Source organism: Nocardioides sp. (assembly GCA_037045645.1).
Classification (GTDB): Bacteria; Actinomycetota; Actinomycetes; order Propionibacteriales; family Nocardioidaceae; genus Nocardioides.
Window position 1 is genome coordinate 1,650,001 of sequence record JBAOIH010000001.1, and the last position, 56,483, is coordinate 1,706,483.

Genomic DNA, 56,483 nt, shown 5'->3' on the forward strand with positions numbered 1-56,483 from the left:
CGTCCCGCCTCTTCCGTCACGAGACGCCACTGATCCCGTGATCGAGAGCACCGAGCGTACGTCTGGTGTCAGGTGAGGGGAGATCTCGGCGTACTGCTCATCCGTGAGTTCGTGCAGTCCGAGTCCGCGCTCCTCGCACGCGCGTACGCAAGCGCCCGCGAGCTCGTGCGCTTCTCGGAACGGAACCTCGTTGCGGACCAGCCACTCGGCGATGTCGGTGGCCAGCGAGAAGCCCCGGGGTGCCAGCTCAGCCATCCGGGCGCCGTCGAAGGTCAGCGTGGCGACCATCCCGGTCACGGCCGGCAACAAGACCTCCAGGGTGTCGACGCTGTCGAAGACGGGCTCCTTGTCCTCCTGAAGATCGCGGTTGTACGCCAGTGGGAGGCCTTTGAGCGTGGCAAGCAGACCGGTCAGATTCCCGATGAGGCGACCTGACTTGCCACGTGCCAACTCAGCAATGTCGGGGTTCTTCTTCTGGGGCATGATGCTCGACCCCGTCGACCAGGAGTCGTGGAGTCGTACGAACCCGAACTCGGCAGTCGACCAGAGGATCACTTCTTCGGCCAGACGGCTGATATCGACGCCGATCATGGCCGTGACGAAGGCGAACTCGGCGACGAAGTCACGCGCGGCGGTGCCGTCGATGGAGTTGGCCGAGGATCCGGAGAACCCGAGTTCGGCGGCTACCGCCTCGGGATCCAGGCCGAGCGACGAACCCGCGAGCGCGCCCGAGCCGTACGGCGAGTCCGCAGAGACACGTGCTTCCCAATCCGCCAGGCGTTGTACGTCGCGAAGCAGCGGCCAGACGTGAGCCAGGAGGTGGTGCGACAAGAGTACGGGCTGCGCGTGCTGCAAGTGAGTCCGTCCCGGCATGATCACATCGAGGTGGCCGCGTGCCTGCTCGGTCAGGGCCTCGGCCAGGTCGAGTGTGAGGGCACTGATCGTGCGTGCATGGTCGCGTAGGAACGCCTTGAAGAGCGTGGCGATCTGGTCATTGCGCGAACGGCCTGCGCGGATGCGACCACCGACGTCGGCACCGACTTCGGCGATGAGCAGGCGTTCGAGCGCCCCGTGCACGTCTTCGTCGCTCGGATCCGGTAGGAGTTCGCCGCTGGCATAGCGGTCACCCAGCGCGTCCAGTCCTCGTAGGAGTTCGGCATGGTCGGAGTCGGTGAGCAGTCCCGCACGGTGCAACGCATTCGCGTGGGCTCGTGAGCCCGCGAGGTCGTACGGGGTCAAACGCCAGTCGAAATGCGTGGAGCGAGACAGTGCCTCGAGTTCGGGCGACGGTCCGCCAGCGAACCGCCCGCCCCACAGTGCACCGGTCTTCGTACTGCTCATGCCTCTCCCCTGTCACGTTCGGCCTGAGCCAAGAATCTCGCAGCCAACTCCGCGCCACCCTTGGGGTCCCGGCTGATGACCAGCACGGTGTCGTCGCCCGCGATGGTGCCAAGGACGTCGTGGAGTTCGGCCTTGTCGAAAGCCGAGGCCAGGAACTGGGCCGCCCCGGGAGGCGTACGCAAGACCACGAGGTTGCCGCTGGCTTCGGCACTAACCAGCAGCTCAGCGCTCAACCGGGCGAGCCGCTGGGCGCCGGCCGCACTGTCGTGAGGCAGCGTCGGCGTACGGTCACCCCCTTCACCCGGGACGGCGTACACCAGGGCGCCTGAGGCCCCGCGGACCTTGACGGCATCGAGTTCGACCAGGTCACGCGACAAGGTGGCCTGGGTGACGTGGACCCCGCGGCCATCGAGCAGGTCGGCCAGGTCCGCCTGAGAGCGCACCTCCTGCTGGGTGACGACGTCGACGATCAGCGCATGACGTGCGCTCTTGGTGTGTGCCGTGCTGGAAGGTTCGCTCACTCGTCAGCCCCCAGCGGGGTCGCGTAGTGGTGTAGCAGCCACGCGATGATTGCCTTCTGAGCATGGCGACGATTCTCGGCCTCGTCCCAGACCACGCTCTGCGGGCCGTCAATCACGTCGGCGGCGATCTCCAAGCCCCGATAGGCGGGCAGGCAGTGCATCACGATCGCGTCGGGCTTGGCCTGGGCGAGGAGATCGGGAGTGACGGAGTAGGAGCCGAACGCGGCGATGCGTGCCTCCTTCTCCTGCTCCTTGCCCATCGAGACCCAGGTGTCGGTCACGACCACGTCGGCATCCGCGACGGCTTCGCCTGGATCAGCCACCAGAGCGACCGATCCACCGGTGCGGTTCGCAATCGCCTGCGCCCGCGAAACCATCGCGTCGGTGGGGTTGTGTCCTGGTGGCGCACTCACCCGGATGTGCATGCCGGCAGTGGCACCGGCGACCATCCAGGAGTTGCCCATATTGCACGCGCCGTCGCCGACGAAGGCGACACGGAGGCCCGCCAGTTCGCCCTTGTGCTCCTTGACGGTGAGCAGATCGGCGAGCAGTTGGCAGGGGTGGAAGTCGTCCGTCAGCGCGTTGACCACAGGTACGCCCGCGTAGTCGCCCATCTCCTCAAGATCCTCTTGGGCGTACGTGCGCCACACGATCATCGACGCCTGGCGACCGAGCACGCGCGCGACGTCGCGCACGGATTCGCGTACGCCGATCTCCGCGAGGTTGCCGTCGACCTGGAGGGCGAAACCTCCGAGCTCAGCGATGGCGGCGGCGAACGACGCCTGGGTTCGCAGCGTGTGCTTGTCGTAGATGCACGCCACGGTGCGCGGGCCTTGCAGCGGCTTGAAGTCGTACGGCGCGGCCTTGAGCCGGGCCGCGAGCGAGAGTACGTCGGCCTGCTCGGTCGGCGTCAGATCGTCATCGGCGAGGAAGTGCCTCATCGGGATGCTCCTTGGTCTCGACTCCGCTCGACCGCCGACTCGACGATAACGGGCCACGCGTCGATCAGTGCCGCGATGTCGTCGTCGGCGATCACGAGGGGGGGTGCCATCCGGAGCCGGTCCGGCCCTGTCGCATTGATCAGGAAGCCGGCCCGCTGGGCGGCGGCCACGAAGGTGGGTCCGTCGACGCCGTCGAGTCCCACGCCGAGCAACAGACCCGCGCCCGACACATCCGTCACGCTGGGCTGTTCGGCCAGGCGTACGCGCAGGTCGTGGCCCTTCACCCGCGCTTCGGTGAGCAGGTCCTCAGACTCGATGACGTCGAGGACGGTCAACGCAGCGGCGCACGCCACCGGGTTGCCACCGAACGTGGTGCCGTGGTTGCCGGGTTGGATGAGTTCCGCCGCGTCGCCGACCGCGAGGCAGGCGCCGATCGGGATGCCACCGCCGAGCCCCTTCGCGATCGTGACGAGGTCGGGGGTGATGGCGTCTCGGGTGTGCGCGAACCAGTCGCCCGTACGCCCGATGCCGGTCTGCACCTCGTCGAGCCACAGCAGCGCACCGTGGTCTCGAGTGACCTTCCGGGCGTGCTCCAAATAGCCCGCGGGCGGTACGACGACGCCGGCCTCGCCCTGGATCGGCTCCAGGATCAGCGCAGCGGTCCGATCGTCGACGGCGGCTTCGAGCGCGGCGACGTCGCCGTACGGCACGAAGACGACCTCGCCGGGCAACGGCGCGAACGGCTCCCGGTACGCGGGCTTGTAGGTCAGCGACAACGCGCCCATCGTGCGGCCGTGGAACGCACCTTCAGTGGCCACGATCTTCGTACGCCCGGTCAGCCGGGTGAGCTTGTAGGCACACTCGTTCGCCTCCCCTCCGGAGTTGGTGAAGAACACCTTCGCGGGCGCACCGAGCAGGCCCACAAGTCGCTCGGCGAGCTCGATCTGCGGTTCGCTGGTGAAGAAGTTGGAGATGTGACCGAGGGTCTTGAGTTGGGTTGTGACAGCCTCGACGAGCGCGGGATGGGCGTGGCCAAGTGCGTTGACGGCGATGCCGCCCAGGAAGTCGACGTACTCGTTGCCCTCGCTGTCCCACACATGCGCCCCGGCGCCGCGTACGAGCTCGAGTTTCGGTGGCCCGAAGGCGTTGATAAGCGAGACGGAATAGCGGTCCTGCCAGGTTTGCTGCTCGGTCATGCTTCGCTCCTGATCTTGGTCTCGACACCGGGAAGCACCTGCGTCCCGATGCCTTCGTCGGTGAAGAGTTCGAGCAGCACGGCGTGGGCTTCGCGGCCGTCCACGACGGTGGCGCGCGCAACACCGCCGTTGACCGCTTGAAGGCAGGCGTCCATCTTCGGCACCATGCCCGATTCAAGGCTCGGCATCAGCGCGGCCAGGGATTCGGGTGAGATCTCCTTGATCAGCGAGCCCTTGTCGGGCCAGTTGCCGTAGAGGCCCTCGACGTCGGTCAGCACGAGCAACTTCTCCGCACCGAGAGCGATGGCCAGGGCAGCTGCGGCCGTGTCGGCGTTGACATTGTGCACCTGACCGTTCGCGTCGGGGGCCACGCTGGAGACGACCGGAATCCGGCCGGCTTCGATCAGGTCGCGCACACTCTCCGGGCGTACGTCACAGACCTCGCCGACGAGCCCCAGGTCGACCTCTTCGCCGTCGACGACGGTGTTCGTCGTACGCGCGGTAAACAGGCCTGCGTCTTCTCCTGACAGACCGACGGCCAGGGGCCCGTGTTGGTTGATCAGACCGACGAGCTCACGCTGCACCTGCCCGACCAGCACCATGCGTACGACATCCATCGCCTCCGGCGTGGTGACCCGAAGGCCGCCGCGGAACTCGGACTCGATGCCGAGCCGGTCGAGCATCCGCGAGATCTGCGGTCCGCCGCCGTGCACCACGACCGGCTTGAAGCCCGCGAAGCGCAGGAACGCGATGTCCTCGGCGAACGCGGCCTTGAGTGCGTCGTCGGTCATGGCGTTGCCGCCGTACTTCACCACGACGATCTTGCCGTGGTAGCTCTTCAGCCAGGGCAGCGCGCCTGCCAGGACCTCCGCGTTGGCCCTCATGACGAGTACGCGCTGTTCTCGTGGACGTACGCGTGCGTGAGGTCGTTGGTCCACACGGTGGCACGCGCATCGCCGGCCTTCAGGTCGATGGTCACGCTGACCTCTCTGTTGCCGAGATCGACGGTGGTCGGATCGTCGGCCGGGCTCGAGTTTCGGCAGACCCAGACACCGTTCATCGCCACGTCGAGATCGGCGGGGTCGAACTGCGCAGTGGTAGTGCCGATGCTGGCCAGGACGCGACCCCAGTTGGGGTCGTTGCCGAACACGGCAGCCTTGAAGAGGTTGGACCTCGCGACACTGCGTCCGACTTCGACCGCCTCGTCCTCGGTAGCCGCGTTGAGGGTGGTGATCGCGATCTCGTGATCGGCGCCCTCTGCGTCCTTCAGCAGTTGCATCGCCAGGTCGACGCAGACTCTTGTTAGCGCATCGGTGAAGTCGGGCACCGTCGGCGTGATGCCGCTGGCGCCGCTGGCCAGCACCGTGACGGTGTCGTTGGTGGACATGCAGCCGTCAGAGTCGAGTCGGTCGAAACTGACTTTCGTCGCAGCCCGCAAGGCCTGATCGAGGTCGTGGCTGTCCACCACCGCGTCAGTGGTGATCACGACCAACATCGTGGCCAACTGCGGCGCGAGCATGCCCGCCCCCTTGGCCATGGCGCCGATGCTCCAGCCAGCCCCTTCGACCACGGTGGTCTTCGGCACGGAGTCGGTGGTCATGATCGCTTCGGCAGCGGCTTGTCCACCCTCGTCGCCGAGTTCGTCGAAGGCCCTGGCCACACCGCTCAACAGGTCGTCGCGGTTGTTGGTCAGCCCGATCAGACCAGTGGAGCACACGACGATGTCGATCGCTCCACATCCCAGCCCCTCGGCGACCCTCTCGGCGACCGCGTGCGTGGTCTGGAAGCCCTCGGGCCCGGTGTAGCAGTTGGCACCACCGGAGTTGAGGACGACCGCGCGTACGGTCCCGTCCTTGACGACCTCCTGGCTCCACAGCACAGGGTTGGCCTTGCAGCGGTTTGCGGTGAACACGGTCGCGCTGTCAAAGCGCGGGCCGTCGTTCACCACGAGAGCCAGGTCCTTGGCGCCGGTGGACTTCAGTCCGGCGGCGACGCCTGCGGCCCGGAAACCGAGCGGGGAGGTGGTGGTCATGGGGCGATTCCGATCGTGGAGAGGCCGAGGGATTCCTCCAGGCCCAAAGCGAGGTTGAGACATTGCACGGCAGCGCCGGCGGTGCCTTTGACGAGGTTGTCGACGGCACCGACGGCGATGAGTCGTCGTACGGACTCGTCCACGGTGACTTGCAGATCGACGCTGTTGGAGCCCTGGACCCACTTGGTCTGCGGCCACTGGCTCTCGGGAAGGAGGCGTACGAATTGCTCGTCGGCGTAGGCGTAGTCATACGCCGCTCGTACGTCCTCTTGCGTCACCCCGTCCCGCAGCGCGGCCGAGCAGGTCGCCAGGATGCCGCGAGGCATCGGTACGAGTAGGGGCGTGAAACTGACGCGCACGTCGCCGTACGTGAGGCCGGAGAGGTTCTGCTGGATCTCAGGGGTGTGCCGGTGCGAGCCGCCGACCGCGTACGCCGAAGCGTTGCCCATCACCTCGCTGCCCAAGAGGTTGGTCTTGGCGGCCTTGCCGGCGCCTGAAGTGCCGCTGGCTGCGACGATCGAGACATCGGGTTCGATCAGGTCTGCTGCGACCGCGGGCGCCAGGGCCAGCGTCGAGACGGTGGGGTAGCAGCCGGGAACTGCGATCCGTTTGGCACCTCTGAGCAGGTCGCGATGTCCCGCGAGTTCCGGCAGACCGTACGGCCAACTTCCGGCGTGGACTCCGCCATAGAAGTGCTCCCAGGCCGCCTGGTCGTTGAGTCGAAAGTCGGCGCCGCAGTCGATCACGACAGTGTCGTCTCCAAGTGCTTGGGCGATCTGCGCACTCTGCCCGTGCGGGAGCGCCAGCACGACAACATCGTGCCCTGACAGTGTCTCGACGGTTGTCTCCTGCAGGACCCGGTCGGCGAGTGGCGCCAAGTAGGGCGCGAGGTCGCCGAGGCGCTGACCGGCGTTGCCGCCCGCAGTGAGCGCCCCGATCTCCGCCTCAGGGTGCGCCAGGAGCAGCCGCACCACCTCACCCCCGGCGTACCCGCTAGCACCGGCGACCGCGACCGTGAAACTCATATGCATAACTATACGCATGCATGCATATCTATGCTGAATCGGTGTCAGGCTAGTGTCGAATGTATGGAGTCCTACCTCGCGGAGATCCGTCGGCAGTCGCAACTCTTCAGGACCGCCATCCTGGCGGCTGATCCGCTCGGTCTGGTGCCGAGTTGTCCGGATTGGCGGGTGCTGGACCTGCTCGGACACCTGACCCAGGTACAGCACTTCTGGGCAACTTGTCTCGACGTACGCCCAGCGCAGCCGTCGTTCGATGAGGAAACCCCGCCGCCGGCCGACATGGAGTCTGGGCTCGTCGCGTTCGATGCCGCCCATGAGCGGCTGATGGCGGCATTCGACGGAGTGTCGCAAGCCGACTCGGCCTGGACGTGGTCCTCCGACCCGGCGCACCACACGGTCGGCTTCATCGCACGGCGACAGGCCTTGGAGGCGTTGATCCATCGCGTCGACGCCGAGCAGGCGCGCGGTGGGGCGCTGACCATCATCGAGCCCGCGCTGGCGGCCGACGGCGTCGACGAGATCCTGGACGTGATGTACGGCGGCTGCCCGCCCTGGGGCGAATTCCGGCCGTTGCCGCACTACGTACGCCTTGACCTCACCGACGCCTCGGTCTCGGTCTGGACCCAGATCGGGCGCTTCCACGGGGTGGACCCGGACAGTGAGTTGGAGATCGACGAGGACGACATCCACGTGGTGGCCGATCCCGGGGTGGAACCGGATGCGGTGGTGGTCGGTTCCGCTCAAGACGTCCTGTTGCGGTTGTGGCGCCGGGAGGATGGAGCCGCCACTCAGGTGACCGGGGACCTCGAGATCCTCGATCGGTTCCGGAGTGCGACGCACGGGCCGATCAACTGATCGGCTTGGCTCGCCGTCTGGCACTTTTTGTGCCTGCGAGGTCGTGCTGGACGGGTACGGAGGTGAGTCCGGATAGGACCGCCGGTCGGCCTTCCCGCATCGTCTTGCGGGCACGGTCGGACGTGAGTCCGAACTGGCACGCCAGCACGGCGATTTCCAGGTGATTTCCGGGCATCTTCGGACGTACGTCCGAACCGGCTCAACTCACGAGCTTCGCGTGCGCCTCAAGCACCTCAATCGACTGACTTCCGCCCGCAAGCGTCAACGTGTCGGGAATGTCTTGCCACTCACCACCGTCAACCCGGAATCGACCCCGGTACGTCACACTCACGCTCGCTGTCACCGTCACGCCCGCATCGCGGTACTCATGCGAGACCTCAAGCTCGACCCCCTCCTCGTACGGTGCACCCGGCGACGTGGTCGTCAGCGGCGTCAGGTCCTCCGCGAACGCCGACTCCCCCGGTTGCGCCCAAGTCCAGATGAACTCCTCGGGAGTCGCCTCAATCTCCACCTCACGACCCAACACCGTCACCGTCTGACTGACGGAGTCGACCGCGAGGCGCGAATACGCGTTCGTCGGAAAGTTGACGAGCGTCCTCCCACCCGGCGGCTGGATCACCAGATCAGGAGCCGGCCAGGCCAGCCGCTTCATCTCGACAGCAGCCATCGCGGGAGTGATCGTGGCTTTGGTCTCAGGAGCCGTGTCGCAAAAGGTCCACGGCGTTGACTCCCACTCCGGGGCGCCCACAAGGCGTCGCCAAACGCTGGCAAGGATGCCCGGACGGCCATCTGATCCCGTACAGTCAACGGGATTCGAGCACTCGCCACTTTTCGGGTCCCGCTTGCAAGCCCAGCGCTTCAAGTCGTACTCGTAGGCGCCTGAAACAGTCAGGCCGGCGTATTGCTCGACCGTCAACTCGCAGGCAACTGCTGGCATTGTCCCCGAGACCGAATCGTCCGGACACCTAGCGTTCGCGGAAGCATCGGCTGGAGAGAGTTTCGACGCCACACCTTTGCCTGAATGGACGGAGAGCATCAGTGCAACAACTGCAAAGGTCCGGGCCAATGCCGAGCCCGTTCTCTTCGAAATCACTGAGCAGCCACCGACATCGTGATGACTCGGAAGCTCTCAGCCACCCTGTCCAGCCGAACGTGAAAAGAGACTTCGCCACCTACACTCAGCTCCCACTTGGCGGAAGCGCTTCGCCGCAACTTTGACGGTCCAACGTTCACCAAGGCGTCGTAATCCAGGGCTGCGCGTGGCTTGATGTCGGTCACCTCCCAGCGAACGTTGCGAATCGTCCCGCCGTCGGCGTAGATGCCGGTGACAGTCCTCGCGAGTTCATCACAGGAGCGACAACCCTTCGTGAGCGCGAGGTATCCCTCGTCCTCGCCGCTCGCGTGCATCTCATCGCTGGCCTCGAAGAACCGCTCGATAAACTCCTCGGGCGTCTCCTCCGCCGCGGCGGTCTCGCTCTCCACCGGGGTCGGCGTCGGTGTCGCGGTCGGCGACGCGATGATCGGGGTGGGCTCAGGCTCGGAGTCGTCTCCTCCGCAAGCAGAAAGGACAGGCATCAGCACAAGGGCAACAACGCAACGTACGACAACACCACGCATCAGCAGCGACCTCCGAGAATCAGCCATTCCGCACTCTCACGACTGGCAAACGCGGACGAACCCCCAGACCCGGGCCTTGACTCGACCCCTGTGGGGATCGGGCAGGCGTTGTGCTTCTTCGGACGTGAGTCCGAACCGGCACGCCAGCACGGCGATTTCCAGGTGATTTCCGGGCATCTTCGGACGTACGTCCGAACCGGCTCAACTCACGAGCCTCGCGTGCGCCTCAAGCACCTCGATCGACTGACTGTCACCCGCCACCGTCAACGTGTCGGGAATGTCTTGCCACTCACCACCGTCAACCCGGAACCTCCCCCGGTACGTCACACTCACGCTCGCTGTCACCGTCACGCCCGCATCGCGATACTCATGCGACACCTCGAGCTCAACACCCTCCTCGTACGGCGCACCCGGCGACGTGGTCCTCAGCGGCGTTAGGTCTTCGGCGTACGCCGACTCCCCCGGCTGCGCCCAAGACCACGTGAACTCCTCGGGAGTCGCCCCAATCTCCACCTCACGACCCAACACCGTCACCGTCTGGCTCTTCGCGTCCGTGCTCAACCGCGAATACGCGTTCGTCGGAAAATTCACCAACGTCCTCCCACCCGGAGGCTGGATCACGAGATCAGGCGTCGGCCACTCCAGCCGCTTCATCTCGGCTGCAGCCATCGCGGGAGTGATCGTGGCTTTGGCTTCGGTTGCGGTTTTGCAGTAAAGCCACCTCGTATCTTGCCAATCAGAAGTCCCGTACGGCGCGCGCTTGATCCAGAACCAAGTACCCGGCGTCCCGTCGTCACTCGCGCATGCCCTCGGGCTATAGCACCATTCGCCAGTTGCTTGCTTGGTGCATACCTGCTCCGCCAGTGCGTAGGACCACAGCTGTCTTGCCTGCATTTCGGACCAAGCCGACTGGCTGACACGGCACTGCACGTGGGTCAACTGGGCATCCATATCGCTGTTGGAGCACAACTTGGCGTCGGAGACTTCCTCCGCTTGAGCCGGTGAAGCCGACGCAGTGAGTCCAAGAATCCCGACAAGGGCACACGTGACTACTCGCTCACCAACGTGAAGGTGACCACTCGCCATTCTCCGCCCCCCCTGCTCTTCCGAAGTTGCAGATCGATCGTTGCCAAACCGCCCGGGCTCTTTGACCAAGCAGCCGTTGCGCTGGATCGAGATCGCGAGGGGGGAATGTCCACGTTCACATCGAAATTCTGAACGCGTGACGCATCGCCGCGCTGGCGAATGCTGTCCACCGTCCATGGCTCACCTTCAATCGCACCCCCCGACTCATACATCGCTGAGACCCCATCTGCCATCGAGTCACACGAATTGCACTTCTGGGTCAGTGCGAGCATCGGTTTGGCCTCACCCGTGTCACGAAGCACCTGATTGGCCTCGAAGAAGCGCTCGATGAACTCCTCCGGCGCCTCCTCCGCCGCGGCGGTCTCGCTCGGCGTGGGCGTGGGGGTCGACGTCGACGACGCGATGATCGGGGTCGGCTCCGGCTCCGGGTCACCCCCACCACAGCCCGCCGTCAACGCCAACAACGCCACGGGGACAAGGAAACGTACGACAACACGATGCATCAGCAGCGACCTCCGAGAATCAGCCATTCCGCACTCTCACGACTGGCAAACGCGGACGAACCCCCAGACCCGGCCCTTGACTCGACCCCTGTGGGGATCGGGCAGGCGTTGTGCTTCTTCGGACGTGAGTCCGAACCGGCACGCCAGCACGGCGATTTCCAGGTGATTTCCGGGCATCTTCGGACGTACGTCCGAACCGGCTCAACTCACGAGCTTCGCGTGCGCTTCCACGATCTCCAGTGCTTGGCTGCCACCGGCCACGGTGAGCGTGTCGGGGATGTCTTGCCACTGACCACCATCGACCCGGAACCGACCCCGGTACGTCACACTCACGCTCGCTGTCACCGTCACGCCCGCATCGCGATACTCATGCGACACCTCGAGCTCAACACCCTCCTCGTACGGCGCACCCGGCGACGTGGTCCTCAGCGGCGTTAGGTCCTCCGCGTACGCCGACTCCCCCGGCTGCGCCCAAGACCACGTGAACTCCTCGGGAGTCGCCCCAATCTCCACCTCACGACCCAACACCGTCACCGTCTGGCTCTTCGCGTCCGTGCTCAACCGCGAATACGCGTTCGTCGGAAAATTCACCAACGTCCTCCCACCCGGAGGCTGGATCACGAGATCAGGCGTCGGCCACTCCAGCCGCTTCATCTCGGCTGCAGCCATCGCGGGAGTGATCGTGGCCTTGGCTTCGGGCGCGGTGTTGCAGTAGAAGCCGAATACCTCGGTGACCCCGTCTCGGCTGCGCTTGAGGACGTAATAGGTGCCGGTCACCTTGAACCGCACTGGGTCTGATGGAGGCTCGGGCTATTGGATTCCGACCAGGGGCTGGTCGGTCCGTTCCGTAGCGTAGAACGTCTCCTCGAACTCTGCTGGTGGGATGTCGTTGAGGTAGCCGTGCAGGCGGTCGTGGTTGTGCCAGTGGACCCAGCTCAGCGTGGCGAGCTCGAGGTCCTCGACCGTCTTCCACGGGCGGCCCTCGCGCGCGGGGCCACGGACCAGTTCGGCCTTGTAATAGCCGTTCACGGTCTCGGCCAGCGCGTTATCGTACGAATCGCCGACAGTGCCGATCGAGGGCATCGCGCCGATCTCAGCCAGACGCTCGCCGTAGCGAATCGAGGTGAATTGACTGCCGGCATCCGAGTGACACCGCAGGCCAGGGAGCTGGGTCCCGCGTGACCACCGGGCCATCTCGATGGCATCGAGGACCATAGTGGTCCGCATGTGCGAGGCGACCCGCCACCCCACGATCGTGCGGGAGTAGGCGTCGATGATGAAGCAGACGTAGGCCACCGCGGCCCAAGTCGGCACGAATGTCAGATCGGTGACCCACAGTTGGTTCGGGGCCGTGGCGGTGAAGTCGCGGCCGACCAGGTCCGGGTGGCGCGGCATGCCCGGATCGGGCTTGGTGGTACGGACCCGCTTGGTGCGCCGGACCCCCTCGATGCCGGCGGTGCGCATCAGGCGGGCGACCTGGTCACGGCCGATGTCATGTCCAGCACGTCGTGCGGCCTTCCAGATCTTCCGGGCGCCGTAGACCCGGAAGTTGTCCTCCCACAGCTGCCGCACTACCGGTCCCATCACCTCGTCGCGCTGCGTGCGAGCCGAGGGTTGGCGGTTCTTGAACTCGTAGTAGCTGCTCGGGGCCACCTGCAGCACGTGGCAGATGAGCTCGACCCCCAGACGCCGGCCCGCGACCACGTCGTCACGGTTGGCGTCGATGAACGCGGCTACTTCTTGTACTGGCGGTCGAGCTCCGCCCCGAAGAAACTGGCGGCCCTCTTCAGGATCTCGTTGGCTCTCTTCAGCTCCCGGTTCTCCTGCTCCAGCGCCTTCAGCCTGGCCGCGTCGCTCGTGCTGAGGCCCGGCACGTGGCCCTCGTCGATGTCGGCCTGCTTCACCCAGGACCGAACTGACTCGGTGCCGTACCCGAGCTGGGCTGCGACCCGCTGCACTGTGCCGTGCTCAGTTCCCAGCTCGGCACGCAGCGTCCTGACCATCCGCACCGCAGCGGCCTTTTCCTCAGGGCTGTAGCGACGTGTGGTCGGCTTCCCCGGGGTGGTGTCCTTCGGCATGAGTCCATCCTCGTTTCCAAACGATGGAGACTCCAACCAACCCAGTGCAGTTCAGACCTCCGAGAATCAGCCGTTCCCACAATCTAACGGCCAACAAACCCCGGCGAAACCCCGATGCCCCACCCTTGTGGAGAACGCGCCCCCTCGGCCAGGTGAGGTAGTTCAGTGCGAAATGGTCGCCAAACGCGCCGCAGGACGACCATTTCGCACTGAACTAGCGGGAGGGTGACAACCGCCCGAGAAGTCAGTCGGCGCGGGTGAAGCCGGCGCGCTGGGCGGCGGCCTCGTCGGTGAACCAGACGTGCGGTTGAGTGTCGGAGTACGAGGGGTGGCCGGGTTCGGCGTACGTCTTGGAGTCCTCCCACGCTTGGACCGGGTGCCCCAGCGGCATCTGGTCACCGTCGAGCGGAGCTGCGGAACCGACGCTATAGCCGCCGTCGCTGACCGCGTCGAGGTCTGATTCGGACCAGCCACCCCCGTTGTCGCCCGGCGAGCCGTCCCCGCCCTCGCTCACCACGTTGCCGTCGGCGTCGATGATCTGCGGACCGCCAGCCTCGTCGGCAGTCCAGTCGCCACGCTGACGGAACTCCTCCCCAGCAGAGATGTCGTGATTGGCGGGATCGGGTTCGTGGGCCGGCTCGGCCTCCTCACGGTCGTCCGAGTCACCTGAGTCGTCGTCCTCCGCATGGGGCTCGACGTCGGCCGCGTGCTTGCCGCCGGATTGCGAACCCTCGGTTTCCTCGACCATGCCCTCGCCGGCCGCGCGCTCCTCAGCTGCGGACGGCTCAGCCTCACCAGCCACGGGCGCATCCGTCGAAGCAGTCTCATCGCGATCGCGCTGAGCCCTCTCCTCGTCGTCTGGATCTGCGCCGGCACCGCCCAACGGCTCCTGATCCCCTGGCGTGACTTCGCTGGCGCCGTCACCGGGCGCAGGCGCCCACTGCTTCTCCGTCATGGTGCTCTCCTGATGCCGAGTCGGTTGATGCACTGACCTAGGCCCGGGACCACAAAGCGGCCAAGGCTTGAAGGCAACGTACGCAAACCTAAGGCGGTAGTGGACACCCCTATGGAGGGAGCGTGGTTTGGCCCGGCCCCTCATCGTGGTCGCATGCTGCGACAAGGATCTGTGCTCGCGATCATCCAGGCCGGTGGCGAGGGTTCGAGGTTGGACGTTCTCACGCGCGAGCGCGCCAAGCCCGCGCTGGCGTACGGCGGCAGTCATCGGCTCATCGACTTTGCGCTCTCAGCGATGGTGCATGCCGAACTCGATGACGTATGGGTCAGTGTGCAGTACCAGGTGGAGTCGATCGACGAGTACCTCTCCGGTGGGCGGCCGTGGAGTCTGGACCGCAACCGCGGAGGGTTCCGGCGGATGGTGCCGCAGACCGGGACCGGCACACCGACCGAGGAGGGCTTCGCATCAGGCAACGCCGACCTGATGCTCAAGCTTGCAGTCGGCCGTACGACATCACGGCGCGGAGCACCTCGTGGTCGTCAGCGCCGACCACGTCTTCAATTGCGACCTGCGGCCGATCATCGAGGAGCACGCCGCCGCCGGTCGAGCCGCGACCCTCGTGACCACTGAGGTGCCGAAGGTGGACGCGCGCGACAACGTCGTGGTGCTCGCAGACCGCGACGGACGCGTAAGCGGACTGGAGGTCAAGCCGTCACGGCCCTCCTCGGGCACGATCGCGACCGAGATCTTCCTCTATCAGACCGAGGCGCTGGCCAACGCGCTGTCGCAGTTGCGGGCCGAACTCGACGACCAGGAGGACGGCGACGATTCTGGCTTGGGCGACTTCGGCGACCATCTGCTGCCCCGACTGATCGAGACCGGCGATGTGTTCGCCGTGCCGCTTGCGGGATATTGGCGCGATCTGGGCCAACCCGCCAACTATCTCGAAGCGCACCGTGATCTCGTGGCCGGCAAGGTGGACGTGTTCGACCATCCTGAAAGACCGATCATCTCCCACTGGCCGGACCTGCCTGCCGCGCGCGTACGTAGTTCGGCCGCCGCGAGCGCCAGCGTCCTGGCCGCGGGTTGTGACGTCGCGGGCGAGGTGGACGGCAGCGTGCTCGGGCCCGGCGTGGTGGTGGAGGCGGGCGCGGTCGTCCGAGACAGCGTGCTCGGGGAGGGTACGGTCGTACGCGCCGGGGCGATCGTGCAGACGGCGATCGTGGATACGAGCTGTGAGGTGTTGCGCGGAGGCCGGGTCGGTGCGCCACCACGACGGCGCCGCGCCCATGATGACGAGATCGTGGTGGTCGGCCGGGGATGCCGGATCTCCGGGATTGTCAACGCAGGAGCGCGACTGGAGCCCGGCACCACGGCCGACTGAAGCCGGTCAGGCGCGCTGGGCCGCGCCGTAGCGCCCTCCGCGGAGCAGACGCGACAGGTCGGCGGCCCTCCGCGGAGCAAACGCGACAGGTCGGCTAGGTGCGCAGGGCCGCGCCCGTTCGCTTCGCCGCTTCGGCCACCGCAGCATCGCGGGCGGCGACCGACTCCCCCTCCTTCAAGGTCCTGTCGGACGCCCTGAAACGCAACGCGAATGCCAGCGACTTCTTGCCCTCGCCCACCTGCGAGCCGGTGTAGACGTCGAAGAGGCGGATGGACTCCAACAACTCGCCGGCGCCCTCGCGCAACGCCTGTTCGACGTCGGCGACCGCCACGTCGGCGTCGACGATCAGCGCCACATCCTCCTTGGCAACCGGGTAGGTCGAGTAGGTCGGCGCGGGGCGAAGATGGATCGCACGTTCCAGCAGTTTGTCGAGGTCGACCTCGGCTGCGACGGACCGCTTCGGGAGGCCGATCGCCGTACACACGCGCGGGTGTAGTTCGCCCGCGTGGCCGACCACGGTGCCGTCGACCAGGAGTTCGGCGCAGCGACCCGGGTGCCAGGGCGCCAGCCGCGCGGCGCGGGTATTCACATCGAGCCCCAGCGCCTCGGCGACAGCGCGCACCGCGTCGACCGCGTCGGCCCAGGTGACCGTACGACCGCTCCCCCACCAACCGGCGGACTCGTCCTCGCCGACGGCGACCAGTGCCAGGTGCAACGGCTGGTCGGGCAGCGCCTTCGTGAGTTCGTCGAACTCCGCGTCGGTGGGACGACGGTCGACCGGCAGGATCGGAGCCGGTCCGGCAGCCTTCGGCAGCGTCACGGTCGCGGTCTCGAAGATCGCGACCGAGCCTGCGCCGAGCCCGACATTCTTGGCGGCGGTCTTGAGCAGTCCGGGCAGGAGCGTACTCGTCATCGCGGGGGCCTCGGCACTGAGCGGGTTGGAGAGCCGGAGCAGCGCACGTCGCGGGTCCTCGGCGGGGATCTCCAGCAGATCGAGGTCGGACTCCCCGACGAACGGGAAGTTGAGCACCTCTACGTACCCCTCGCCGGCCATGGTGCGACCAACTCGACGACGCAACACCTGCGCGCGGGTCAGTCCCCGCCCGCCGGGCGCTTTGGGTACGACGCTGGGGATCTTGTCGTACCCCGCGAGGCGGGTGACCTCCTCGACCAAGTCATAGGGGTCGGTGAGGTCAGGGCGCCAAGGCGGCGGGGTCGCGGTGAGGTGGTCCGCACCACGGTGGACCACGCAGCCGACTGCTTCCAGATCCGCGACTGCCTGGTCTGCGGTGATCTCCAGGCCCGAGATGCGGGCCGGGAGGTCGTACGACATCTCGATCTGCGGCATCTCCGGGGGCGTGCCGACGACCGTGACGCCGGGCGCGGCGGTGCCGCCGCCGTAGGTCGTGAGCAACTCGACGGCCCGATCGGCGGCAGCTTCGCAAATGGTCGGGTCGACGCCGCGCTCGTTGCGCTTGCCGGCCTCGGAGCTGATCTTGTGCCGCTTGCCGGTGCGGAACATCGAGACCGGATCCCAGTGGGCAGCCTCGATCACGACCTTGGTCGTGTCGTCGTTGAGTTCGGTGGTCTCCCCACCCATCACGCCGCCGAGGCCGATCAGGCCGGAGTCGTCGGTGACGACCAGGTCCTCGGTCGACAGGGCGCGGTCGGCACTGTCCAGGGTCGTCAGGCGCTCGCCGTCGCGGGCGCGGCGTACGACCAACGGCCCCTGAAGGCGGTCGCCGTCGTAGCCGTGGATCGGCCGACCGGTCTCCAACATCACGTAGTTGGTGACATCGACCGCCAACGAGATCGGCCGCATCCCGGCCGCGGTGATCCGTTGGGCGATGAAGTCCGGCGTCGGGGCGGTCGGGTCGAAGCCGGTGACGGTGCGCGCCACGAACACGTGGCACCCGTCCGCGTCCTCGATCACGACCGGGTAGCCGTCCTCGTTGGCCGCGGGTGTGTCACGCAGCGCCGGGTCACGGAAGTTGGTCGCACCCTCGACAGACACGGCGATCTCTCGCGCGATGCCGCGCAGCGAGAGTGCGTACGCCCGGTCGGGGTTGATCTCGAACTCGATGATCTCCTCGTCGAGTCCCAGCACCCCACGCGCGTCCTGGCCAGGCTCGCCCGCGCCTTCGGGGAGCACGATGATCCCGTCGTGATCCTCGCCGATGCCGAGTTCGCGCGCAGAGCAGATCATGCCCGCGGAGAGGTGGCCGTACGTCTTGCGCGCGCTGATCTCGAAGTTCCCCGGAAGTACGCCGCCGGGCAGGATGCACACGACCAGATCGCCGGGCTTGAAGTTGTGCGCACCGCAGACGATCCCCTGCGGTTCGCCGGTGCCGTTGGCATCCCCGACGTCCACGGAGCACCAGTTGATCGTCTTGCCGTTCTTCTGCGGCTCGGGCTCCATCGTGAGCACGCGGCCGACGACGAGCGGGCCCTTGATCTCGGCGCCGGGGCTGTTGATGGCCTCCAACTTGAGACCGGTCAGAGTCAGGCGGTGAGTGAGGTCGTCGGTCGAGACGTCGGCAGGAACGTCGACGTACTCCTTGATCCAGGAAAGTGGCGCCAACATGGCTCAGATCTCCGTTCCGAATGCGGACGAGAAGCGGACGTCGCCCTCGAAGAGCGGGCGCAGGTCCTCAAGGTTGTGCCGGAACATGAATGAGCGGTCGATGCCCATCCCGAAGGCGAATCCCGAGTAGATCTCGGGGTCGACGCCAGCGGAGATCAGCACGCGCGGGTTCACCACGCCGCAACCGCCCCACTCGATCCAGCCCTCGCCGCGACACGTACGACACGTCGCCGAGTCGACGCCACGGCACACGAAACAACGTACGTCGACCTCGGCGGAGGGCTCGGTGAAGGGGAAGTACGACGGCCGGAACCGGGTGTCGATGCCGTCCCCGAACAGCTGCGAGGCGAGGTGGTCCAGGGACCCTTTGAGGTGCGCCATAGAGATGCCCTCGTCCACCACGAGCCCCTCGACCTGGTGGAACATCGGCGAGTGAGTGGCGTCGTACTCGTCGGTGCGGAAGACCCGGCCCGGACAGGCCACGTAGATGGGTGGCTTGCGCGTGAGCATGGTGCGCGCCTGAACCGGCGAGGTGTGCGTACGCAGCACGACGTGATGGTCGGCCGGCTCGGTCCAGAAGGTGTCCTGCATGGTCCGTGCCGGATGGTCGGGGCCCAAGTTGAGCGCGTCGAAGTTGAGCCATTCGGCTTCGACGACCGGCCCTTCGGCGATCTCCCAGCCCATCGCGATGAAGATGTCGGAGATCAGCTCGGTCTGGAGGGTGATCGGGTGCCGGCTGCCCCGGGCGCGGCGTGTCGTGGGCAGGGTGACGTCCACCGTCTCCTCGACCAGCATCCGCTCCTCGTGTTCGGCGTCGAGGACGACCTGACGCTCGCCGAGCGCCTTGTTGACCGCTCCCCTGGCCTGGCCGATCCGCTGCCCGGCATCCTTGCGTGCCTGCGGCGGCAGTGCGCCGATCTCGCGATTGGCCAGCGCCAATGGCGACCTGTCGCCGGCGTGCTCGAGTCGGACCTGTTTGAGCGTGTCCAGGTCGGACGCTTTCGCGATGGCGGCCAGCGCCTCTTCACGCATCCGCTCGACCTCGTCGGCCTTGAGCGGGGTGACCTCGACCGGATCGAAGTCATTGTTGGGGCCGGACATGGCTCCACTCCTTGCATCTGAGAAATCGTGGCGATTCTAGGAGGCTCCCCCGCCCGCTAGCATCGCTGGTATGCCCACTCAGACCTCAGCCCTGTCTGTCCCCGCCGCCGGCGCACCCTTCGAGGCGGTCACGATCGAGCGCCGCGATCTGCGAGACGACGACGTGCGTATCGAGGTGGCGTACGCCGGGATCTGCCACAGCGACATCCACACGGTGCGCGACGAGTGGGGCGCTGCGCATTATCCGATCGTCACCGGTCACGAGATCGCCGGCACCGTGTCAGCGGTGGGTTCGACCGTGACGAAGTTCAAGGTCGGAGACCGAGTCGGCGTCGGCTGTCTGGTGGACAGCTGCGCCGAGTGCGAGTGGTGCAAGAACGGTCAGGAGATGTTCTGCACCAAGCCCGCGGTCGGCACCTACAACGCGCAGAACTACGACGGGGAGTGGGCCGCGGGTGGGTACAGCCAGCAGATCGTGGTGACCGAGCGGATGGTGGTCAACGTCCCCGAGGGCCTGAGTCTGGACGAGGTCGCGCCGCTGCTGTGCGCGGGGATCACGACGTACTCCCCTCTCAAGCGTTGGGGAGCTGGGCCCGGCAAGAAGGTCGCCATCGTCGGAGTCGGCGGGCTGGGCCACATGGGCGTGAAGATCGCTGCCGCCATGGGAGCAGAGGTGAGCACGCTTTCGCGTACGTCCGACAAGGCCGCTGACGCGGAAGCGCTCGGGTCGTCGCAACACATCGCCACCAGCGACGCCGCGGCAATGAAGGCTGCGCGCGGCTCCTTCGACCTGATCATCAACACCGTCAGCGCCGACTTGGATATGAAGGCGTACATGCGGCTGTTGCGCCCCAACGGAGCCATGGTCAATGTCGGACTGCCCAACGACGCGTACTCGATCCCACCGTTTGCCGTGATCGGCGGCAACAAGGTGCTGGCCGGGTCCCAGATCGGTGGGATCGCCGAGACCCAGGAGATGCTCGATTTCTGTGCCGAGCACGGCCTGGGCGCCACCATCGAGACGCTGGACGCGAGCGACACCAGGACTATCGACCAGGCTTACGACGACGTGGTGGCGGGCAAAGTGCGCTATCGATATGTGATCGACACCTCGACGATCAACCCGGGCTGAGGATTGCGGGTGCCGCAGAGTGGTTTCGAGACGGCCGCTGCGCGGCCTCCTCAACCACCGGTAGCCGGGCCTGATTTCGAGACGGCCGCTGCGCGGCCTCCTCAACCACCGGTAGCCGGGCCTGGTTTCGAGACGGTCGCCGCGCGGCCTCCCCAACCACCGGTAGGCAGGCATGGTTTCGAGACGGCCGCCGCGCGGCCTCCTCAACCACCGGTAGCCGGGCCTGGTTTCGAGACGGCCGCCGCGCGGCCTCCTCAACCACCGAGGCGCGTCAGTCCATCACGAAGGAATCGCTGACGCGAGCACACTTCAACGAGGTGTCCGACTCGGGTGCTTCGATTGCGCTCGGGATCAGGCCGAGTTCCCAAACGACCGGAAGCGCGCGATGGCGGGCGAGATTCCAGACCCGCCAGTCGCCGCGGTATTCACCACTGAGTTGGTTCAGCGTCAGGCGATCCAGCACGCACGTGGCCACGTCGGCAGGGAGCCGTTCCGCGATGGTCGGGGCGGCGTCCGCACTCAGCGAGCCGAGGTAGTCCACGTCCAGCTTGTCGGTGGATTGATACCGATCGATGTTCTGATTGGCCACCCACGCGTTGGGGTTCAACACCGCCAAGCCGAGCCAGAGAGCGGCGGCACTGAGCACGGCAAAGCGAGGCAGGTGCCGGCCCCAGCCGAGGAGACCCGCCACCATGGTGGCGACGATCACCAGACCCAGCCAGCCCTCGAAGACGTCCACGACCAGGCGCAGGACCGTGAATCCGTACGCCTGCTGGTAGACGTGCATCCGATAGAGCGCCGAGGCCACCACGACCAGGGTGAGGGCACCCAGCAGCCCAAGGGAAATGCGCAGCCAGAGTCGGTCGAGCGGGGCTTCCCCGGCCCATCGCGACGCGACCGCGAAGACGAGCAGGGTCAGAGCGGTGGCGACGGTGAGCTGCCCGAATCCCTGGTGGACGTAGTCGGCGTACGTGATCCCCGTCGTCGACTCGAGGTAGGCATGCCCGCCGAAGATCGCCGTCGCCTGGGCAATCAGGAAGAGTACGAAGACCGCGTCGATCACCAGCACCGGAACGAGCCATTCGAACCGGTTGGCGAGCCGCCCACTCCGGGTCGGCAGGGCAGTCTCCACTGCGGGCGGATTCACGCCGACGTACGCCGCCGCGAGCGTCAGACCGAAGACAGCAGCACCGAGAAAACACCGCGCGACAAGGTCCCCCATGGTCAGGTTGGGCACGATCGCCTCGACCCAGGACGCGAACAGGGCATCCGCTGAGGCGAAGAGTGCACCGAAGATCAACAGGCCCAGAGCAGACCACACGGCCGTGCGTACGGCTGCGGTGCGTCGACCGCCGAGCCCGGCGACGCGCAACGACCGTGCGAGCCACGGCATCCCGCGGATGGCCGACATCGGCCACGCGAGACCGGACAGGATGAAGCCCGGGACAGTTCTCGCCTCGGTGATGCCGATCAAGAAGACCGCGCCCGCGAGGAGGACGCCCAGGTAGTTGAGCACGATGTCATCACGCAGGGTCAACGGGAGCAGCAGGAGGGCGGCGACGCCCGTGGTCGCGACAGTGAACGGCGACCGGCGATGCCGGGCGGCGAAGAACGCGGCAACGAGGGCCGTCAGGAGTACGACCGTCCACATCACGCCGGTCCACGGGAAGACCAGGAACGCTCCCCCGAGCACTCCGACGCCGACGGCAGCCAGGAGGACGGAGGTGTGCCTGAGCCCGGGCTCCTCCGGCCAGAAGCCGTCGAGCGGCTGTCCCGTGGGGGTCGGCGTCGGCGTCAGGGTGGGGAGGGTCATCTCGGCATCTCCTGGGATGGGTGGGGCGGGCAGTTCGTGTGGCACCTCGAGGCGTACGACCGCGCCAGTGCGCTGGTCTCGGTCGACGAAGCGGAGCGCGCCACCGTGCAGTTGGGCCACCCAGCGCGCGATCGCCAGGCCCAGGCCGGTGCCGCCTGCGTGCTCACCGGTGCCGAAGCGTTCGAAGACACGTTCGCGGTCGGCGAGGGCGACTCCTGGCCCGTGGTCGACCACCTCGACATGCCAGCCGACCGGCCCGGCTGCTGCGCGTACGGTCACCGGTTCGCCCGCAGGGCTGTGCCGGGCCGCGTTGTCCAGCACGTTGAGCAGGAGTTGGCGCAGCCGGGTGGGGTCGGCGGACACGGTCAGGTCGTCGGAGATCTCCACAGCGAACGTCGCCGCCCTCGCGTGCTCGACGGTGGCGACGCAGTCCAGGACGAGGGCTCGAAGCAGCACGGGCTGTCGCTCCAATGTCGACGCACCGGCTTCGAGCCGCGAGAGTTCCAGCAGGTCGTGGACGAGCGCACCCAGGCGTACGGACTGCTCGTGCAGGCGAGCCAATCGTTCGGGGTCGGCCGCCACCACCCCGTCGGCGAGATTCTCCAATTGAGCGGTGATCGCGGTGACCGGCGTACGCAACTCGTGGGAGACGGTGGCGATGAGTTCGCGGCGACTCTGCTCGACCTCGTCGAGATCGGCCGCCATCTGGTTGAACGCGCTCGCGAGTTCGCCGACCTCGTCGCTCGCGTGTGTCGTGACGCGCGTCGAGTAGTCACCGCGTGCCATCTGTCGAGCAGCCTGCGTCATCTGGCGCAGTGGCGCGACCATCCCGGCAGCGAGCAACTGGGTCACCGCGAGAGACAGCACCACCGCCACCGGGACGCTCAGCCACCACTGCACACCGGCGGCGTGGCTGACGATGCCCAAAACCACGGCCAGCAGCACCGACACCGCCACCAGCAAGCCGAGTTTGGTCTTGATCGAACGGACCGCGTCGAGCGGGCCGGGAGTGGGCTCACTCATCGTTGCCGCCCGCCTCAAGGGCATACCCGACACCGTGCACCGTGCGTACGCGTGCGGGCCCGATCTTGGCGCGCAACGCCTTCACATGGCTGTCGACCGTCCGAGTCCCGCTGGCTCCGGGCCAGTCCCAGACTTCCGCGAGCAGTGATTCACGAGTCAGGACGCGGCCGGGCTCGCGGGCTAGGCAGACCAGCAGGTCGAACTCTGTCGGTGTCAGGTGCACCTCTGCGCCGCGCACGCGGGCTCGTCGGGTGTGCTGGTCGATATTGAGGTCGCCGACCTGTAGATCTCCGCCAGGTGCGGCGGCCAGTTGCGCGGCGCGATCCACCCTGCGCAGCAGGGCCGCAACCCGCGCCACCACCTCTCGCATCCGGAACGGCTTGGTCAGGTAGTCGTCGGCACCGACCGCCAACCCGATCAGGATGTCGGCCTCGTCGTCCTTGGCGGTCAGCATCAGCACGGGCACGGGGCGCTGGGCCTGAATCCGACGGCAGACCTCGTACCCGTCGAAACCGGGCAGCATCACGTCGAGCACGACCGCGTCGGGCTGCTCGGCGAGAGCCAACTCAACTGCCTGCGGTCCGGTGAACGCCTGCCGTACGAGATAGCCCTCGGCAGTGAGCCGATCGGCCAAAGCGTCGTTGATGGCCCGCTCGTCCTCGACGATCAGAACCGTCCGCGATGTCATGAGTCGACCCTAGGGCGACGACCCGTCGGAACCTGTCGGTGAATCGTGAAGGTTGTGTGCAGGTCGTACGGCGGTCAGGCCGACCGCGGGCGCGCTGTCGCGGGCCACCAGACGCTTGCCCGGGCACCGCCGCCGGGGGCGTCACCGAGTTCGATCTCGCCCCCGTGCGCTCGCACCAGTCCGCTCACGACATACAGGCCCAGTCCGGTGCCCGTGCTGGCCCCGCCCTTCCAGAACTTGGTGAAGGCCCGACGCCGCATTTCGACCGGGATGCCCTCGCCGTCGTCTTGGACGCGCAAGAGCAGTTCATCCTCGCCGGGGTGGCAGGTGACGACGACCTGGATCCGGCTGCCGCCGTGGACTACAGCGTTCTCGATCAGGTTGGTCGCGACCTGCACGAACTTGTCCGGATCGGCCAGGATCCAGGGCAGTTCTGCGTCGAGCGCCAGGGCGATCTCTCGGCTTCGGCCCGCCTCGATCGACTCGACGACCCGTCGCACCAGGGGCGCGGGATCCACGGGCCGGATCGCCAGTTGCAGCCGCCCGGTGTCGATCCGGGCAACATCGAGTAGGTCGGTGATCAGTTGCGCGAGCCGATCCGCGTCGGCTGCGACGGTGGTGAGCATGAGCCGTTTCTGGTCGTCGGTGAGCCGGTCCCCTCGGTTGAGGAGGACTTGCACGAAGCCCTTGACTCCGGTCAATGGTGAGCGCAGTTCGTGCGCGACGGTCGCGACCAGGTCGGAGCGTTCCCGATCGAGCCGCTCGCGACCTCGCCCCGACCGCATTCCGATACCGATGCCGATCAACTCACCCTTCGGCTGCGTACGGTGCAGTCTCGCGGTCGTGAGCACCTCACGGCCGGTGGGCAATAGCCAGGACTGCTCGGGCACTCCGGTGCGGATGTTGAGCGACTCGTACGGCCGGTTGTACGCCACCCAGCGCCGGCCGCGTTCGTCTTGAAGGTTCAAGACCTCGTCGAGTGGGCGTCCCAACGCGTCGTCGACCTCCACCTCGAGCATGCGCGCGCCGACGTGATTGAGCACGATCACGATGCCCGAGGCGTCGGCACCGATCAGGCCGTCGGGATTCGCCTCGGCAAGGAGTTGGAGCCGGTCTGAGCCAGAGTCAGCCACCCGGGCACTCTAGCCCCGCGCGCGTTGGGCCTTGGCCGACGCGAACAGGCAGACCGCAGCCGCGGTGGAGAGGTTGAGGCTTTCGGCTCGGCCGCCGATCGGGATGCGTACGCGGTGGTCGGCGAGTGCGGCGATCTCGTCGGGCAGTCCCCACGCCTCATTGCCCATCAGCCACGCAGTGGGCGCGGCGAGGAGTTCGTCGGCCTCGAACAAGTCGACCTCACCCTCACCATCGGCCGCGAGCACGGTCAGGCCACGTGCTTGGGCCTTCGCGATCGCTTCGGCCGGGTCGGGCTCGATGGCCAGCGGAAGATGGAACAGCGACCCCACGGTCGCGCGTACGGTCTTGGGGTTGAACGCGTCGACCGAGTGCCCGGCGAGCACTACGCCGTCGGCGCCAGCCGCATCAGCCGTACGGATCACGGTGCCCGCATTGCCCGGATCGCGTACGTCCGCGCAGATCACCAGCAACCGGCCGCTCGCGGTCAGGACATGCGCAAGTGGGGCGTCAATCGGATGGCACACAGCAACCACGCCGGCAGGGGCCACCGAGTCACTCAGGGAGGCCATCGCCTCCTCGGTAACAAGGGTCCATCGCGGTGCGGCGGCGACGAACTCGGCGTACTTGTGCGTGGCGGCGGGAGTCGCGAAGACCTCGACGACGCATCCCTCGACACGGAGCGCACCCTCGACGGCCTTGGGGCCGTCGGCAAGGAAGAGCCGCCGCTCGGTGCGGACCGAACGGCGGCTCAACTTGCGTGCTTCCTTGACCCGGGTGTTGCCCGGCGTCAGCGGTTGCATCGTGCGGGATCAGGCAGAGGCCGCTTCGCGAGGAGCGTTGACGTCCTCGGGCAGCGCGGCCTTCGCGGCCTCGACGAGCGCAGCGAACGCCGGAGCGTCGTTGACGGCCAGGTCGGCCAGGATCTTGCGGTCGACCTCGATGCCTGCCAGGCCCAGACCCTGGATGAAGCGGTTGTAGGTGATGCCATTGGCGCGGGCAGCAGCGTTGATGCGCTGAATCCACAGCTTGCGGAAGTTGCCCTTGTTCTTGCGGCGGTCGTTGTAGGCGTAGACCAGCGAGTGGGTGACCTGCTCCTTGGCCTTGCGGTAGAGGCGCGAGCGCTGGCCGCGGTAGCCGCTGGCGCGCTCGAGGGTGGTCCGACGCTTCTTGTGTGCGTTCACTGCGCGCTTGACGCGAGCCATGATGGTTCTCCTTGTGTCTTCAAATTCGGGTGTGGTCTCGACTCCGCTCGACCACCTAGGGGTGGGAGCGGGTCAGAGACCCAGCAGCTTCTTCACGCGCTTGACGTCGGCCTTCTCCAACTCGACCATGCCGGCGTTGCGGCGGTGCTTCTTGCGGCTGCCCGTGGTGGGAGCCGACGCGAACGCAGCACCGGACTTGCGGCCGGCCTGGAGGCGACGGATCTTGCCCGAGCCGGTCACCTTGAAGCGCTTGCTGGTGCCCGAGTGGGTCTTGTTCTTCGGCATGTTGCTCTCTCCTCTACAGGTGCGGGTGCCGACCAGGTGGTCGTACGTCCGCGAAATCAGTGGTGGGTCAGATGTCGATGTCGGCGTCGAGATTCTCGGAGCGCCGACGTTCCTTCTTCTGCGCGACCGGGCCTGCGGCATGCGCAGCCTCACGCTCGGCGCGCTCGTCGGCGACCTTGGCGTCACGCTCGGCCTGCCGGTCAGCCTTCGCGGCGGCCGCATCGACCTTGGCTTCGGCCTTCTTCTTGTGCGGTCCGAGGACCATGATCATGTTGCGGCCGTCCTGCTTGGGCGAGGACTCCACGAAGCCCAGTTCGGCGACGTCCTCGGCCAGCTTCTGCAGCAGTCGGAACCCCAGCTCGGGGCGGTGCTGCTCGCGACCGCGGAACATGATCGTGATCTTGACCTTGTCGCCGGCTTTGAGGAACCGCACGACGTGACCCTTCTTGGTCTCGTAGTCGTGCTGGTCGATCTTGGGACGAAGCTTCATCTCCTTGATGATCACGTTCGTCTGGTTGCGGCGTGCTTCGCGAGCCTTCTGGGCGTTCTCGTACTTGAACTTGCCGTAGTCCATGAGCTTGCAGACCGGCGGACGCGCCATCGGCGCCACCTCGACCAGGTCAAGGTCCGCCTCTGCCGCGAGCTTGAGGGCTTCGTTGGTGGAAACGATGCCCACGGTCTCGCCGTTGGGTCCGACAAGCCGGACCTCGGGAACCCGGATCCGGTCGTTGATGCGCAGCTCGGTGCTGATGTGTCCTCCAGTGTTTGGTGTGCAGTGGTGCGGAGGACCTCTCGAATTGCAAAAGGCTTCCGCAGCGTGCAAGCGGAAGCCAGAACCAGCACCTTCGTCTGCTCGACGTCAGCGCCGTTCGTGACCCGGACCCGACGACCTGGTGTACGTGCGTACGGCGGCCGATGCGGGTGGGAGACGATCGTGCTGTCCCCACTTGCGTGATCGGTCGTGTCACCACGACTGATCGGTCAACGGCCCAAGAGTACGGGTTCATTCCCGGGGGCGCGAATCGACGTAGCGAGGCCCAACTCAACACCTAGCGAGGCGGGACTCAACCCCTGGGCTGGCCCAACTCAACTGTCGGGGACGAGCCAGCCCCAGTCGTCGCCCACCTTGACCAGGCGATGGCCCGCGGCGAGGCCGCGCAGGTCGTCGCCCTCGACGACCAGGCGATGCGGGCCGGCGATATCGACGATCAGCGCGTCCGCCTGGTCTTGGACCGCCGCCATCGCGGCGACCTGGGCGGTGACCGGCACCGGGCGGGCCTCTGGATTCCAGCGGGTCAGGGGCTCGGTCCCGGTGAAGGCCAGCAGTGCGAGTCGCCCGTCGGCACCGGTGAGCAGCACCGCCGCCATGTCACTGGACTTGTCGTGCGCGAGGCCCCGGTCGTCGTACTCCACCTCGCCGAGGACGGCTACGACCGGCACCAGGACGCGTGAGGCGCTCAAGGCATTGAGCGCCTCGGGGAACCTCGCCGAGTCGTCGGTGTACGTCTGGAGCGCCAGCGCCACCTCGGGTGACACCTCACCGGTGTCGCCGGAGAAGCCCGGGTCTGGGACGGTAACGCCGCGGAAACGATCAGGATCGGACACGCTCGGAGTGTGTCATCGGCGCGCTCACTTGCGCATCTTCACCACGACGGTCGGACTCGTCGACTTGCCGAACTCGCCTGCGCTGGGCAACGTCTTGGCCCGCAGCGTCACCTTCTTCAACTTCCAGTTCTTCACCTTGTAGACCGCCACACCCTTGGCGTTGGTCGTCTTGACCTCGCCGGCGAACTTGCGCCAGCGGCCACTCTTGCGCTGTTGCAAGATCACGTCGTCGGCGACTGGCAAGGGTGTTCCGTCTTCGCTCTCGAACTTCGAGGTCACGAAGATCCGCACGATGTTGCCCTTGCGCGGGCTCTTCGGCTTCACGCGCAAGGTGGTGTACGACTCGGGTTTGCGCAGGTTGAAACTGACCGGAGGCAATTCGAACGTGGTCTCGCGATAGTTCGAATCCACGAGATAGAGAGTCCCCATCAGGGAGTACCTGCCCGCCTCGAGCCAGGGGGCAAGGCACAAGTCGCTGGTCTGGGTGCCGGTAGGGGCAAGAGAGTCGGAGGAGGTGTTCAGCCCCTCCCAGTTCAGATGCGGAGTTGGGTTTCCGGGGGATGTGAACGACAACCACGCGCGCCACCTGTAGCCCGGCGGGATCTTGAAGTCCCAACCCCAGTCGATGTCAATGCAGTAGCCGCGTGCGATGCCGTCGGGGGGCGCGATCAGGATCGAACCGTCGCCCAGGGCGGCACTCGACTCAGGAGGCGGCACCGAGTGTGCCGGGGCTGGCAGAACTGCCGTGGCCATTGCGAGCACCACCCCAGTAAGTGTTCTCGTGACGAGTCGCATCCGTGCTCTCCCTCAAGGTTTCGTGTGACGCGATCGCAATTTCGCCGGCCCGTTGCCACAAGGACTTGTGTGCGCGATGGCCGCGATTCTCCTGACAACGCTCGACGGACGATTTAGCGTCACCTCATGTTGCGCAGAGTTACGCTCGCGGCCGCACTGGCGGCGCTCCTGCCCATGTCGATGGTGTCCACCTCGCAAGCAGTTGAGAGCCAGCGGCCGTCGACGACCGCGTCAACTCCAGTAACTCTCCCGCCCGAAAGTCGGGCCACGAAGGTGCTGATCGACGACATGGTCGTGGCTCGCGAGTCGATGGCCCCAGACGTACGCTCCGACGTGCGCGCGCTGCCGCGCCTGAGGCCGGAGAAGCGGATCAAGATCATCGTGCTGCGCTCGTACAGCCGTGGTCGTCCTCCCGCGCATCCGACGAAGCCCGAACTCACCACGCTGATGAAGAAGGTCGGCAACTTCTTCCAGGCGTCATCGCGGGGCAAGCAGAAGTTCCGGTTCTCCATCTCGAAATGGGTCAAGCTGCCGAAGATGTCTTGCAACATGTTGCTGCGCAGGGAGCCGCTGGCAGCGGCCCGACGCGCGGGCTACAACCTCAGGAAGTACAACCGCTTGATGGTGATGCAGCCCCAGTGCGACGGGTTCGCCTCGTACGGCGAGCGTCCCGGTGCTTTCACCTGGATCAACTTCGGCCCCGACTTCCAGACTCTGGTGCACGAGTTGGGACACAACGTCGGGCTCACCCACGCGCAGTCGCGGCTGTGCAAACAAGACGGTCATGCCGTGGTGATGACCGGCAAGTGCCAGGTGATCGAGTACGGCGATGTGTTCGACCCGATGGGCAACATGGGCGCGACCAGCTTCTCCTCGGCCTCCCTCAAGCGCTTGGGATGGGGGCGGCGCACGGCGACCGTGACCGGGTCCGGGACGTACGAGCTCGGGGATACGACCGCGCCCGGGCCTGCCCTCCAAGCAGTGCGCGTCGTGGAAGGCAGCAAGACGTTCTGGGTGGAGTATCTGCGTCGCGATCCCCAGGAACCCGAGGACGGGGAGTTCTTCGAGCACGGCGCTGGGGTGCTCGTACGCCAGGACACCGGCGGATCCTCTCTGGCCATGTTCGACGGCAGCCCGGGCAGCGACGACACCTTCCTGGACGCCTACTCCCCCGCGGACCCGGCGCTCCAACCAGGCAGCAGTTTCACCACCCCCGCCGGCACACGGATCGCGGTGCTCAGTGCGGGCGCCACCGCCAAGGTGTTGATCAGCCGGAAGACCACACCAGGAGTTCCCAACGCTCCGCTGGTGACCGGAGTGACCCACAACTCCGACTACGGGGTGGTGCACGTCGATGTGCAGCCGGGCGGAGACAACGGCGAAGTGGTGCTCGGCTATCGGGTGACCTTCCAGCCCCAAGGACGCAGCGAGACAGCGTGGACACCCCTCGGCCCCGGAGGCTTCGACGTCGAGTGGAACGGTGGCAACTTCGCCACCGCGAGCGTACGCGCGATCAACCGGGTCGGCGTGGGGGCCGAGTCGGCGTCGGTCGTACCCACACAGTTGAGCGTGGCGTTCGATCCGCTGCCGTCATTCGTGACCGGTTCCTTGTCGGGGACCTACCGCATCACCCAGGGCACCAGTGCTCCAGCCGAACTCGAGATCGACCTGGACGATCCCACGGCCTACACCTGGGAGTGTCTCTACCTCAGCGACCCGCCGCTGTCCGGCTCCTTCACCTGCGACGGCGAGCCCGGGAACTACATCCTCAGAGCCACGGTCACCGACAGCGACGGCAACCAGGCCGTGGCCGAACAGCCCATCACGATCGGGTAGCACCACAATGCGCGGCTGATCGTGCAGGCGTGTGTCAGGCTGGAGGCATGAACGACGCCGCCTGGATGGCATTGGCCCTCTCACTGACGGTCGCCGGCCTGCTCTACACCTGGTGGGCGTTTCGCAGTCGGGGTGCCGCTGCGGGTACGCGTGGGCTCGCGCTCGCGCTGCTGCCGGCCGCCGCCTGGCTGACCGGCACGTTGGAGATGTTCACCGAGATCGCCGGCTCGATCACCGACTGGGCGACCAGCCTGGTCTTCAGTCCGTTCGTGTGGGCGGGCACAGCCTTGGCCGGTCTGTCGGCCGTGTTGTGGGTCGTCGGTGGATTCCTCCACGGACGCAACGCGCAGCGCGTCGGCTCGCCGGGTGCGGTGTCCGGTGACGCCAAGAGGCCTCTCCCCCCGTCGTCGGCTCCACGGTCGCAGGCTCCGCTCGACGACGACATGTCCGAGATCGAGGCGATCTTGAAGAACCGTGGCATCACCTGAGAAGGCCTACGACGTCACGGCGATCCTGGCCCACACCGCAACGCAGGCACCGACCCTCGGGGCGGCACGGCTGATCTGCGTCGACGGCCCGGCCGGTTCGGGGAAGTCCACGTTGGCGCGATCGTTGCAGGCACGCTCACCTGGTGCCGTGCTGCTGGAGACCGACGAGATGCTCGAGGGCTGGGGTGGACTGTCCGGCCTGGCGGTGAGCCTGCTTCGGGTGGTGGCGCCGATCGCCCATGGCGTACCGGGCCGGTGGCGGCGCTGGGACTGGCACGCGGACGGCTGGGCCGAGTGGCACCACGTCCCCGACACGAACCTGCTGCTCGTGGAGGGGGTCGGTTCCGGTACCCCGTTGCTCGACCCGTGGCGCACGACTCTCGTGTGGGTCGAAGCACCGTCGAGCACCCGCCTGGACCGAGGCATCGAGCGAGACGGCGAGAGCATGCGTTCGCACTGGCTTCGGTGGCGCCCGGAGGAGGACGCCCTGCACGCCAGGGAGCGCACCAGGCTGCGAGCCGACTTCCAGGTCGACGGCGAGACCGGCGAGGTGCATCGGACTCTAGGGTGACCTCATGGTCCCTCCCACCGGTGAGCAGTACGCGATCACGCACGGCGGCTACCGCGCCACGCTCACCCAGGGCGGTGCCACGCTGCGCGAGTTGTCGTACGACGGGCGCGACCTGATCGACCCCTTCGCCGAGTCCGAGATGCCCGCGGCCGGACGCGGCCAGGTGTTGGTGCCCTGGCCCAACCGGATTCGAGACGGGCGCTACACCTGGGAGGGCACGCCACGGCAGTTGCCGCTGTCGGAACCGGCACGTGCCAATGCCAGCCACGGTCTGGTGCGCTGGGCGGCCTGGCACAAGCACGAGCATCGCGCGGACGCGATCACCTTGCGGTATCGGTTGATGGCGCAGTCGGGCTACCCGTGGACGCTCGATCTCACCCTCACGTACGCGTTGTCCCACGACGGACTCACCGTGACGTACGCAGCGATCAACCGCAGCTCGCAGGCGGCCCCGTTCGCCGCCGGGTTCCACCCGTACCTGCGTACGACAGCCCCCTTGATCGACGCGGCCACGCTGTCCCTGCCGGCCGGCAGTCGGGTGGTCACCGACGAGCGGCTGCTTCCGATCGGGGACGAGCCGACGGACGGAACTGCGTACGAGTTCGCGCCAGGCCGCGCGCTGGGTGACCTCAGCCTCGATGATGCTTTCGGCGACCTGCGGCGCGGCAGCGACGGGCGTACGCATGTGACGCTGACCCTCGACGGTGTCGGCGCCGGGCTCTGGATGGACGACCAGCACCACTGGGTGCAGGTCTTCAGCGCCGACGAGCCCTCGGCCGGGGCCCGCCGGGCGATCGCGGTCGAGCCGATGACCTCACCGGCCGACGCGTTCAACTCGGGGCGAGATCTGATCACGCTGGCCCCCGGCGGAGAGTTCCGCGCCCGCTGGGGGATCTACGCGATCTGATCTCAGTCCTGGGAGTCCAAGACGGTGCGCAACTCGTGCACCGCGCGCCGAGCCCGAGCACCGTCAGAGCCTTGGATCCCCATCGCCGAGACGGTGTTGCCGTCGGCCAGGTCGAGCGTCGCCCAGGGCGCGCCCGCCGGCAGGTGCACCGCGACCACCTGCGCGGGTGCGAACGACCGCGTCTTGAAGCCGTTGACGACCGTGATCTCGTCGACGGCGGCGGTCACACGCGAGCGTCCCAGCGCCCACAGACACGCGGCCAACGCGGCGACGATGGCGAGCATGGTGAGTTTTTCGAGGAACACGAACCGGCTGCGGATCTCCTCGCCGAAGCCGACCCACATCATCGCGAACGTGATGAAGGTGGCGCCACCGAAGACCGCGACCGCCATCCGTACGCCGAAGGGCCGCCACGTGTGGGGCAGGGTGAGGTCAGAGTCGGCAGGCATGGATATCGGTGAGAAGGATGCCACGAGCACCCAAATCGTAGAGACGGTCCATCAAGGGCTGAGACCCCGCGCGCGGCACCATGGCGCGTACGGCGACCCAGCCTTCGCGATGAAGCGGCGAGATGGTCGGCCCCTCGATGCCGGGAGTGAGTTCGACGGCGGCCTCCACCGCCGGCTCGGGGATGTCGTAGTCCATCATCACGTAGGACCGGGCCACCAAGACGCCGCGGATGCGGCGTTGGAAGACCTCGAAACCGGCCGGATCGTCGGTGCCCGCCCGCTTGATCAGCAACGCCTCGGACTGCAGCAACGGCTCGCCGAAGGTCTCCAACCCGGCCGCACGCAGTGTCGATCCCGTTTCGACCACGTCGGCGACCGCGTCCGCGACCCCGAGTTGGATCGAGGTCTCGACGGCGCCGTCGAGCCGGGTGACCGAGGCTTCGATCCCCCGCTGTTCAAGGAAGCCGTGCACCAGACCGGCGTACGAGGTGGCGATCCGCTGCCCCGCCAGATCCTCAAGGTTCTGGAATCGGCCGATCGGGCCGGCGAAACGGAACTGGGCGCGACCGAAACCGAGCGCGAGCACCTCGTCTGCCTTCGCGCCCGAGTCCTGCAACAGATCGCGCCCGGTGATCCCGAGGTCGAGTTGTCCCTCGCCGACATAGACCGCGATGTCGCGTGGACGCAGGTAGAAGAACTCGACGCCGTTCTCGGCGTCGACCAGGCGCAGTTCCTTGCTGTCGCTGCGCTGGCGATAGCCCGACTCGCGCAGGATCTCCGTCGCCGCCTGCGAGAGCGAGCCCTTGTTGGGGATCGCGATCCGCAGCAGCGGAGCCGAGGGAAGCTCGGTCATCAGAGCTTCTCGTACACGTCGTGAAGCGTCACGCCGCTGGCCAGCATCAGCACCTGCGCGTGATAGAGCAACTGCGAGATCTCTTCCGCGGTCCGCTCGGGGCCCTCGTGCTCGGCGGCCATCCAGGATTCGGCGGCCTCCTCGACCAACTTCTTGCCGATCTGGTGCACGCCGCCGTCGAGAGCCCTCACCGTGCCGGAGTCTTCGGGGCGGATCTTGGCCTTCTCGCTGAGTTCGTGCCACAACTCGTCGAACGTCTTCACGAGATCAAGCCTAATCGGCCGACCACCCCAGGGGGGTCACGGTCCCTCCGGCGCGAGACCGCGCAGCGTGAGCGCCGTCTCGAGCGCCGCCGAGGCGGCTTCGAATCCCTTGTCCTCCGCAGAGCCGGGCAGGCCCGCACGGTCGAGGGCCTGTTGCTCGTCATCGCAGGTCAGCACACCGAAGCCCACCGGCACACCTCGGTCCAACACCACTCGGGTGAGACCGTCGGTGGCGGCCGAGCAGACGTACTCGAAGTGTGGCGTGCCACCGCGAATGACCACGCCGAGTGCGACGACGGCATCGTGGGTCTTGGCCAAGGCGTCCGCCACCACGGGAAGTTCGAACGTGCCGGGAACGCGTACGACCGTGGGCTCGGCACCCGCGGCTTCGCAGGCACGTCGTGCGCCGGCCAGCAGTCCGTCCATCACCACTGTGTGCCATGACGCTGCGACGATCGCGACCGTGATGTCGGACGCATCGACCTGTTTGGCCTCGGGAGCCCCGTGTCCGGCCATCTCAGTCCACCTCCAGGTCGGGAAGGGCATGGCCCATCCGGTCGCGCTTGGTGCGCAGGTAGTCGATGTTGTGGTCGTTGGGGTGTGGCGTCAGGGCAACGCGCTCGATGACCTCGATGCCGAAGTCCTCCAACGAGGTCACCTTCTCGGGGTTGTTGGTGAGCAGGCGCACCGATGTCACGTCAAGGTCGCGCAGGATCTGCGTGGCCGTGCCGTAGTGGCGCGCGTCGGCCGGCAGGCCGAGGTCGAGATTGGCGTCGACGGTGTCACGCCCCACATCTTGGAGTGCGTACGCCTGCAGCTTCGCCACGAGTCCGATCCCCCGCCCCTCGTGGCCACGCAGGTAGACGATCACGCCTCTCCCCTCGTCGACGATCTGCAGCATCGCCTCGTCGAGTTGTGGTCCGCAGTCACAGCGCGCACTCGCGAACACGTCCCCGGTCAGGCATTCCGAATGCACGCGAGTAAGGACGGGTGCGTCACCCGCGAGGTCACCGTAGGCGAGCGCGAGATGTTCGGAGCCGTCGATCGTGATGCGGTAGCCGTACGCCGCGAAGTTTCCGTACTTGGTCGGCAGCCGGGTCTCGGCGACACGCTCCACATGGGTCTCGTGACGTCGGCGGAACCGGACCAGGTCCTCGATCGAGATCATCGTCAGGCCGTGCTCGTCGGCGAATTCGCGCAGTTGCGGGCCGCGCTTCATCGTGCCGTCGTCGTTGACCACTTCGACCAGCACGCCCGCCGGGGTCAGCCCCGCCAGGTTGCACAGGTCGACGGCCGCCTCGGTGTGACCACGGCGTACGAGCACTCCCCCCTCGCGGTAACGCAACGGGAACACATGCCCGGGCCGGGTGAGTTCCCACGGCTCGGTGGCCGAGTCCGCGAGCGTGCGTACGGTGCGGGCGCGGTCCGCGGCGCTGATCCCGGTGGTGACGCCGTCGCGCGCGTCGACCGAGATCGTGTACGCCGTGCGATACGCGTCCTTGTTGTGCGGAGTCATCAGCGGGATCTCCAGCCGGTCCAGGATCTCACCGGGCAACGGCGCGCAGATCACGCCACTGGAGTGCCGGATCGTGAACGCCATCAGTTCAGGAGTCGCCTTCGCGGCGGCGAAGATCAGATCGCCTTCGTTCTCGCGATCCTCGTCGTCGACCACGATGACCGCCTTGCCGAGGGCGATGTCCTCGATGGCGCGCTCAACCGGGTCGAGCCGGACGCTCACCCCACCACCCCCGCGTGCTCCCCTGCGGGAGTCGCGTCCACGGTGGTGCGGCTGGCCCGCCACCAGACGAAGAAGCCGATCACCACGAAGACGGCGTAGAACAGGTACATCCCGGCTGTCGGGTAGTAGCCGGCTTGGATCAGCGTGGTGACGCCGACGATGTCGACCAGGATCCACACCAACCAGAACTCCACCCAGCCACGTGCCATGCCATAGGTCGCGAGCATCGAACCGGCCAGGATCCAGGCTTCCGTCGTGGGGCCCCAGGAGCCGATCTTGGTCAGCAGCCAGTAGGCCGCGGCGTACCCCACGACACCGAGGACCACGAGTTGGGCGCGTTCGGCCAAGGTTGCCCAGCGGGGCGCGATGGCACCACCGTCGCTCGCGCCTCCGGCCGCCTGCACGCTGCGCCAGCGCCACCAGCCGTAGATCGCGACCAGAATGAAGAACACTTGCCGCCCTGCTTGTCCCCACAACGGTTCGTCGGTCACCCCAGAGAGTTCACCGGAAGCAAACACGGTGAAGAGCAGCACATTGCCGATCAGTCCGACCGGCCAGGCCCAGACCAGGCGCTTCATCCCGAGGATCGCGCTGGCGAGGCCGAAGACGTTGCCGATCACCTCGCGCGCACCCAACTCGCCGCCGGGGACGGGGATGGTGCCGTGGATCAGCCATTCGAGCAGGTTCACTTGGGGTCCTTCCGGCCGAGCAGGCGCTCGACGTATTTGGCGATGACGTCGACCTCGAGGTTCACGAGGTCGCCGGGACTGCGATGTCCCAGAGTGGTGCGAGACAAGGTTTCGGGGATGAGGCTCACGGTGAAGGACTCGGCGCCGACGTCCACGACGGTCAGGCTCACGCCGTCGACGGTGATCGAGCCTTTGGTCACCAGATAGTGCTCGAGGGCGGGTGGCAGCGAGATCTCCACGACCTCCCAGTGCTCGGAGGGCGTACGGCTCACCACGACGCCGGTGCCGTCGACGTGCCCTTGGACGATGTGTCCGCCCAGACGCGACGTAGCCAGCACCGCTCGTTCGAGGTTGACGCGAGTGCCGGGCTCGATGCCCTTGAGTGAGGTCTTGTCGAGGGTCTCCTGCATGACGTCGGCTGTGAACACGCCCTCGTCGCAGTGCGCAACCGTCAGACAGACGCCGTTGACGGCGATCGAGTCGCCCAGGCGTACGTCGGTGGTGACCAGCGGTGCCCGTACGGCCACCCTGCGGGCATCGCCCTGCTCGACCACCTCGGCGATCTCCCCGAGTTCTTCCACGATTCCGGTGAACATCTCACGCAACCTTCCGCTGAAGCGTCAGTCGTACGTTGGTCGAGTCGTCGGCGTGCGCTGGTTCCAGGACAGTGACATCGACCACGTCGAGGTGCAGCGCGTCGGCGAGGGTCTCGATTCCCAGGTCCCCGACCGCGCTTCGGCCGGCGCCCAGCAGCATCGGCGCGACGTAGACGACGATCTCGTCCACGAGGTCGGCGTTGAGGAATGCGGCGGCCAGGGTCGGACCGCCTTCGAGGAAGACGCGGTGGATTCCGCGGGCTCTCAGGTCGCTCAGCGCCGCGTGGGGATCGCGGGTGAGGAGTCTGACCGTCTGCGCGTCCGCGTTGAAGACCCGCCGGCCGCCCGACAGGTCGCGCAGCCCCATGACCACACGCATCGGTTGAACGGCCAGCGGGAGATCGTCGTGCCCGCGCACGGTCAGCAGCGGATCGTCGACCGCAACCGTGTTGGTGCCGACCAGGATCGCATCGCAGCTAGCACGCAGACGGTGGGTGTCGCGCCGGGCTGCCACGGAGGAGACCCACCGCGACGTGCCATCGGCGGCGGCACTGCGTCCATCGAGGGTGGTGGCGAACTTCCACAGCACGTACGGGCGGCCAAGCCCGGTCGCGACCGTCCAGTCGGCGTTGAGTTCTGCTGCCTGCGCCCCGAGAAGCCCGGACTCGACATCGATCCCGGCGTCGCGGAGCCGCCGCGGCCCACCGGCGGCCGCCGGGTTGGGGTCCGCCTGGGCGAAGACCACCCTGGCGACCCCCGCGTCTATGAGGGCCTGGGAGCAGGGACCCGTACGACCGGTGTGGTCGCACGGTTCCAGCGTGACCACTGCAGTCGCGCCGCGAGCCGCCGCGCCGGCCTTCGCCAGTGCCTGGGCCTCGGCATGGGGCGTTCCCGCGCCTTCGTGGTGCCCCTGCGCGATCGTCCGGCCCGTGCTGTCGAGCAGGATGCAGCCGACCTGGGGGTTCGCGGAGCGTGGACCCGTCGCCGCCAGGGTCAGCGCACGCGACATCGCCGCGGTCTCCGCTGCCGTGAAGGTCACTGCCATCTCCTGGTCCGGGTGCGGACGCCAGGGGGCAGAGCGGTGGTAGCGCGACGGGTGCGCTCGCCACCGCCGCGTGCGCTTTCCATCCGGACTGTGACCGTCGGTCCAGGAGTTCCACCTGGTCAACCGTCCACCCTTGCGAGTGGCCGGGTCGCGGACTATCACCGCCGGTGCGGAATTTCACCGCCCCCAGTGCACGCGAGCTAGTTGCTTGCGGGGTGCAGCCTGCCATACCCGGCGTACTGAAAACCATGGCGGTCGGTTGCGTGGACACGTGAAAGCCACCACAGTGGGAGTCTGACCAGCCGTCGCAGTTCGGGCTCGACGCGGTCGTGAGACGGGCGTTGTCGGGCCGGTGAGGAGTTCCCGATGCAGTTGCCCAATCTCCGTGCTCCCCAAGTCGAGTTGGCGATCAAGGAGCTGGCGGTCGACCCTGCCGATGTCGACCAGGACACCTATCCGGTGTGGATCCGGCTGACGCGTCCGCTCACCGTGCACGAGCGGCTTGCGCTGGAGCGGATCGCACCGGAGGAGCGGATCGAGGCTGACGCGGTGGTGCTTCATGGCGTCCGGCTCGACGACGTCGCCCACGACATCGTCGAGTGGACGCGGCGTATCGACCATGCCGGGCGCGAGGGCGTACGGCTCGAGACTGAAGCCAAGGTGACCAGCGCGGAAGCCCAGGACCGGATCCGCGAGGAGCACCTCAACCGGTCATCCGATCCGGGTCAGTTCATGCACTGAGTCGATCTCAGGCGCTCGCCTGTCCGGCCTTTTCTCGCAACCGGTTCACCATCGCATCCGGGTCGGCGGCCGAATAGACCGCGCTGCCCGCCACGAACGTGTCCGCACCCGCTTCGGCGCAGCGTTCGATCGTCTCTTCGCTGACTCCGCCGTCGACCTGGAGCCAGACCTCGCCGCCCGTGCGCTCGATCAATGCGCGTGCCTCCCGGATCTTGGGCAGACACAGGTCGAGGAACTTCTGGCCGCCGAATCCTGGCTCCACCGTCATGATCAGCAGCATGTCGAGTTCGGGGAGGAGGTCGGCGTACGGCGTCACCGGCGTCGCCGGCTTCAACGCCATGCTGGCCCTTGCTCCCTGCTTGCGCAGTTCCCTCGCCAGTCGGATGGGAGCCTTGGTCGCCTCGACGTGGAAGGTCACCGACCGCGCGCCAGCTTCGGCGTACGCCACTGCGTTGCGGTCGCAATCCTCGATCATCAGATGCGCGTCCAGCGGCGTTTGTGTCGCCTTGGAGATCGCCTCGACCATGGTCGGCCCGAAGGTCAGGTTGGGCACGAAGTGGTTGTCCATGATGTCGACGTGGATCCAGTCGGCGCTGGGGATGCGGCCGATCTCGGCGGCGAGATTGGCGAAGTCGGCGTTGAGGATGCTCGGCGTGATCTGGATACCCACGTCGGCGATCCTAGGGGTCGGGCGGCCCATCGCCCTGCTCAGCTTCGTCGCGATCCGCCCAGGCGCGCAGCGGCGCGATGTCGAAGACGTGGTCGTCGATGTCGTGCATCAGGTCACCGATGTCGGCGAAGCGCGCCGGCATGGTGGCCATGGTGAAGTCCCGCGGCTCGCAGGCGTCGATCTCGTCCCAGCGCACGGGCGCCGAGACCCGGGCATCGGGCAGACCGCGTACGGAGTAGGCCGCGGCGATCGTGTGATCGCGGGCATTCTGGTTGTAGTCGACGAACAGGTGCGCGGGATCGCGGTCCTTGCGCCACCAGGCGGTTGTCACGTCGTCGGGTGCGCGACGCTCGACCTCGCGCGCGAACGCGAGGGCTGCCCGGCGTACGTCCTTGTGGTCACCCTCGGGCTTGATCCGCACGTAGATGTGCAGACCCTTGCTGCCGCTGGTCTTCGGGTAGCCGACTGCGCCGAGTTCGTCGAGGATCTCGTGAGCGACGTGCGACACCCGCTGCACCTGCGCCCAATCGGACTCCGGCCCGGGGTCGAGATCGATGCGCCACTCGTCGGGGACCTCGGGATCTTCGCGGCGGCTGTTCCACGGGTGGAACTCGACCGTCGACATCTGCACCGCCCAGATGACGCTGGCCAACTCCGTCACGCAAAGTTCGTCGGCGGTGCGCTTCCAGCGGGGGAAGAACAGTTCGACGGTCTCGACCCAATCTGGAGCGCCACTCGGGAGCCGCTTCTGGTGCACCTTGTCGCCCGCCAGGCCCTTGGGGAACCTGTGCAGCATCGTGGGTCGCTCCCACAGGGCGTTGACGATGCCGTCGCCGACGCTGAGGTAGTACTCGACCAGGTCGAGCTTGGTGGCGCCGGTCTCGGGGAAGTAGACGCGGTCGGGGTTGGTGACCTTGATGACGCGACTGTCCACTTCGATCTCGGTGAACGGGGACGCCATGAGCAGCACGCTAGTCGGTCGGCCCTCGTACGCTCGCTCACATGGTCAACTTCACCCAGCCGCCGGTCGTGCGGGTTTCGCTGCGACCGGACCCTGAGTTGGCTGCCGGTGAGTGGCCGCTGACCATTCCTGCGGTCGCACAGATCGCCGAGTCGGGACTTGGGTTGACCAAGGGCGTGACGTTCCTCGTCGGAGAGAACGGCTCGGGCAAGTCGACCGTCGTCGAGGCGGTGGCTCAGGCGTACGGCCTCTCACCCGAGGGCGGCTCCACGTTCAGCCGGCACTCGACTCGGGAGACCGAGTCGCCGTTGGGGCGGGCCCTGCAGGTCCAGCGCGGGCTGGGGGCCACCAAGTGGGGCTTCTTCTTGCGCGCGGAGACGATGCACGGCTGGTATTCCTACATCGAGGAACGCCCCAACGTCCGCAACCCGGATCCGCGTTATCACGAGATGAGCCACGGCGAGTCGTTCCTCGCGGTGCTGGAGTCACGCTTCGATTCGGGCGGCTTCTTCTGCCTCGACGAGCCCGAAGCCGCGCTGTCGTTCTCGTCGACGCTGGCGTTGATCGCGGTCCTGCAACGAGTTGTCGCAGAGGGCGGCCAGGTGTTGTGCGCGACCCACTCCCCCGTGCTGGCGGCACTGCCCGGCGCGAGAATCCTCGAGGTCGGCGACTGGGGGCTTCGCGAGACGACCTGGGACGAACTCGACCTCGTGTGGCACTGGCGGCGCTTCCTGAGCGCACCTGAGTCGTACCTGCGACACCTGTCGGACTGAACTCGCGGGCTCAGCCGTCGCGGCGCAGGAGCGCCAGGAACATCGCGTCGGTGCCATGCCGGTGTGGCCAGAGCTGGCGGGTCTGTGGGAGCGGGCCGGCCGAATCCGCCACGTCGAGGTCGATCGGTGCCAGTCGTACGTCCGGATGCGTGTCGAGCGCGCCTTGCACGACGTCGCGCGTTTCGACCAGCACCGGTGAGCAGGTCGCGTACAGCACCACGCCCCCAGGCCGCACCAGCCGCAATGCGCTGTCGAGGAGTCGCGATTGCAGGTCCGTTAGTCCCGGCAGGTCGTCGGGCCTCTTGCGCCAGCGCGCCTCCGGACGGCGCCGCAGCGCGCCCAACCCCGAGCACGGCGCGTCGACGAGGACCCGGTCGTACGATCTCTCGCCCCACAGTTCGGTGTCGGGGAGCGCCGTGCCGTCCTCGACCGTGATCTGCTCGACGCCGCGCGCTCCTGCCAGTGCCCGGCGTACGAGTTCGGCTCGATGGGGCTGTTGTTCGTTCGCGACCAGCCGTGCACCAGCCTGATGAGCCAACGCCGACAGCAGCGCGGCCTTGCCGCCCGGGCCGGCGCAGAGGTCGAGCCAGCGCTCGTCGCGACCCACGAGTCTTGCCTTCGCCAAGGCGATCGCGACGAGTTGCGAGCCCTCGTCCTGCACGCCCGCGCGTTGCTCCTTGACCGCCGAGATGTCGGCCGGATCGCCAGCCGTGAGCGTGACACCGTAGGGCGACCACCGCGTCGGCTCGCCGGGCAACTCGTCGCGGGTCGCCCGGCCGGGACGAGCCACCAAGCTGACCGACGGCGCCGCGTTGTCCGCGACGAGCAGGTCCTCCATCTGATCGGAGTCCGCACCTGGCTCATGGGCATTGTGTGAGGACGCAGCCAAGGATTCGGCCAGCGTCTCGACGATCCAGGTGGGGTGGGAGTACGCCACCGCGAGGTGGGCCACCCGGTTGACGCTCCGGTCCGGGGCCACGTGAGACACCCAACCGGCCAGGTCGTTGCTCGCGATCTTGCGCAAGACCGCATTGACCAGTCCCGCCGGACCCACTCCGATCGTGGCCCGGGTCAGATCGACCGAGGTGGCGATCGCGGCATGATCGGGCACCCGCATCGCCAGCAGTTGGTGGGCGCCCAACCGCAGCACGTCACGCACCTTGGCCTCCAGGCGCGGCTTGGTCAGGCAGGCGTCGATGATCGCGTCGTACGTCCCCTGCCAACGGAGCGTGCCGCTGACCAGTTCGGTGGCGAATGCGGCATCCCGGCCGGACAGATCCGCGCGGCGCAGCAGTTCCGGCAGCACCAGGTTGGCGTACGCACCGTCGAGCCGAACGGCCTTCAAGACGTCGTACGCCACCTTGCGGGCCGCATCGACCTTCGGCCGGCTCACGCGAGGAACTCCTTGACCAGGCGCTTGGGCGCCACTGCCAGCCACGCGTCAGTGATCACCTCGGTGAGTTCGTCGACGTCCACCTCCCCGAGCCGGCTCTGCCGGACCAGGACGGCGTTGAAGTTGCGGAAGTGGTCGATGGTGAAGAACGGCCCGTCGGCCTCGACCAGCGCCGCCTTCTCCGCAGCCCCGGGAGTCCGGATCACCAGCAGGTCGTCGTACTCCTCCCCGGTCTCCGGGTCGACCGCGTCGTGACGAGGGGCACGAAAGAGCACGAAGCCGCGGGGCTTGGGTTTTTGGCGTACGACATAGGTGGGCCGATCACCCCACGTCGTACCGAGTTCGGTCTCGGGCAGGGAGAGGCAGATGCGCTCGACGTCGGCGATCGTGGCACGGCGGGAGGTCATGTTGATGACCCCTCGGCGGAAAGTCGTGACCCCTCGGTCAGGCGGGCGCCGCGTGCCCAGTCGGCTGCCGGCATCGGTTTCCTGCCCACGGCTTGCACCTGGCCGAGCCGAACAGGATGGGTTCCGGTGCCGACCAGCACATCACGCTTGCCCGCCACGATCAGACCGGGCCGGATCGCCGGCGCGTCGGTCAGGCTGACGGGTCCCAGTTTGAGTCGGTTGCCTTCGTGGTCCCAGGTCCAGGCGCCGGGCTCGGGGGTGCACGCTCGGATCTGACGATCGAGGAGCACCGCGGGTGAGGCGAAGTCGACGTACGCGTCCTCGACCTCGAGCTTCGGCGCCAGGCTGACACCGTCGACCTGCTGTGGCCGGGCCTCGATCGAGCCGTCCTCGAGACCGTCGAGCGTCGCCAACAGCAGACCCGCACCGCCCTCGGCGAGACGGCCGAGCAGGTCACCGGCGGTGTCGTGGGGGCGGATTCGTTCGGTCATCACCCCGAACGTCGGTCCGGCGTCGAGCTGCGGGACGAGGCGGAAGGTCGTCGCTCCGGTGACCTCGTCGCCAGCCCAGATCGAGTGTTGTACGGGGGCCGCGCCGCGCCAGGCAGGCAGCGCGGAGAAGTGCAGGTTGACCCAGCCGTGAGTCGGGATGTCGAGCGCGGACTGCGGGACGAGGGCTCCGTACGCCACCACGGCACAGCAGTCCGGCCGCAATGCGCGGAGTCGCTGCTGGAAATCAACATCGCGAGGGTGCTCGGGCTTGAGGACTTCGATTCCCAACTCGGCGGCGCGCTCTGCGACCGGGCTGGGAGTGAGCCGACGACCGCGACCGGCCGGCGCATCAGGTCTGGTGATAACGGCCACCAGGTCGTGATCCGAATCGGCGATCGCGTCGAGCGACGGGAGCGCCACCTCAGGGGTTCCGGCAAAGACGACGCGCATGCTCAGAACCCGAACGGCCCGGTCGGATGCGGACTCAACTTGATGGTCGGCTTTTCGACGCCGAACCAGTCGGACTCACGGATCTCGCGCATGGCCGCCTTCCGCGCCTCGGTGTCCAGTCGGTCGATGAACAGGATGCCGTCGAGGTGGTCCGTCTCGTGCTGGATGGCCCGCGCAAGCAGCTCCGATCCCTCAATGAGGACTGGCTCGCCATGCATGTTGAAGCCTTTGGCCACGACGCTCAGCGCGCGGCGGCAGTCGTACGTCAACTCGGGCAGGCTCAGGCACCCTTCCGGGCCATCCTGGATCTCCTCGGACAGCGTGAGGTCGGGGTTGATCAGGTGGCCGACTTCTCCGTCGACGTTCCAGGTGAAGACACGCAGGCCGACGCCGATCTGCGGTGCGGCCAGCCCCGCGCCGGGAGCGTGCAACATCGTGTCGGTGAGATCGGAGACAAGCTGGCGCAGTTCCTTGTCGAAGTCCACCACTTCGAGGGCCGGCTTGCGCAGGATCGGATCTCCGAAGAGTCGGATCGGCTGGATCGGCACGGCACTCCTTGTGAGCGGGATCGAGGGCGTGCCGAGTCTAGGCCGAAGGCGCTACTCGGCCGGACACCCGCGGTCGCCGGGCACGCTGATCCGGGCGCCAAGCTGGAAGGTCTTGCCGCCTGAAGTGAAGTAGGAAAGTTGGTTGCCCTCGACCAGGGCGGCGATGGCCGCAGGGTCATCCACGAGTTGGCACTTGCCGTCCTTGAGCGAACCGGCCCCCACTGGCCAGGGCTGCTTGGTCGGCTTGACGTCCAGCGAGTCACCTTTGCGTACGCGATAGGAGGTCACCACGACCTCACTCGGCTCGACGTTCGAGGAGGCGACCGGCATGGCGAGCTCTTCAGCGAACCGCACAAAGTCCGCGAGCACCTTGCGGGGGCCACGCTCGTCACCGAGCCCGAGGGCGTACGCCTGGTGCCGCCTCGTGGCTCCGTCGATGTCGAGCGTGACCTCTGTCGTACCCATATCCGTCACGGACGGCTCGTCCACCACGTAGTCAGGCTCGCGCCCAGCGAGTCCGTCGTGCTTGGCCCGCGAAATCAGTTCACGCAGTTGCCCGGGGCTGAGTCTCCCGGTCGTGAGCGGAGTGAGCAGCGGCCCGGGATAGATATCCGCCACGGCACCTGCGACATACACCGTGCCGTCTGCCAACACCACGATGGTGGGCACCGTCGCAACTTGCCATTCCGGTGTCGTATAGCCCCCGAGCGTGATCACCTGGAGGATCACCGCATCGGAGTCGGTCGCGGGCGTGCTGCTCGTCGTAGACGCCGGATCCGCTGAAGGGTCGTGGGAGCCCGTGCGGGCGGTGCTGCCGCAAGACGAGAGCAGGAACGCGAGCACGACGCACAGCACCACACGAGTCTTCATAGCAATCCGACGCTATCGCGCAGCCCTGGGTTCCGGCCTCACAGGCTGATCGGGTCGACCTGGATCCGCACCGGATCGAGTTTGCGAGCCGAGCGAACGCGCTGGAGGTCGACGAACGCTTGAGACAAAGCGGCGGCTTGCGTGCGCGGAGAGCGGATGACCGCCCGCCACTCTGCGTCCCCGCACGGCGCCGGGCCGAGCACCTCGACCGGGTCAGGTGCGGCCAGCAGCGTCAAGGCGTCGTCCACCGCACCGATGTCGCCGGTGATCGTGACCACGCGTGAGGCGGGAGGCAGGCGTACGGCACGCCGCTCCACGCTCTCGCGATGTGCCAATCCGGCTGGATCCCAGCGTACGAGCGCTTGCACGGCCGGATGGGCCGGATCGCCGACGATGACGACCTGGCCTGCCCTGCGTACGAGCACGGCGGCAGTCAGCCAGCGACGCAATGCCTCCTCCGTCGCCCGCATGTCCTCGCGCGCCAGTGTCCACCAGGCGTCGAGGACGATCACCGCGGCATAGCCCCCCTCGGCTGTGGGTTCGGCCCCTGGCGTCGCCACCACGATGGCCGGCTTGTCGTCGACGTGGTCCCTGACCCGGTCTCCACTCGAACTCAGCACCGCGACTCCGGGGAAGGAACGGCCCAATTCCTCCGCGGTGCGAGCCTCACCGATGACAGGGGCACGAAGCCCTCGACCGCCACACTCTCGGCAAGCCCAGGACTCCTCGACCGTGCCGCACCAAGCACAGGTCGGCGCGTGTGCTGCCGTGTGCTGGCGCAGCGGCCCTTCGCAGCGGGCGCACCGTGCGGGCGTACGGCAGCGGTCACAGGCCAGGGCCGCGGCATACCCACCTCTCGGGGTCTGCACGAGAACCGGGCCGTCGGGCAGGGCCGTTCTGATCGCCGCGTGCACCTGGCTGGGGATGCGCGACGCATGCGGGTCGCGGCTGCGCGCGACATCATCGCCGCCCGCCACGGTGACCCGGGCCCGGCGCCGAATCTCGTCTCGCGACGCCGCAATCTCACGCGCCCAACCGGTCGAGACCAGGTGATGGGCCTCCACGGAACGAGAGGGAGAGGCCACCAAAGCGGCGGTCGACTCGAGTTCGGCACGCGTGAGCAGCACCTCTCGGGTGTGCGGATAGGGCGCGCGAGGCTCCGCGAACAAGTCGTCGCCGTCATCCCAGATCGCGACCAGGCCCAGATCGCGTACGGGTGCGAAGGCCGCGGCGCGGGTGCCGATCACGATCCGACGTTGACCGCGACTGATCGCGAGGAAGTCGCGATAGCGTTTGGCGGGGCCAGCATCAGCGGTCAACACGATGTGGTGCTCGGGACCGATGGCCTTCGTCAGCGCGCCGTCGAGTCGGGCTACATCGCGGTGATCTGGCAGACACACCAAGACGCCACGTCCTGACAAGTGCACCGTCGCCGCCGCCACGGCCAGGGCGGCGGGCCAGTCGGTGCCGGGCGCGACCGTCCAGACCGCTCGCGGTGTGCGCGCTTGGGCGAGCTCGGTGAGGAACTCGATCGCGCCCTCGTGGCCGCCCCATGACTCCGCCGACGGCGCGTCCACGCCCCGTGGGGGCTCCGCCGTCCCGGCCGTGCGTTCGGCCGTGGCGTGGCGCGGCGGGATCGCCAGCCGCAGCACGTCCGCCCGGGTGCCGGCGTAGCGCGTGGTCAACGCGCTCGCCAACGCGGCGACCTGCGGGCTGAGCACCGGCTCGGGGCTCACCACCTTGCGCAGCGGCTGGAGGCGCTCGTGATCGGACTCGTCGACCCGCTCCAGGATGAACCCGCCCACGACCTGCCCGGCAAAGCGCACCTTGACGCGCGCACCGGGGACGGCTTGGTCGTGCAGCGCCGCCGGGACGAGATAGTCGAACGGTCGATCCAGATGGGCCAGCGAGACATCGACCAGCACCCGGGCCACCGGGTGAGTTGGCGCGGCGGCGCGTTGTGCCGCCAACTTGGCGTCGGCAGTCGCCTGACGTCGCTGCGCGCGTCGTACGGACTCCCGGGCAACACCCGGCAGCCCGAGCTGTTCGCTGCCGTCCGAAGTCACGGGAGTGTTCTACCAGCGACGACCGACGGAACGGGCTGGAGGCCGGCCAGACCTTGGCCGGCCCCCAACCGTGTGACCGAGTCTCACGGTGTGTGACCTATGCATTGGTCACACACCGTGAGAGTCCCCGGCCGGCCGGGGACTCCTACAAGGCGGCGGATCAGACTCCCGCGGCAGCCTTCAGCGCCTCGGCGCGGTCGGTGCGCTCCCAGGTGAACTCGGGGAGTTCGCGTCCGAAGTGACCGTAGGCGGCCGTCTTGGCGTAGATCGGGCGCAGCAGGTCGAGGTCGTCGATGATCGCGGCCGGGCGCAGGTCGAAGACGTCGAGGACGGCCTTCTGGATCTGCTCGTCGGGGATGACGCCCGTGCCGAAGGTCTCGATGAAGACACCCACGGGTGCGGCCTTGCCGATCGCGTACGCCACCTGCGCCTCACAGCGCTTGGCCAGGCCGGCGGCGACGACGTTCTTGGCGACCCAGCGCATGGCGTACGCAGCGGAGCGGTCGACCTTGGACGGGTCCTTGCCGGAGAAGGCGCCGCCACCGTGACGGGCCATGCCGCCATAGGTGTCGACGATGATCTTGCGACCGGTCAGACCGGCGTCGCCCATCGGGCCGCCGATCACGAACTTGCCGGTCGGGTTGACCAGCAGGCGGTAGCCCTCGGACGGGATGTCGAAGCGGCCCAGGATCGGGTCGATCACGTGCTGCTGGATGTCAGCGGCGAGCTGCTCCTGGGTGATGTCCTCGGAGTGCTGGGTCGACAGCACGACAGTGTCGACGCGGACCGGGTTGTCGTCCTCGTCGTATTCGATGGTGACCTGGGTCTTGCCGTCGGGGCGCAGGTAGCCCAGCGTGCCGTCCTTGCGGACCTCGCTGAGGCGCTCGGCCAGGCGGTGCGCGATCGTGATCGGCAGCGGCATCAGCTCGGGGGTGTCGTCACAGGCGTAGCCGAACATCAGGCCCTGGTCGCCGGCGCCCTGCTTCTCCATCGCATCCACCGACCCGGTGCGCGATTCGAAGGCGGTGTCGACGCCCTGGGCGATGTCGGGCGACTGCTGGCCCAGCGCGATCTGGACACCGCACGCGCGGCCGTCGAAGAACATGCCGCCGTCGTCATACCCGATCTCGATGATCTTGTCGCGCACGATCTGGGCGATGGGTGCGTACGTCTGGGTGGTCACCTCGCCGGCCACCACGACCAGGCCGGTGGTGAGCAGCGTCTCGCAGGCGACCCGCGAGTGCGGGTCGTCGGTGAGCAGTGCATCGAGCACCGAGTCGCTGATCTGGTCGGCGATCTTGTCGGGGTGACCCTCGGTCACGGACTCAGAGGTGAAAAGACGTCCAGCCACGCTGCGCTCGCTCCTGTGAAAACGTACGGAAAACTGCCGCTGGCACGCTATCCGATGACGGCACCCAGATCGGAATCCGGACCTGGTGTCCACGACCCGGGACGCGCTGTCTCAGCCGAGCAGGCGTACGACCTGATCCCAGATCACGTGCGACAGGGCGTCCTTCGACCCGAGCGGTACGTCGACTGCATTGCCGTCGGCGGCCAAGATCACGGCCTGGTTGTCCGCGGCACCGAAGACCGCTCCCCCGCTGACGTCGTTGACCACCAGCAGGTCGCAGCCCTTGCGCGCCAACTTCTCCCGACCCAGGTCCAGCACGCTGCCCGTGGAGTCGCCGGTCTCGGCGGCGAAGCCGACGATCACCTGGTCGGCTCGTAGCCGGTCGTGGGAGATCGTGGCCAGGATGTCCGGGTTCTGGGTCAACTCGATCGCAGGAGCCGATCCGTCGGCCGACTTCTTGATCTTGGCGTCGCTGAAGCTCACCGGACGGAAGTCGGCCGGGGCGGCCGCCATCACGACGCTGTCGGCCACCGCGGCCGCCTCCAGAACCGCGTCTCGCAGTTGGGCTGTCGTCTCGACCCGGACGACCTTGACCCCCGCGGGGTCGGGCAGGGTCACGTTGGCCGCGATCAGCGTGACCTCTGCGCCGCGTGCCGCCGCCGTACGCGCCAGGGCATAGCCCTGCAGACCGGACGAACGGTTGCCCAGGAAGCGGACGGGGTCAAGGTATTCGCGGGTGCCGCCCGCCGAGACGACCACGTGACGACCCGCCAGATCGTAGGACTGGCTCGGCCGGGCGAGCACCTGCGTGGCGAGATCGAAGATCTCGGCGGGATCGGGAAGGCGGCCCTTGCCGGTGTCCTTGCCGGTGAGCCTTCCCTCGGCGGGTTCGATGATCACCGCACCACGTTCGCGCAGGGTGGCCACGTTGGCCTGGGTCGCGGGGTGCTCCCACATCTCGGTGTGCATCGCGGGCGCGAACACCACCGGGCAGCGGGCCGTGAGCAACGTGTTGGTCAGCAGGTCGTCGGCCAGTCCGTGCGCGGCCTTGGCGAGCAGGTCGGCGGTGGCGGGAGCGACGACGACCAGATCGGCGGTCTGCCCGATGCGTACGTGTGGCACCTGGTGGACGTCGGTCCACACCGCGCTGGCGACCGGCTTACCCGACAGCGCCGCCCAGGTCGGCGCCCCGACGAACTCCAACGCGGCGGCCGTGGGGACGACGGTGACGTCGTGGCCGGACTCGGTGAAGCGGCGCAACAACTCACATGCCTTGTAGGCCGCGATGCCGCCGGAGACCCCCAGAACGACACGCGGCCGTCCCGAGGTGGGGACGGCCGGGTCGTGATGTTCGGTCATGAGACCGGCGTTCAGTCGACCGAAGGGCTGGAGTCGAAGGTCGCGTCGAGGGCGGCTTGGGCGCGCGCTTCCTCTTCGGCGGCGAGTTCGGCCGGGTCGACGTCTTCGCAGGTCAGCATGTCGCGGCTGATCTCGCGCAGCGCGATCGACAGCGGCTTCTCCTGCACGTGGGTGTCCACGAGCGGGCCGACGTACTCAAGCAGGCCCTCGCCGAGTTGTGAGTAGTAGGCGTTGATCTGGCGGGCGCGCTTGGCGCTGTAGAGCACCAGCTTGTACTTGCTCTCGGTCTTGCCGAGCAGGTCGTCGATGGGCGGGTTCGTCACGCCCACAGCGGCGATGGTGGGGGCAGCCACAGTCGTTGCCTCATTCTTGTCGGGGTCAGATGGCGCGCCGGTCCGCTGGGACTCACGCAGGACCGGAGTCAGGCGCAGGAAAGTCGGGCGCAGAGACCAACGATACCAACTGCTCGGCCGCCTGCTGAACTTCGTGGTTCACGATGGTGACGTCGAACTCGTCCTCCGCGGCCAACTCTTCGACCGCGGTGGCCAGTCGCCGCGTGCGCTCGGCCTCGGTCTCGGTGCCACGCCCGACCAGGCGGCGTACGAGTTCGTCCCATGTCGGCGGCGCCAAGAACACGAACAGCGCCTCCGGCATGGTGTGCCGGACCTGCCGGGCGCCCTGCAGATCGATCTCGAGCAGCGCCGGACGCCCGGTCGCCAACATCGCCTCGACCGGGCCGCGCGGGGTGCCGTACCTGGCGCTCGCGTGCACCGTCGCCCATTCGAGCAGCTCGTCGCGAGCGATCATCTCGTCGAAGCGTTCGTCGGTGACGAAGTGATAGTGCACCCCGTCGATCTCACCCGGGCGCGGGGTGCGCGTCGTAGCCGAGACCGAGATCCACACCTCGGGATGGTGCTCGCGGATCTGTGCCGCCACGGTGCCCTTGCCGACGGCTGTCGGGCCGGCGAGCACCACCAGGCGTGCCGGCGAGGAGTCGCTCACGTCAGATTTCCGGGCCGAACTCGTGCTCGAGGGCCGCGATCTGCTTCGTGCCGAGTCCACGTACGCGCCGGCTCTCGGCGATGCCTAGACGCTCCATCATCTGGCGCGCACGGATCTTGCCCAGCCCGGGCATCGACTGCAGCAGGTCGACGACCCGCATCTTGCCGATCACCTCGTTGGTCTCCCCCTCGCGGATGACGTCGGAGATCGAGGCTCCCGAGTGCTTGAGGCGGTTCTTGACCTCGGCACGTTCCCGTCGAGAAGCCGCAGCTTTCGCGAGGGCGGCTTGACGTTGTTCGGGTGTGAGCGGAGGCAGTGCCACAGCGGTCCTCTCGGGGTCAGGGAAGGTGCTCGATCAATCTAGTCAGAAGGCGGAAGGTCCAGCAACGCGGTCACCCTCCTTGCAGTGCGCGCACCTTCTCCACCAGTCCCGTGACCGTCGGACCGGCTGCCAGGATCTCGCGCGAGGACGACGGGAGAACGAGTGCTTGGGACGCCGCGCCGAAGACGCGCCGGAGGTCTTCGTCGGTACCGCCCTGGGCGCCATAGCCGGGCGCCAGGAGCGGTCCGTTGATGTCCAGAACACTCGGGTCTGCGAGTGGGGCGATGGTGGCACCGACGACGGCGCCGTACGACCCGAGCGGCTCGGCGCCCGCATTGAGGGCCGCCAGCCGAGGAAGCATCCGCTCCCCCACGCGTACGCCCTGCGCGTCGGTCGCGTGCTGGACCTCCGGCCCTTCCTCGTTGGAGGTCAGGGCGAGCACGAACACGCCCCCTCCGAAACGTTGCGCCGTGTCGAAGAACGGGGCGAGCGACCCGAAGCCCAGATAGGGCGACACCGTGATGGCATCGGCGCTCAGTGGTGACTGTGGGTCGAGGTAGGCGTCGGCGTACGCCTGGGAGGTCGAGCCGATATCGCCGCGTTTGACGTCGAGAAGGGTCAGCGCCCCTGCCGCCCGCGATTCGGCCAAGACACGTTCGAGGACCGCGATCCCACGACTGCCGAAGCGTTCGTAGAAGGCGGACTGCGGCTTGATCACCGACACCTCCGGGGCCAACGCCTCAACGGCGGTGAGGGCGAAACGCTCTAGACCCGCCACGTCGTCGTCCAGCCCCCATGCACGCAGCAGCGAGGCATGCGGGTCGATGCCGGCACACAGCGGTCCACGCAGGTCCACCAACTCGTGCAGGCGGGCACCGAAGGTCTTCATCAGTTCTCCAACTCGTCGAGGATCCGGGCCAAGGTGGTGGGATCGTGCAGCAGCGCGCTGCCGACCTGGACCCCGCAGGCCCCGGCATCGAGGAACGCCCGGGCGTCGGCGGTCGAGGCGATGCCGCCACATCCGATGACGTCGATGTCGGGCAGTGCCGCGCACACTTCCGCGACGCAGCGCAACGCGATCGGCCCGATCGCGGGACCGCTCAGGCCGGCACCACGGCCGTCGGGCAAAGCGGCGGGCAGCGCGTTGCCGACCACCACCGCGCTGGCACCAGCCTCGATAACGGTCCGCGCGACCTCCACCACACGTACGACATCGCTGCGCACCTTGGCGAACACCGGCACCCCGGGTGGGAGTTCGCGAAGTACGGCGGCGACCACGCCGGCGGTGTGGAACGGCTCGCGGGCCTCGTAGATGCCGCACGCGCGCGGATCGGGGGCGGAGAGATTCACCTCGACGGCCAGCACGCCGGGCGCCGCCGCAAGTCGCTTGGCGATCTCGGCGTACTCCACGATCGTCGCGCCGGCGATCGAGACGATCGGGTGCGCGCCCTGTTGGACCAGCCAGGGCAACTGCGCCATCAGGAAGCGGTCGAGTCCCGGATTGTCGAACGCGACGGCGTTGAGCAGCCCGCTGGGAGTCTCGACGATGCGGGGTTGGCGTCCGCCCGGTCGTGGGTCCCGGGTGATCGATCGCGTGACGAACGCGCCGAGCCGGGACAGGTCCACGTACGGCTGGAGTTCGCGACCCGTGCCGCCGCAACCGCTCGCCACCATGACGCGTGAGCGCAATCTCAGACCTGCCACCGGCACCGTCATGGCAGCGCGTCCCAACGGATCCGATCGCCGCGGATCACCGGGCCCTCGAAGCACGCGCGTACGGATCTGGGCGCGCCCTCCTCGCCCACGATCGGCACGGCGCAGCCCTCGCACAACCCGGTACCGCAGATCAGTTGGGTCTCCAGACCCACCTGGCTCCAGGCGCCCGCGTCCTCTGCGGCCGCCGCGACCTCGTGCAGCAGGTCGCGGTCGCCTGCGGCGTAGACGACATCGGCGCCTGACTGGGTCAGTGCCTCGCGTACGTGCTCGCGGACGTGACCTCGACGTCCCACCGAGCCGTCCTGGGTCACGATCGTCACCGCGCGCGCAACCCTCCTGGCTTCCAACGCGGACAGCAGATGTGCCTCGTCGACCGCCCCGACCAGCAGGGTGACGCTGCAGTCGCGATCACGCAGTCGCTCGGCGAGGGTGAACAACGGTGCAGCCGAGTGCCCCTCGCCGACGAGCAGACAACGCACGGGTTGCTTCGGCATGGCGTACGGGCGGCCCAGCGGGCCGGTCACCTGAAGTGTCGTGTCCGCCGGCTGCCGCGCCAGCCAGCGGGTGCCGGGGCCGGTCGGCTCGACGACCACCTCGACGGTAAGACCGTGTCCGCCAGTGGGGCGTACGCGGTGGATCCAGAAGGCACGCCTCGCGAGTCGGGCACCGTCGCTGCCGACCGAGACCGCAAGGAAGTTGCCGGGACGGAATCGATCACCGACTCCCGGAGCGACCAGGGTCAGATGGCGAAACGCCCCGACCGACTTGTTGGTCAGGATGCGGGCCTGGACGTGCACGGGCGTCAGGGCGGTGTCGGTCACGGGCTGGGTCTCATTCGTGGGAGTTCACCTCAGGGCACCCGCGATGCGGCGCGCCCAGAGGGGACCGCCGTAGACGAACCCGGAGTACGCCTGCACCAGCGTGGCCCCCGCATCGAGACGGACTCGAGCATCCTCGGGCGTGCTGATGCCGCCGACGCCGATCAGGGTCAGATCTTCGGGAACGTGTTGTCTGAGAAGTTCGAGCACGGCCAGTGCCCGGTCACGCACGGGTGCACCTGACAGGCCGCCGGCACCGAGCCTGGCAACCTCGTCCTCGGGGGTGAGCAGTCCGTCACGGCTGATCGTGGTGTTGGTCGCGATGATGCCGTCGAGGTGAGTGTCGGTGGCGAGTTGGGCCACCTCGATGACGTCTTCATCGGCGAGGTCGGGAGCGATCTTGACCAACAGCGGGACGCGGCTCGGCGTCACCTGGTCGGCCCGCTTTCGTACGCTCGCCAGCAGCGGCCCGAGCCGGTCCACTGCCTGGAGCGAGCGCAAACCGGGCGTATTGGGGCTGGACACGTTGACCACGAGATAGTCGGCGAAGGGCGCCAGCAGACCCGTGCTCTTCTCGTAGTCCGCCTCGACGGCTGCCTGGTCGTCCTCGGGTACGACCTTGGACTTGCCGATATTGATCCCCAGCACCGCCGCGGGGTCATGAACTCTCGTCGAGGGGTCATGAACTCGCAGCGCCCGGGTGGCGAGGCGGCGCGCCACAGCCTCCGCGCCGTCGTTGTTGAACCCCATCCGGTTGACGATCGCGCGATCAGCCGGAAGCCGGAAGAGACGTGGCTTCTCGTTGCCCTGCTGCGGCAGTGCGGTGACGGTGCCGATCTCGACATGGCCGAAGCCCAAGCCGGACAGGGCGTCGATGCCGACAGCGTTCTTGTCGAAGCCGGCGGCCAGACCGAGGCGATTCGGAAATACGATCCCCATCGCCTCGACCGGAGCCCCCGGCTGTGGGAGTCGGCTCAGCACTGGCGCGGCCCGACGGATAGCCGCGAAGCCCAGGTGGTGAGCACGCTCAGGGTCGAGCGGGGTGAAGACCCTGTCGAAGACGCGGTCGTACGCGGTCATGACCCCTCGCTTGAGAACTCATGACCCCTCGGTGGGATCTTGTGACCCCTCGGCGGGAGTTGGTGACCCCTCGGCGTCACTGGCTCGCCCAGTCTTGGAGGGAACGTACGCCGATGTCGCCGGAGATCGCGGCTTCGATGCCTTGTACGGCCGCGGCCAAGCCCTGGACGGTGGTGATGCAGGGGATGTTGGCCTGGATGGAGGCCGTACGGATCTCGTAGCCGTCCGCGCGCGGCGAGCCACCAGAACCACCCCGCGGCGCAGAGCCGTGTGGGGTGTTGACCACCAGGTCGACCTCACCGTCACGGATCAACTCGATCGTGGTCGGCTCCCCCGACGGGCCGAGGCCTTCGTAGTGCTTGCGCACTTCACGAGCGGGAATGCCGTTGCGGCGCAGCACCTCGGCCGTACCCAAGGTCGCGAGCACCTCGAAACCGAGGTCGTGCAATCGCTTGATCGGGAAGATCATGGTGCGCTTGTCGCGGTTGGCCATCGACACGAAGACCCGACCCGAGGTGGGCAGGGAGCCGTACGACGCCGTCTGCGACTTGGCGAAGGCAGTGCCGAAGATCGCGTCGAAGCCCATCACCTCGCCGGTCGAACGCATCTCCGGTCCGAGCACCGTGTCGACCGTCTTGCCGTCGGGAGTACGGAACCGGTTGAACGGCATGACGGCTTCCTTGACCGCGATCGGCGCATCCGCGGGCAGGGTGCCGCCGTCGCCCTCGGCAGCCAGGAGCCCTTCGGCTCGCAACGCCTTGATCGACTCGCCGAGCATCACCCGCGCGGCCGCCTTGGCGAGCGGGATGGCCGTTGCCTTGGACACGAACGGCACGGTGCGCGACGCACGCGGATTGGCCTCCAGCACATAGAGCACGTCGGAGCCGAGGGCGAACTGGATGTTGAGCAGTCCGCGTACGCCCACTCCTCGTGCGATCGCTTCGGTCGCCTCGCGGATGCGCGCGATCTCGGCAGCGCCCAGCGTGATGGGCGGCAGCGCGCAGGCCGAGTCGCCGGAGTGGATGCCGGCCTCCTCGATGTGCTCCATCACGCCTGCGAGATAGAGCTCCTCGCCGTCGAAGAGCGCGTCCACATCGATCTCGACCGCGTCGTCGACGAACCTGTCGACCAGCA

General features: G+C 67.6%; 61 protein-coding genes and 1 riboswitch (2 of these 62 only partly in view). Of the genes, 10 read left to right on the forward strand and 51 right to left on the reverse strand.

Annotated features, from left to right (window positions below; translation table 11 throughout):
• The 7 genes in view from argH to argC are tightly spaced (each overlapping or abutting the next) and all read right to left on the reverse strand, a layout consistent with a single transcriptional unit that may run on beyond the window.
• Positions 1–1,341, reverse strand: the 5' portion of a protein-coding gene (argH, locus tag V9G04_08135) for an argininosuccinate lyase (protein MEI2713254.1). Its footprint begins 75 nt before the window's first position; only the first 1,341 of its 1,416 coding nucleotides appear in the window; its start codon is at positions 1,339–1,341; its stop codon lies beyond the left edge, outside the window.
• Positions 1,338–1,862, reverse strand: coding sequence for an arginine repressor (locus V9G04_08140; protein MEI2713255.1), 525 nt, complete (start codon positions 1,860–1,862; stop codon positions 1,338–1,340). Before V9G04_08140 ends, argH begins: the two co-directional genes overlap by 4 nt.
• On the reverse strand, positions 1,859–2,803 hold the full coding sequence (argF, locus tag V9G04_08145; protein ID MEI2713256.1) for an ornithine carbamoyltransferase: 945 nt from the start codon (positions 2,801–2,803) through the stop codon (positions 1,859–1,861). Before argF ends, V9G04_08140 begins: the two co-directional genes overlap by 4 nt.
• The gene (locus tag V9G04_08150; GenBank protein ID MEI2713257.1) at positions 2,800–3,999 is read right to left on the reverse strand and encodes an acetylornithine transaminase; all 1,200 of its coding nucleotides are present in this window, start codon (positions 3,997–3,999) and stop codon (positions 2,800–2,802) included. Before V9G04_08150 ends, argF begins: the two co-directional genes overlap by 4 nt.
• On the reverse strand, positions 3,996–4,883 hold the full coding sequence (gene argB, locus V9G04_08155; protein MEI2713258.1) for an acetylglutamate kinase: 888 nt from the start codon (positions 4,881–4,883) through the stop codon (positions 3,996–3,998). Before argB ends, V9G04_08150 begins: the two co-directional genes overlap by 4 nt.
• Complete coding sequence (gene argJ, locus V9G04_08160) at positions 4,880–6,031, reverse strand: bifunctional glutamate N-acetyltransferase/amino-acid acetyltransferase ArgJ (protein MEI2713259.1); 1,152 nt, start codon at positions 6,029–6,031, stop codon at positions 4,880–4,882. The genes argB and argJ overlap by 4 nt, the downstream gene beginning before the upstream one ends.
• Positions 6,028–7,056: an N-acetyl-gamma-glutamyl-phosphate reductase gene (argC, locus tag V9G04_08165; GenBank protein MEI2713260.1), complete on the reverse strand. Its 1,029-nt coding sequence runs from the start codon at positions 7,054–7,056 to the stop codon at positions 6,028–6,030. The genes argJ and argC overlap by 4 nt, the downstream gene beginning before the upstream one ends.
• A 63-nt stretch (positions 7,057–7,119) precedes the next feature.
• Between argC and V9G04_08170 the strand changes: the two genes are divergently transcribed.
• Complete coding sequence (locus V9G04_08170; protein ID MEI2713261.1) at positions 7,120–7,911, forward strand: maleylpyruvate isomerase N-terminal domain-containing protein; 792 nt, start codon at positions 7,120–7,122, stop codon at positions 7,909–7,911.
• 199 nt (positions 7,912–8,110) lie between these two features.
• Here V9G04_08170 and V9G04_08175 read toward each other — a convergent pair whose 3' ends face one another.
• From V9G04_08175 to V9G04_08205, 7 genes are all read right to left on the reverse strand, one after another.
• Complete coding sequence (locus tag V9G04_08175; GenBank protein ID MEI2713262.1) at positions 8,111–9,004, reverse strand: hypothetical protein; 894 nt, start codon at positions 9,002–9,004, stop codon at positions 8,111–8,113.
• Positions 9,001–9,486 (reverse strand): hypothetical protein, encoded by a 486-nt coding sequence (locus tag V9G04_08180; protein MEI2713263.1) that lies wholly within the window; start codon positions 9,484–9,486, stop codon positions 9,001–9,003. The genes V9G04_08175 and V9G04_08180 overlap by 4 nt, the downstream gene beginning before the upstream one ends.
• A 243-nt stretch (positions 9,487–9,729) precedes the next feature.
• On the reverse strand, positions 9,730–10,197 hold the full coding sequence (locus V9G04_08185) for a hypothetical protein (protein MEI2713264.1): 468 nt from the start codon (positions 10,195–10,197) through the stop codon (positions 9,730–9,732).
• 380 nt (positions 10,198–10,577) lie between these two features.
• Entirely contained in the window at positions 10,578–11,084 is a 507-nt protein-coding gene (locus tag V9G04_08190; protein MEI2713265.1) for a DUF6318 family protein, read from the reverse strand.
• Between the two features lie 234 nt (positions 11,085–11,318).
• The gene (locus V9G04_08195) at positions 11,319–11,906 is read right to left on the reverse strand and encodes a hypothetical protein (GenBank protein MEI2713266.1); all 588 of its coding nucleotides are present in this window, start codon (positions 11,904–11,906) and stop codon (positions 11,319–11,321) included.
• A 21-nt stretch (positions 11,907–11,927) separates the two neighbouring features.
• A protein-coding gene (locus V9G04_08200) for an IS3 family transposase (protein ID MEI2713267.1) occupies positions 11,928–13,195 on the reverse strand; the annotation gives its coding sequence in 2 pieces (ribosomal slippage) (positions 11,928–12,892 and positions 12,892–13,195; 1,269 coding nt in all).
• 244 nt (positions 13,196–13,439) lie between these two features.
• Complete coding sequence (locus V9G04_08205) at positions 13,440–14,150, reverse strand: hypothetical protein (protein MEI2713268.1); 711 nt, start codon at positions 14,148–14,150, stop codon at positions 13,440–13,442.
• Positions 14,151–14,303: 153 nt separating this feature from the next.
• Between V9G04_08205 and V9G04_08210 the strand changes: the two genes are divergently transcribed.
• Both V9G04_08210 and V9G04_08215 read left to right on the forward strand, forming a co-directional pair.
• A complete protein-coding gene (locus V9G04_08210) occupies positions 14,304–14,780 on the forward strand; it encodes a sugar phosphate nucleotidyltransferase (GenBank protein MEI2713269.1) in 477 nt (158 codons plus the stop codon).
• On the forward strand, positions 14,683–15,534 hold the full coding sequence (locus V9G04_08215; GenBank protein ID MEI2713270.1) for a sugar phosphate nucleotidyltransferase: 852 nt from the start codon (positions 14,683–14,685) through the stop codon (positions 15,532–15,534). Before V9G04_08210 ends, V9G04_08215 begins: the two co-directional genes overlap by 98 nt.
• A gap of 94 nt (positions 15,535–15,628) precedes the next feature.
• Here the strand turns inward: V9G04_08215 and pheT are convergent, their stop codons facing one another.
• Both pheT and pheS read right to left on the reverse strand, forming a co-directional pair.
• Entirely contained in the window at positions 15,629–18,118 is a 2,490-nt protein-coding gene (gene pheT / locus V9G04_08220) for a phenylalanine--tRNA ligase subunit beta (GenBank protein ID MEI2713271.1), read from the reverse strand.
• A 3-nt stretch (positions 18,119–18,121) separates the two neighbouring features.
• Positions 18,122–19,219, reverse strand: a complete 1,098-nt coding sequence (gene pheS / locus V9G04_08225) for a phenylalanine--tRNA ligase subunit alpha (GenBank protein ID MEI2713272.1) — start codon at positions 19,217–19,219, stop codon at positions 18,122–18,124.
• A gap of 70 nt (positions 19,220–19,289) precedes the next feature.
• Here pheS and V9G04_08230 point away from each other — a divergent pair, with 70 nt between their 5' ends.
• Positions 19,290–20,351, forward strand: coding sequence for an NAD(P)-dependent alcohol dehydrogenase (locus tag V9G04_08230; protein MEI2713273.1), 1,062 nt, complete (start codon positions 19,290–19,292; stop codon positions 20,349–20,351).
• A gap of 271 nt (positions 20,352–20,622) precedes the next feature.
• Here V9G04_08230 and V9G04_08235 read toward each other — a convergent pair whose 3' ends face one another.
• The 9 genes from V9G04_08235 to V9G04_08275 form a co-directional block, all read right to left on the reverse strand.
• Positions 20,623–23,187 carry a DUF4153 domain-containing protein gene (locus tag V9G04_08235; protein MEI2713274.1) on the reverse strand — a complete coding sequence of 855 codons (2,565 nt, stop codon included), beginning with the start codon at positions 23,185–23,187 and terminating at the stop codon, positions 20,623–20,625.
• Positions 23,180–23,875 carry a response regulator transcription factor gene (locus tag V9G04_08240; GenBank protein MEI2713275.1) on the reverse strand — a complete coding sequence of 232 codons (696 nt, stop codon included), beginning with the start codon at positions 23,873–23,875 and terminating at the stop codon, positions 23,180–23,182. Before V9G04_08240 ends, V9G04_08235 begins: the two co-directional genes overlap by 8 nt.
• A 74-nt stretch (positions 23,876–23,949) precedes the next feature.
• Complete coding sequence (locus tag V9G04_08245; protein MEI2713276.1) at positions 23,950–25,008, reverse strand: ATP-binding protein; 1,059 nt, start codon at positions 25,006–25,008, stop codon at positions 23,950–23,952.
• Positions 25,009–25,017: 9 nt separating this feature from the next.
• Positions 25,018–25,809, reverse strand: a complete 792-nt coding sequence (locus tag V9G04_08250; protein ID MEI2713277.1) for an RNA methyltransferase — start codon at positions 25,807–25,809, stop codon at positions 25,018–25,020.
• A 9-nt stretch (positions 25,810–25,818) separates the two neighbouring features.
• The gene (gene rplT, locus V9G04_08255; protein MEI2713278.1) at positions 25,819–26,211 is read right to left on the reverse strand and encodes a 50S ribosomal protein L20; all 393 of its coding nucleotides are present in this window, start codon (positions 26,209–26,211) and stop codon (positions 25,819–25,821) included.
• Positions 26,212–26,283: 72 nt separating this feature from the next.
• Positions 26,284–26,496, reverse strand: coding sequence for a bL35 family ribosomal protein (locus tag V9G04_08260; GenBank protein ID MEI2713279.1), 213 nt, complete (start codon positions 26,494–26,496; stop codon positions 26,284–26,286).
• Between the two features lie 67 nt (positions 26,497–26,563).
• Positions 26,564–27,319 carry a translation initiation factor IF-3 gene (gene infC, locus V9G04_08265; GenBank protein MEI2713280.1) on the reverse strand — a complete coding sequence of 252 codons (756 nt, stop codon included), beginning with the start codon at positions 27,317–27,319 and terminating at the stop codon, positions 26,564–26,566.
• 263 nt (positions 27,320–27,582) lie between these two features.
• Entirely contained in the window at positions 27,583–28,101 is a 519-nt protein-coding gene (locus V9G04_08270; GenBank protein ID MEI2713281.1) for an SseB family protein, read from the reverse strand.
• 24 nt (positions 28,102–28,125) lie between these two features.
• Positions 28,126–28,854 carry a hypothetical protein gene (locus tag V9G04_08275; protein MEI2713282.1) on the reverse strand — a complete coding sequence of 243 codons (729 nt, stop codon included), beginning with the start codon at positions 28,852–28,854 and terminating at the stop codon, positions 28,126–28,128.
• 168 nt (positions 28,855–29,022) lie between these two features.
• Here V9G04_08275 and V9G04_08280 point away from each other — a divergent pair, with 168 nt between their 5' ends.
• The 4 genes from V9G04_08280 to V9G04_08295 are packed head-to-tail and all read left to right on the forward strand — an operon-like array spanning position 29,023 to position 32,698.
• Positions 29,023–30,732 carry a hypothetical protein gene (locus V9G04_08280; GenBank protein ID MEI2713283.1) on the forward strand — a complete coding sequence of 570 codons (1,710 nt, stop codon included), beginning with the start codon at positions 29,023–29,025 and terminating at the stop codon, positions 30,730–30,732.
• A gap of 47 nt (positions 30,733–30,779) precedes the next feature.
• Complete coding sequence (locus V9G04_08285; protein ID MEI2713284.1) at positions 30,780–31,220, forward strand: hypothetical protein; 441 nt, start codon at positions 30,780–30,782, stop codon at positions 31,218–31,220.
• Entirely contained in the window at positions 31,207–31,791 is a 585-nt protein-coding gene (locus V9G04_08290; GenBank protein MEI2713285.1) for a 4-amino-4-deoxy-L-arabinose transferase, read from the forward strand. The genes V9G04_08285 and V9G04_08290 overlap by 14 nt, the downstream gene beginning before the upstream one ends.
• Before the next feature lie 4 nt (positions 31,792–31,795).
• Positions 31,796–32,698, forward strand: coding sequence for an aldose 1-epimerase family protein (locus V9G04_08295; protein MEI2713286.1), 903 nt, complete (start codon positions 31,796–31,798; stop codon positions 32,696–32,698).
• A 2-nt stretch (positions 32,699–32,700) separates the two neighbouring features.
• Here V9G04_08295 and V9G04_08300 read toward each other — a convergent pair whose 3' ends face one another.
• The 8 genes from V9G04_08300 to ribD are packed head-to-tail and all read right to left on the reverse strand — an operon-like array spanning position 32,701 to position 38,295.
• On the reverse strand, positions 32,701–33,147 hold the full coding sequence (locus tag V9G04_08300; GenBank protein ID MEI2713287.1) for a PH domain-containing protein: 447 nt from the start codon (positions 33,145–33,147) through the stop codon (positions 32,701–32,703).
• A complete protein-coding gene (hisG, locus tag V9G04_08305; GenBank protein ID MEI2713288.1) occupies positions 33,131–34,000 on the reverse strand; it encodes an ATP phosphoribosyltransferase in 870 nt (289 codons plus the stop codon). Before hisG ends, V9G04_08300 begins: the two co-directional genes overlap by 17 nt.
• Positions 34,000–34,263, reverse strand: coding sequence for a phosphoribosyl-ATP diphosphatase (locus V9G04_08310; GenBank protein ID MEI2713289.1), 264 nt, complete (start codon positions 34,261–34,263; stop codon positions 34,000–34,002). Before V9G04_08310 ends, hisG begins: the two co-directional genes overlap by 1 nt.
• Positions 34,264–34,299: 36 nt before the next feature.
• The gene (gene ribH / locus V9G04_08315) at positions 34,300–34,779 is read right to left on the reverse strand and encodes a 6,7-dimethyl-8-ribityllumazine synthase (protein MEI2713290.1); all 480 of its coding nucleotides are present in this window, start codon (positions 34,777–34,779) and stop codon (positions 34,300–34,302) included.
• Between the two features lies 1 nt (position 34,780).
• A complete protein-coding gene (locus V9G04_08320; GenBank protein MEI2713291.1) occupies positions 34,781–36,001 on the reverse strand; it encodes a bifunctional 3,4-dihydroxy-2-butanone-4-phosphate synthase/GTP cyclohydrolase II in 1,221 nt (406 codons plus the stop codon).
• Positions 35,998–36,690 (reverse strand): nicotinamide riboside transporter PnuC, encoded by a 693-nt coding sequence (gene pnuC, locus V9G04_08325; protein ID MEI2713292.1) that lies wholly within the window; start codon positions 36,688–36,690, stop codon positions 35,998–36,000. The genes V9G04_08320 and pnuC overlap by 4 nt, the downstream gene beginning before the upstream one ends.
• A complete protein-coding gene (locus V9G04_08330; protein MEI2713293.1) occupies positions 36,687–37,286 on the reverse strand; it encodes a riboflavin synthase in 600 nt (199 codons plus the stop codon). The genes pnuC and V9G04_08330 overlap by 4 nt, the downstream gene beginning before the upstream one ends.
• Position 37,287: 1 nt before the next feature.
• Positions 37,288–38,295, reverse strand: coding sequence for a bifunctional diaminohydroxyphosphoribosylaminopyrimidine deaminase/5-amino-6-(5-phosphoribosylamino)uracil reductase RibD (gene ribD / locus V9G04_08335; GenBank protein ID MEI2713294.1), 1,008 nt, complete (start codon positions 38,293–38,295; stop codon positions 37,288–37,290).
• Positions 38,296–38,397: 102 nt separating this feature from the next.
• Positions 38,398–38,530, reverse strand: a riboswitch (FMN riboswitch).
• A 167-nt stretch (positions 38,531–38,697) separates the two neighbouring features.
• Between ribD and V9G04_08340 the strand changes: the two genes are divergently transcribed.
• Positions 38,698–39,072 (forward strand): hypothetical protein, encoded by a 375-nt coding sequence (locus V9G04_08340; protein ID MEI2713295.1) that lies wholly within the window; start codon positions 38,698–38,700, stop codon positions 39,070–39,072.
• 7 nt (positions 39,073–39,079) lie between these two features.
• On the opposite strand, the gene rpe is transcribed toward V9G04_08340, so the two are convergent.
• Entirely contained in the window at positions 39,080–39,742 is a 663-nt protein-coding gene (gene rpe / locus V9G04_08345; GenBank protein ID MEI2713296.1) for a ribulose-phosphate 3-epimerase, read from the reverse strand.
• A 10-nt stretch (positions 39,743–39,752) separates the two neighbouring features.
• Entirely contained in the window at positions 39,753–40,703 is a 951-nt protein-coding gene (gene ligD / locus V9G04_08350; protein MEI2713297.1) for a non-homologous end-joining DNA ligase, read from the reverse strand.
• A 41-nt stretch (positions 40,704–40,744) separates the two neighbouring features.
• Between ligD and V9G04_08355 the strand changes: the two genes are divergently transcribed.
• Positions 40,745–41,476 carry an AAA family ATPase gene (locus V9G04_08355; protein MEI2713298.1) on the forward strand — a complete coding sequence of 244 codons (732 nt, stop codon included), beginning with the start codon at positions 40,745–40,747 and terminating at the stop codon, positions 41,474–41,476.
• A 10-nt stretch (positions 41,477–41,486) separates the two neighbouring features.
• On the opposite strand, the gene V9G04_08360 is transcribed toward V9G04_08355, so the two are convergent.
• The 16 genes from V9G04_08360 to carB all read right to left on the reverse strand — a co-directional run.
• A complete protein-coding gene (locus V9G04_08360) occupies positions 41,487–42,869 on the reverse strand; it encodes a transcription antitermination factor NusB (GenBank protein MEI2713299.1) in 1,383 nt (460 codons plus the stop codon).
• The gene (locus V9G04_08365; GenBank protein MEI2713300.1) at positions 42,866–43,276 is read right to left on the reverse strand and encodes a hypothetical protein; all 411 of its coding nucleotides are present in this window, start codon (positions 43,274–43,276) and stop codon (positions 42,866–42,868) included. Before V9G04_08365 ends, V9G04_08360 begins: the two co-directional genes overlap by 4 nt.
• Positions 43,273–44,217, reverse strand: coding sequence for a methionyl-tRNA formyltransferase (gene fmt / locus V9G04_08370; GenBank protein ID MEI2713301.1), 945 nt, complete (start codon positions 44,215–44,217; stop codon positions 43,273–43,275). Before fmt ends, V9G04_08365 begins: the two co-directional genes overlap by 4 nt.
• A 2-nt stretch (positions 44,218–44,219) precedes the next feature.
• Entirely contained in the window at positions 44,220–44,765 is a 546-nt protein-coding gene (gene def / locus V9G04_08375) for a peptide deformylase (GenBank protein MEI2713302.1), read from the reverse strand.
• Positions 44,766–44,816: 51 nt separating this feature from the next.
• Positions 44,817–45,635, reverse strand: coding sequence for a hypothetical protein (locus V9G04_08380; GenBank protein ID MEI2713303.1), 819 nt, complete (start codon positions 45,633–45,635; stop codon positions 44,817–44,819).
• 38 nt (positions 45,636–45,673) lie between these two features.
• Positions 45,674–47,701, reverse strand: a complete 2,028-nt coding sequence (locus V9G04_08385; protein MEI2713304.1) for a primosomal protein N' — start codon at positions 47,699–47,701, stop codon at positions 45,674–45,676.
• 160 nt (positions 47,702–47,861) lie between these two features.
• Complete coding sequence (gene metK, locus V9G04_08390; protein ID MEI2713305.1) at positions 47,862–49,052, reverse strand: methionine adenosyltransferase; 1,191 nt, start codon at positions 49,050–49,052, stop codon at positions 47,862–47,864.
• A gap of 111 nt (positions 49,053–49,163) precedes the next feature.
• Complete coding sequence (gene coaBC, locus V9G04_08395; GenBank protein MEI2713306.1) at positions 49,164–50,411, reverse strand: bifunctional phosphopantothenoylcysteine decarboxylase/phosphopantothenate--cysteine ligase CoaBC; 1,248 nt, start codon at positions 50,409–50,411, stop codon at positions 49,164–49,166.
• A gap of 11 nt (positions 50,412–50,422) precedes the next feature.
• Positions 50,423–50,764, reverse strand: coding sequence for a DNA-directed RNA polymerase subunit omega (gene rpoZ / locus V9G04_08400; GenBank protein MEI2713307.1), 342 nt, complete (start codon positions 50,762–50,764; stop codon positions 50,423–50,425).
• 52 nt (positions 50,765–50,816) lie between these two features.
• Positions 50,817–51,413: a guanylate kinase gene (gmk, locus tag V9G04_08405; GenBank protein MEI2713308.1), complete on the reverse strand. Its 597-nt coding sequence runs from the start codon at positions 51,411–51,413 to the stop codon at positions 50,817–50,819.
• A 1-nt stretch (position 51,414) separates the two neighbouring features.
• The gene (gene mihF / locus V9G04_08410; protein ID MEI2713309.1) at positions 51,415–51,735 is read right to left on the reverse strand and encodes an integration host factor, actinobacterial type; all 321 of its coding nucleotides are present in this window, start codon (positions 51,733–51,735) and stop codon (positions 51,415–51,417) included.
• A 70-nt stretch (positions 51,736–51,805) separates the two neighbouring features.
• Positions 51,806–52,624 (reverse strand): orotidine-5'-phosphate decarboxylase, encoded by an 819-nt coding sequence (pyrF, locus tag V9G04_08415; protein ID MEI2713310.1) that lies wholly within the window; start codon positions 52,622–52,624, stop codon positions 51,806–51,808.
• On the reverse strand, positions 52,624–53,451 hold the full coding sequence (locus V9G04_08420; protein ID MEI2713311.1) for a tRNA-dihydrouridine synthase: 828 nt from the start codon (positions 53,449–53,451) through the stop codon (positions 52,624–52,626). Before V9G04_08420 ends, pyrF begins: the two co-directional genes overlap by 1 nt.
• Complete coding sequence (locus V9G04_08425; protein ID MEI2713312.1) at positions 53,448–54,272, reverse strand: hypothetical protein; 825 nt, start codon at positions 54,270–54,272, stop codon at positions 53,448–53,450. The genes V9G04_08420 and V9G04_08425 overlap by 4 nt, the downstream gene beginning before the upstream one ends.
• Positions 54,273–54,296: 24 nt before the next feature.
• Positions 54,297–55,349: a quinone-dependent dihydroorotate dehydrogenase gene (locus tag V9G04_08430; GenBank protein ID MEI2713313.1), complete on the reverse strand. Its 1,053-nt coding sequence runs from the start codon at positions 55,347–55,349 to the stop codon at positions 54,297–54,299.
• Between the two features lie 76 nt (positions 55,350–55,425).
• On the reverse strand, positions 55,426–56,483 hold the final stretch of the coding sequence (carB, locus tag V9G04_08435; protein ID MEI2713314.1) for a carbamoyl-phosphate synthase large subunit. 2,320 nt of this gene lie beyond the right edge of the window; the window shows 1,058 of its 3,378 coding nt (coding positions 2,321–3,378); its start codon lies beyond the right edge, outside the window — the gene reads right to left on this strand; the stop codon is at positions 55,426–55,428.

Coding starts and splice junctions, on each gene's coding strand:
- argF (MEI2713256.1), bottom strand. CDS start 2,803: ATGAGGCACTTCCTCGCCGATGACGATCTGACGCCGACCGAGCAGGCC.
- V9G04_08150 (MEI2713257.1), bottom strand. CDS start 3,999: ATGACCGAGCAGCAAACCTGGCAGGACCGCTATTCCGTCTCGCTTATC.
- argB (MEI2713258.1), bottom strand. CDS start 4,883: ATGAGGGCCAACGCGGAGGTCCTGGCAGGCGCGCTGCCCTGGCTGAAG.
- argJ (MEI2713259.1), bottom strand. CDS start 6,031: ATGACCACCACCTCCCCGCTCGGTTTCCGGGCCGCAGGCGTCGCCGCC.
- argC (MEI2713260.1), bottom strand. CDS start 7,056: ATGAGTTTCACGGTCGCGGTCGCCGGTGCTAGCGGGTACGCCGGGGGT.
- V9G04_08170 (MEI2713261.1), top strand. CDS start 7,120: ATGGAGTCCTACCTCGCGGAGATCCGTCGGCAGTCGCAACTCTTCAGG.
- V9G04_08180 (MEI2713263.1), bottom strand. CDS start 9,486: ATGCCTGTCCTTTCTGCTTGCGGAGGAGACGACTCCGAGCCTGAGCCC.
- V9G04_08185 (MEI2713264.1), bottom strand. CDS start 10,197: ATGGCTGCAGCCGAGATGAAGCGGCTGGAGTGGCCGACGCCTGATCTC.
- V9G04_08205 (MEI2713268.1), bottom strand. CDS start 14,150: ATGACGGAGAAGCAGTGGGCGCCTGCGCCCGGTGACGGCGCCAGCGAA.
- V9G04_08210 (MEI2713269.1), top strand. CDS start 14,304: ATGCTGCGACAAGGATCTGTGCTCGCGATCATCCAGGCCGGTGGCGAG.
- pheT (MEI2713271.1), bottom strand. CDS start 18,118: ATGTTGGCGCCACTTTCCTGGATCAAGGAGTACGTCGACGTTCCTGCC.
- pheS (MEI2713272.1), bottom strand. CDS start 19,219: ATGTCCGGCCCCAACAATGACTTCGATCCGGTCGAGGTCACCCCGCTC.
- V9G04_08230 (MEI2713273.1), top strand. CDS start 19,290: ATGCCCACTCAGACCTCAGCCCTGTCTGTCCCCGCCGCCGGCGCACCC.
- V9G04_08235 (MEI2713274.1), bottom strand. CDS start 23,187: ATGAGTGAGCCCACTCCCGGCCCGCTCGACGCGGTCCGTTCGATCAAG.
- V9G04_08240 (MEI2713275.1), bottom strand. CDS start 23,875: ATGACATCGCGGACGGTTCTGATCGTCGAGGACGAGCGGGCCATCAAC.
- V9G04_08250 (MEI2713277.1), bottom strand. CDS start 25,809: ATGCAACCGCTGACGCCGGGCAACACCCGGGTCAAGGAAGCACGCAAG.
- rplT (MEI2713278.1), bottom strand. CDS start 26,211: ATGGCTCGCGTCAAGCGCGCAGTGAACGCACACAAGAAGCGTCGGACC.
- V9G04_08260 (MEI2713279.1), bottom strand. CDS start 26,496: ATGCCGAAGAACAAGACCCACTCGGGCACCAGCAAGCGCTTCAAGGTG.
- V9G04_08275 (MEI2713282.1), bottom strand. CDS start 28,854: ATGGCCACGGCAGTTCTGCCAGCCCCGGCACACTCGGTGCCGCCTCCT.
- V9G04_08280 (MEI2713283.1), top strand. CDS start 29,023: ATGTTGCGCAGAGTTACGCTCGCGGCCGCACTGGCGGCGCTCCTGCCC.
- V9G04_08285 (MEI2713284.1), top strand. CDS start 30,780: ATGAACGACGCCGCCTGGATGGCATTGGCCCTCTCACTGACGGTCGCC.
- V9G04_08295 (MEI2713286.1), top strand. CDS start 31,796: ATGGTCCCTCCCACCGGTGAGCAGTACGCGATCACGCACGGCGGCTAC.
- V9G04_08300 (MEI2713287.1), bottom strand. CDS start 33,147: ATGCCTGCCGACTCTGACCTCACCCTGCCCCACACGTGGCGGCCCTTC.
- hisG (MEI2713288.1), bottom strand. CDS start 34,000: ATGACCGAGCTTCCCTCGGCTCCGCTGCTGCGGATCGCGATCCCCAAC.
- ribH (MEI2713290.1), bottom strand. CDS start 34,779: ATGGCCGGACACGGGGCTCCCGAGGCCAAACAGGTCGATGCGTCCGAC.
- V9G04_08330 (MEI2713293.1), bottom strand. CDS start 37,286: ATGTTCACCGGAATCGTGGAAGAACTCGGGGAGATCGCCGAGGTGGTC.
- ribD (MEI2713294.1), bottom strand. CDS start 38,295: ATGTCGCGTGCGCTGACCCTGGCGGCGACGGGTCCACGCTCCGCGAAC.
- V9G04_08340 (MEI2713295.1), top strand. CDS start 38,698: ATGCAGTTGCCCAATCTCCGTGCTCCCCAAGTCGAGTTGGCGATCAAG.
- ligD (MEI2713297.1), bottom strand. CDS start 40,703: ATGGCGTCCCCGTTCACCGAGATCGAAGTGGACAGTCGCGTCATCAAG.
- V9G04_08355 (MEI2713298.1), top strand. CDS start 40,745: ATGGTCAACTTCACCCAGCCGCCGGTCGTGCGGGTTTCGCTGCGACCG.
- V9G04_08365 (MEI2713300.1), bottom strand. CDS start 43,276: ATGACCTCCCGCCGTGCCACGATCGCCGACGTCGAGCGCATCTGCCTC.
- fmt (MEI2713301.1), bottom strand. CDS start 44,217: ATGCGCGTCGTCTTTGCCGGAACCCCTGAGGTGGCGCTCCCGTCGCTC.
- V9G04_08380 (MEI2713303.1), bottom strand. CDS start 45,635: ATGAAGACTCGTGTGGTGCTGTGCGTCGTGCTCGCGTTCCTGCTCTCG.
- coaBC (MEI2713306.1), bottom strand. CDS start 50,411: ATGACCGAACATCACGACCCGGCCGTCCCCACCTCGGGACGGCCGCGT.
- pyrF (MEI2713310.1), bottom strand. CDS start 52,624: ATGAAGACCTTCGGTGCCCGCCTGCACGAGTTGGTGGACCTGCGTGGA.
- V9G04_08420 (MEI2713311.1), bottom strand. CDS start 53,451: ATGACGGTGCCGGTGGCAGGTCTGAGATTGCGCTCACGCGTCATGGTG.
- V9G04_08430 (MEI2713313.1), bottom strand. CDS start 55,349: ATGACCGCGTACGACCGCGTCTTCGACAGGGTCTTCACCCCGCTCGAC.